Source organism: Methylorubrum thiocyanatum, from assembly GCA_014138645.1.
Lineage (GTDB): Bacteria > Pseudomonadota > Alphaproteobacteria > Rhizobiales > Beijerinckiaceae > Methylobacterium > Methylobacterium thiocyanatum.
Window position 1 is genome coordinate 1 of the sequence record JACJIB010000002.1, and the last position, 55,147, is coordinate 55,147.

The 55,147-nt window shown below is 68.0% G+C and carries 53 protein-coding genes (1 of these 53 cut by a window edge); 20 read left to right on the top strand and 33 right to left on the bottom strand.

Annotation, left to right across the window (positions count from 1 at the left end; translation table 11 throughout):
* Window positions 1-643: 643 nt before the first annotated feature.
* The 5 genes from HNR51_RS03820 to HNR51_RS03840 form a co-directional block, all read right to left on the bottom strand.
* Window positions 644-934, bottom strand: a complete 291-nt coding sequence (locus tag HNR51_RS03820; RefSeq protein ID WP_081435465.1) for a hypothetical protein — start codon at window positions 932-934, stop codon at window positions 644-646.
* Window positions 935-1,091: 157 nt separating this feature from the next.
* Window positions 1,092-1,301 carry a hypothetical protein gene (locus tag HNR51_RS03825; protein ID WP_182554027.1) on the bottom strand — a complete coding sequence of 70 codons (210 nt, stop codon included), beginning with the start codon at window positions 1,299-1,301 and terminating at the stop codon, window positions 1,092-1,094.
* A 178-nt stretch (window positions 1,302-1,479) separates the two neighbouring features.
* Window positions 1,480-1,677, bottom strand: coding sequence for a hypothetical protein (locus tag HNR51_RS03830; protein WP_012456575.1), 198 nt, complete (start codon window positions 1,675-1,677; stop codon window positions 1,480-1,482).
* Window positions 1,674-2,018 (bottom strand): VOC family protein, encoded by a 345-nt coding sequence (locus tag HNR51_RS03835; RefSeq protein ID WP_239681675.1) that lies wholly within the window; start codon window positions 2,016-2,018, stop codon window positions 1,674-1,676. The genes HNR51_RS03830 and HNR51_RS03835 overlap by 4 nt, the downstream gene beginning before the upstream one ends.
* A gap of 369 nt (window positions 2,019-2,387) precedes the next feature.
* The gene (locus tag HNR51_RS03840) at window positions 2,388-2,627 is read right to left on the bottom strand and encodes a hypothetical protein (RefSeq protein WP_081435433.1); all 240 of its coding nucleotides are present in this window, start codon (window positions 2,625-2,627) and stop codon (window positions 2,388-2,390) included.
* A gap of 272 nt (window positions 2,628-2,899) precedes the next feature.
* On the opposite strand from HNR51_RS03840, the gene HNR51_RS26635 reads away from it, so the two are divergent.
* Window positions 2,900-3,337 (top strand): C40 family peptidase, encoded by a 438-nt coding sequence (locus HNR51_RS26635; protein WP_239681674.1) that lies wholly within the window; start codon window positions 2,900-2,902, stop codon window positions 3,335-3,337.
* A gap of 282 nt (window positions 3,338-3,619) precedes the next feature.
* A complete protein-coding gene (locus HNR51_RS03850) occupies window positions 3,620-3,952 on the top strand; it encodes a hypothetical protein (protein WP_182554506.1) in 333 nt (110 codons plus the stop codon).
* Window positions 3,953-4,307: 355 nt separating this feature from the next.
* Here the strand turns inward: HNR51_RS03850 and HNR51_RS03855 are convergent, their stop codons facing one another.
* The 3 genes from HNR51_RS03855 to HNR51_RS03865 all read right to left on the bottom strand — a co-directional run bounded on the left by HNR51_RS03855 (window position 4,308) and on the right by HNR51_RS03865 (window position 7,195).
* On the bottom strand, window positions 4,308-4,589 hold the full coding sequence (locus HNR51_RS03855; RefSeq protein ID WP_182554029.1) for a hypothetical protein: 282 nt from the start codon (window positions 4,587-4,589) through the stop codon (window positions 4,308-4,310).
* A 223-nt stretch (window positions 4,590-4,812) separates the two neighbouring features.
* A complete protein-coding gene (locus tag HNR51_RS03860) occupies window positions 4,813-6,141 on the bottom strand; it encodes a hypothetical protein (RefSeq protein ID WP_012456580.1) in 1,329 nt (442 codons plus the stop codon).
* Window positions 6,142-6,508: 367 nt separating this feature from the next.
* The gene (locus HNR51_RS03865; RefSeq protein ID WP_182554030.1) at window positions 6,509-7,195 is read right to left on the bottom strand and encodes a hypothetical protein; all 687 of its coding nucleotides are present in this window, start codon (window positions 7,193-7,195) and stop codon (window positions 6,509-6,511) included.
* Window positions 7,196-7,294: 99 nt separating this feature from the next.
* Between HNR51_RS03865 and HNR51_RS03870 the strand changes: the two genes are divergently transcribed.
* Complete coding sequence (locus HNR51_RS03870) at window positions 7,295-7,681, top strand: hypothetical protein (RefSeq protein WP_182554031.1); 387 nt, start codon at window positions 7,295-7,297, stop codon at window positions 7,679-7,681.
* A gap of 209 nt (window positions 7,682-7,890) precedes the next feature.
* Here the strand turns inward: HNR51_RS03870 and HNR51_RS03875 are convergent, their stop codons facing one another.
* The 3 genes from HNR51_RS03875 to HNR51_RS03885 form a co-directional block, all read right to left on the bottom strand.
* Entirely contained in the window at window positions 7,891-9,234 is a 1,344-nt protein-coding gene (locus HNR51_RS03875; RefSeq protein ID WP_182554032.1) for a Hint domain-containing protein, read from the bottom strand.
* Window positions 9,235-10,162: 928 nt separating this feature from the next.
* On the bottom strand, window positions 10,163-10,567 hold the full coding sequence (locus HNR51_RS03880; RefSeq protein WP_182554033.1) for a cupin domain-containing protein: 405 nt from the start codon (window positions 10,565-10,567) through the stop codon (window positions 10,163-10,165).
* Between the two features lie 258 nt (window positions 10,568-10,825).
* Window positions 10,826-16,429 carry an HAD-IA family hydrolase gene (locus HNR51_RS03885; RefSeq protein WP_182554034.1) on the bottom strand — a complete coding sequence of 1,868 codons (5,604 nt, stop codon included), beginning with the start codon at window positions 16,427-16,429 and terminating at the stop codon, window positions 10,826-10,828.
* An 814-nt stretch (window positions 16,430-17,243) separates the two neighbouring features.
* On the opposite strand from HNR51_RS03885, the gene HNR51_RS03890 reads away from it, so the two are divergent.
* Both HNR51_RS03890 and HNR51_RS03895 read left to right on the top strand, forming a co-directional pair.
* Window positions 17,244-17,732 carry a hypothetical protein gene (locus tag HNR51_RS03890; RefSeq protein WP_182554035.1) on the top strand — a complete coding sequence of 163 codons (489 nt, stop codon included), beginning with the start codon at window positions 17,244-17,246 and terminating at the stop codon, window positions 17,730-17,732.
* 44 nt (window positions 17,733-17,776) lie between these two features.
* Window positions 17,777-18,676 carry an alpha/beta hydrolase fold domain-containing protein gene (locus tag HNR51_RS03895; RefSeq protein WP_182554036.1) on the top strand — a complete coding sequence of 300 codons (900 nt, stop codon included), beginning with the start codon at window positions 17,777-17,779 and terminating at the stop codon, window positions 18,674-18,676.
* Window positions 18,677-18,680: 4 nt separating this feature from the next.
* On the opposite strand, the gene HNR51_RS03900 is transcribed toward HNR51_RS03895, so the two are convergent.
* Genes HNR51_RS03900 through HNR51_RS03920 form a run of 5 tightly spaced genes read right to left on the bottom strand, consistent with a single transcriptional unit; the run spans window position 18,681 to window position 22,678 of the window.
* Complete coding sequence (locus tag HNR51_RS03900; protein ID WP_182554037.1) at window positions 18,681-19,214, bottom strand: cupin domain-containing protein; 534 nt, start codon at window positions 19,212-19,214, stop codon at window positions 18,681-18,683.
* A gap of 25 nt (window positions 19,215-19,239) precedes the next feature.
* Window positions 19,240-20,181 (bottom strand): ABC transporter substrate-binding protein, encoded by a 942-nt coding sequence (locus HNR51_RS03905; RefSeq protein WP_182554038.1) that lies wholly within the window; start codon window positions 20,179-20,181, stop codon window positions 19,240-19,242.
* On the bottom strand, window positions 20,181-21,278 hold the full coding sequence (locus HNR51_RS03910; RefSeq protein WP_182554039.1) for an LLM class flavin-dependent oxidoreductase: 1,098 nt from the start codon (window positions 21,276-21,278) through the stop codon (window positions 20,181-20,183). The genes HNR51_RS03905 and HNR51_RS03910 overlap by 1 nt, the downstream gene beginning before the upstream one ends.
* 15 nt (window positions 21,279-21,293) lie before the next feature.
* On the bottom strand, window positions 21,294-22,439 hold the full coding sequence (locus HNR51_RS03915) for an acyl-CoA dehydrogenase family protein (RefSeq protein WP_182554040.1): 1,146 nt from the start codon (window positions 22,437-22,439) through the stop codon (window positions 21,294-21,296).
* Entirely contained in the window at window positions 22,436-22,678 is a 243-nt protein-coding gene (locus HNR51_RS03920; protein WP_182554041.1) for a hypothetical protein, read from the bottom strand. Before HNR51_RS03920 ends, HNR51_RS03915 begins: the two co-directional genes overlap by 4 nt.
* Window positions 22,679-22,969: 291 nt before the next feature.
* Here HNR51_RS03920 and HNR51_RS03925 point away from each other — a divergent pair, with 291 nt between their 5' ends.
* Genes HNR51_RS03925 through HNR51_RS03935 form a run of 3 tightly spaced genes read left to right on the top strand, consistent with a single transcriptional unit; the run spans window position 22,970 to window position 25,858 of the window.
* Window positions 22,970-24,058 (top strand): ABC transporter substrate-binding protein, encoded by a 1,089-nt coding sequence (locus HNR51_RS03925; RefSeq protein ID WP_182554042.1) that lies wholly within the window; start codon window positions 22,970-22,972, stop codon window positions 24,056-24,058.
* A 7-nt stretch (window positions 24,059-24,065) separates the two neighbouring features.
* Window positions 24,066-25,067 carry an ABC transporter permease gene (locus HNR51_RS03930; protein ID WP_182554043.1) on the top strand — a complete coding sequence of 334 codons (1,002 nt, stop codon included), beginning with the start codon at window positions 24,066-24,068 and terminating at the stop codon, window positions 25,065-25,067.
* Window positions 25,061-25,858 (top strand): ABC transporter ATP-binding protein, encoded by a 798-nt coding sequence (locus HNR51_RS03935; protein WP_141953890.1) that lies wholly within the window; start codon window positions 25,061-25,063, stop codon window positions 25,856-25,858. Before HNR51_RS03930 ends, HNR51_RS03935 begins: the two co-directional genes overlap by 7 nt.
* 128 nt (window positions 25,859-25,986) lie before the next feature.
* Here the strand turns inward: HNR51_RS03935 and tuf are convergent, their stop codons facing one another.
* The 8 genes from tuf to otsB form a co-directional block, all read right to left on the bottom strand.
* On the bottom strand, window positions 25,987-27,177 hold the full coding sequence (gene tuf, locus HNR51_RS03940) for an elongation factor Tu (RefSeq protein ID WP_012456596.1): 1,191 nt from the start codon (window positions 27,175-27,177) through the stop codon (window positions 25,987-25,989).
* A gap of 133 nt (window positions 27,178-27,310) precedes the next feature.
* Complete coding sequence (locus HNR51_RS03945; RefSeq protein ID WP_012456597.1) at window positions 27,311-27,586, bottom strand: RNA-binding S4 domain-containing protein; 276 nt, start codon at window positions 27,584-27,586, stop codon at window positions 27,311-27,313.
* 22 nt (window positions 27,587-27,608) lie between these two features.
* On the bottom strand, window positions 27,609-31,025 hold the full coding sequence (locus HNR51_RS03950; protein WP_182554044.1) for a helicase-related protein: 3,417 nt from the start codon (window positions 31,023-31,025) through the stop codon (window positions 27,609-27,611).
* An 88-nt stretch (window positions 31,026-31,113) separates the two neighbouring features.
* Window positions 31,114-31,458 carry a hypothetical protein gene (locus HNR51_RS03955; protein WP_182554045.1) on the bottom strand — a complete coding sequence of 115 codons (345 nt, stop codon included), beginning with the start codon at window positions 31,456-31,458 and terminating at the stop codon, window positions 31,114-31,116.
* Window positions 31,459-31,576: 118 nt separating this feature from the next.
* A complete protein-coding gene (locus HNR51_RS03960) occupies window positions 31,577-31,804 on the bottom strand; it encodes a hypothetical protein (protein WP_182554046.1) in 228 nt (75 codons plus the stop codon).
* Window positions 31,805-32,054: 250 nt separating this feature from the next.
* The gene (locus HNR51_RS03965) at window positions 32,055-32,951 is read right to left on the bottom strand and encodes a DUF3108 domain-containing protein (RefSeq protein WP_182554047.1); all 897 of its coding nucleotides are present in this window, start codon (window positions 32,949-32,951) and stop codon (window positions 32,055-32,057) included.
* Between the two features lie 120 nt (window positions 32,952-33,071).
* A complete protein-coding gene (locus HNR51_RS03970; protein ID WP_182554048.1) occupies window positions 33,072-34,073 on the bottom strand; it encodes a glucokinase in 1,002 nt (333 codons plus the stop codon).
* 78 nt (window positions 34,074-34,151) lie between these two features.
* Window positions 34,152-34,907, bottom strand: a complete 756-nt coding sequence (gene otsB, locus HNR51_RS03975; RefSeq protein ID WP_012456603.1) for a trehalose-phosphatase — start codon at window positions 34,905-34,907, stop codon at window positions 34,152-34,154.
* 86 nt (window positions 34,908-34,993) lie between these two features.
* On the opposite strand from otsB, the gene HNR51_RS03980 reads away from it, so the two are divergent.
* The 7 genes from HNR51_RS03980 to HNR51_RS04010 all read left to right on the top strand — a co-directional run bounded on the left by HNR51_RS03980 (window position 34,994) and on the right by HNR51_RS04010 (window position 43,650).
* A complete protein-coding gene (locus HNR51_RS03980) occupies window positions 34,994-35,488 on the top strand; it encodes a DUF427 domain-containing protein (protein ID WP_152278560.1) in 495 nt (164 codons plus the stop codon).
* Between the two features lie 73 nt (window positions 35,489-35,561).
* Window positions 35,562-36,779 (top strand): serine hydrolase domain-containing protein, encoded by a 1,218-nt coding sequence (locus tag HNR51_RS03985; protein WP_182554049.1) that lies wholly within the window; start codon window positions 35,562-35,564, stop codon window positions 36,777-36,779.
* A gap of 448 nt (window positions 36,780-37,227) precedes the next feature.
* Window positions 37,228-37,701 (top strand): formate dehydrogenase subunit gamma, encoded by a 474-nt coding sequence (locus HNR51_RS03990; RefSeq protein ID WP_012456606.1) that lies wholly within the window; start codon window positions 37,228-37,230, stop codon window positions 37,699-37,701.
* The gene (locus HNR51_RS03995) at window positions 37,698-39,257 is read left to right on the top strand and encodes a formate dehydrogenase beta subunit (RefSeq protein ID WP_182554050.1); all 1,560 of its coding nucleotides are present in this window, start codon (window positions 37,698-37,700) and stop codon (window positions 39,255-39,257) included. Before HNR51_RS03990 ends, HNR51_RS03995 begins: the two co-directional genes overlap by 4 nt.
* Window positions 39,258-39,268: 11 nt before the next feature.
* Complete coding sequence (gene fdhF, locus HNR51_RS04000) at window positions 39,269-42,121, top strand: formate dehydrogenase subunit alpha (RefSeq protein WP_182554051.1); 2,853 nt, start codon at window positions 39,269-39,271, stop codon at window positions 42,119-42,121.
* Window positions 42,122-42,329: 208 nt separating this feature from the next.
* Window positions 42,330-42,620, top strand: a complete 291-nt coding sequence (locus tag HNR51_RS04005; protein ID WP_182554052.1) for a formate dehydrogenase subunit delta — start codon at window positions 42,330-42,332, stop codon at window positions 42,618-42,620.
* 94 nt (window positions 42,621-42,714) lie between these two features.
* Entirely contained in the window at window positions 42,715-43,650 is a 936-nt protein-coding gene (locus HNR51_RS04010; RefSeq protein ID WP_182554053.1) for a LysR family transcriptional regulator, read from the top strand.
* A gap of 139 nt (window positions 43,651-43,789) precedes the next feature.
* Here HNR51_RS04010 and HNR51_RS04015 read toward each other — a convergent pair whose 3' ends face one another.
* The 8 genes from HNR51_RS04015 to HNR51_RS04050 form a co-directional block, all read right to left on the bottom strand.
* The gene (locus HNR51_RS04015; protein WP_041372180.1) at window positions 43,790-44,236 is read right to left on the bottom strand and encodes a hypothetical protein; all 447 of its coding nucleotides are present in this window, start codon (window positions 44,234-44,236) and stop codon (window positions 43,790-43,792) included.
* 68 nt (window positions 44,237-44,304) lie between these two features.
* Window positions 44,305-45,339 carry a GTPase ObgE gene (gene obgE, locus HNR51_RS04020; protein ID WP_182554054.1) on the bottom strand — a complete coding sequence of 345 codons (1,035 nt, stop codon included), beginning with the start codon at window positions 45,337-45,339 and terminating at the stop codon, window positions 44,305-44,307.
* A 36-nt stretch (window positions 45,340-45,375) separates the two neighbouring features.
* Window positions 45,376-45,855, bottom strand: coding sequence for a hypothetical protein (locus HNR51_RS04025; protein ID WP_182554055.1), 480 nt, complete (start codon window positions 45,853-45,855; stop codon window positions 45,376-45,378).
* Complete coding sequence (locus HNR51_RS04030) at window positions 45,852-46,451, bottom strand: GNAT family N-acetyltransferase (RefSeq protein WP_182554056.1); 600 nt, start codon at window positions 46,449-46,451, stop codon at window positions 45,852-45,854. The genes HNR51_RS04025 and HNR51_RS04030 overlap by 4 nt, the downstream gene beginning before the upstream one ends.
* 188 nt (window positions 46,452-46,639) lie before the next feature.
* Window positions 46,640-46,906, bottom strand: coding sequence for a 50S ribosomal protein L27 (rpmA, locus tag HNR51_RS04035; protein ID WP_012456615.1), 267 nt, complete (start codon window positions 46,904-46,906; stop codon window positions 46,640-46,642).
* Between the two features lie 91 nt (window positions 46,907-46,997).
* Entirely contained in the window at window positions 46,998-47,390 is a 393-nt protein-coding gene (rplU, locus tag HNR51_RS04040) for a 50S ribosomal protein L21 (protein WP_182554057.1), read from the bottom strand.
* Window positions 47,391-47,830: 440 nt separating this feature from the next.
* On the bottom strand, window positions 47,831-48,763 hold the full coding sequence (locus HNR51_RS04045) for a pirin family protein (RefSeq protein WP_182554058.1): 933 nt from the start codon (window positions 48,761-48,763) through the stop codon (window positions 47,831-47,833).
* A 49-nt stretch (window positions 48,764-48,812) separates the two neighbouring features.
* Window positions 48,813-50,360 (bottom strand): helicase HerA-like domain-containing protein, encoded by a 1,548-nt coding sequence (locus HNR51_RS04050; RefSeq protein ID WP_182554059.1) that lies wholly within the window; start codon window positions 50,358-50,360, stop codon window positions 48,813-48,815.
* A gap of 145 nt (window positions 50,361-50,505) precedes the next feature.
* On the opposite strand from HNR51_RS04050, the gene HNR51_RS04055 reads away from it, so the two are divergent.
* From HNR51_RS04055 to HNR51_RS04075, 5 genes are all read left to right on the top strand, one after another.
* Window positions 50,506-50,892: a DUF2267 domain-containing protein gene (locus HNR51_RS04055; RefSeq protein WP_012456619.1), complete on the top strand. Its 387-nt coding sequence runs from the start codon at window positions 50,506-50,508 to the stop codon at window positions 50,890-50,892.
* Window positions 50,893-51,106: 214 nt separating this feature from the next.
* A complete protein-coding gene (olsB, locus tag HNR51_RS04060) occupies window positions 51,107-52,105 on the top strand; it encodes a l-ornithine N(alpha)-acyltransferase (RefSeq protein ID WP_012456620.1) in 999 nt (332 codons plus the stop codon).
* A gap of 76 nt (window positions 52,106-52,181) precedes the next feature.
* Window positions 52,182-53,351, top strand: coding sequence for an MFS transporter (locus HNR51_RS04065; protein ID WP_182554060.1), 1,170 nt, complete (start codon window positions 52,182-52,184; stop codon window positions 53,349-53,351).
* A gap of 101 nt (window positions 53,352-53,452) precedes the next feature.
* The gene (locus HNR51_RS04070; protein ID WP_012456622.1) at window positions 53,453-53,581 is read left to right on the top strand and encodes a hypothetical protein; all 129 of its coding nucleotides are present in this window, start codon (window positions 53,453-53,455) and stop codon (window positions 53,579-53,581) included.
* 215 nt (window positions 53,582-53,796) lie between these two features.
* Window positions 53,797-54,042, top strand: coding sequence for a hypothetical protein (locus HNR51_RS04075; RefSeq protein ID WP_182554061.1), 246 nt, complete (start codon window positions 53,797-53,799; stop codon window positions 54,040-54,042).
* A gap of 26 nt (window positions 54,043-54,068) precedes the next feature.
* Here HNR51_RS04075 and HNR51_RS04080 read toward each other — a convergent pair whose 3' ends face one another.
* Window positions 54,069-55,147, bottom strand: partial view of a patatin-like phospholipase family protein gene (locus HNR51_RS04080; RefSeq protein WP_012456624.1) — the 3' portion only. It continues 115 nt past the right edge of the window; 1,079 of the gene's 1,194 nt are visible here — the last part of the coding sequence; its start codon lies beyond the right edge, outside the window — the gene reads right to left on this strand; its stop codon occupies window positions 54,069-54,071.

Below are 55,147 nucleotides of genomic sequence, written 5' to 3' on the forward strand. Positions count from 1 at the left end.
GGGCTCACCCCGAACGCGTTTGCAACCCGGCCCAAACAGGACCAGAACCAGAACAGACTCTAGTTATGAACGGGGGAAGACAGGGGGCAAGGTCAGACAGGGGCCAAGGTCACGCGCGATCCTCATGCCGCAGGACGCGCGGCGTCGGCGAGCAATAGGGCTGTGGGCGGGGAAGCGGTTGATCCGCAAGTTCAAACTTCGACCTGCGTTGGGCTCCTCACCTCGAGGATCCATCTGATTAAAGCGATAGGAGGCGGATTACATCAACGATGACACCAGCGGCGGCAGGAGCGTTCTAGGGACGGATGGCCGTTGAAAGCCACCACACAGACATGGTACAAAGTGGCCTCGGCGGGGTTCGCCAACGCATTGATCTGAAAGGAACTTGTTGCTTGTAAGCCCAGTCCTTTCCTGGGCACCAACTGATCTCCAAGTGATCGAGATCGTTGGTCTTCTAAATTTCGATCCCGTACCTTGTCGAAGGGTGCGGGATTTTTTCTTGCCTGGCGTGGCAGCTTGGCCCGGTTGCGGTGCGCGTGGAGATCGCGCTTTCCCGGTTTGCATCGGCCCACCCTGGCTGGAATCTCAACGAAAAGGGCCGGCGTCACGCCGACCCTTCCATCGTCATCTTAGCGTGGATCGTTCAGCGGCCTCCGGCTGCACCGCGGGAGCCCGTCCCTGTGCCGGTGCCCATGCTGCCGCTGGAGGTCGTGCCGGCAGCACCAGGGGCCGCCGGAGCCATGCCGGTGCCGGTCGTTGCGCCGGTTGCCGATCCCGTCGAGCGTTCCATGCTCTTCTCGGAATTGCTCTTCACGCTGCCCGGGTTGTTCATGTTGCCCTCCGCGCTTCCACCGCCGGCCGCTGTCTGCGACAGAGCGGCCCCGGAGAGAGCGACGGTAAGCGCGGCGGCAAGCGCCAAAGTTTTGGATCGCATGGCGGTTTCCATCCCTGTTTGTCGTTGAACAGGACAAACGCCGGGTGGGTCACGTTCGTTCAGGCCGCCATCCGAAGGCAGGCAGCGAAAGCGCGTTAGGGACGCAATTGGAGTGGGTGGCGCGGTGCGCGGCCGTAGCCACCGAGATCTCTCCCACTCAGCGAAGGGTGGGAGATTCATCGGGCTTTAGCGGGCGCTCTTCACCTTCGGGGCCGCCGGCCGAGACGTGAGTGTTCAGGCGGTCCAAGTGCTCGAAAACGTGCTCGAACGCATCTGTCACGGCCTGTTCGAAGGAGCCGTCGGCTTTGCCCCGAGACTCCTTCAGGGCGCTGAGAAGTTCGTGGTGCTTTGCGGTATCGCTGGACATGGCACATCTCTCTGCCGGCCTCGCGCCGGCTCAAGGAGCCAAGTGTCCGCAACGGGGCCGGTTCCTGGAGCGGTCTCGCTTTGAAGGTCCCCCACGCCGCCAGCGCCGATGACGCGTCCGAGCGGGGGCCACAAGCAGGGGGTGATCCCCTGATTGCTGTGCAAGATCGCGCCCGCCGCTACCGGCTTCCGAACCCTGTCTCGTTGCGCTCGATGGCCTTCATGGCCGCCTCAAACGCCTTGGCCTCGCTGGTGAAGGCGCGGTCGGAGCGTTCGGCCAGCTTGCCGTGTTTCCTCAGTGCCCAGCCGAAGTGACCTTCGGGCTTGTTCAGCGGCTCGACCGTGATGGAATAGGGGTGTGGAACTTCGTTGGTCATGGCGCGGTATGGCACGCCGGCCCTCGGGTCACCAGTGCCGCGTCTGGAAGGCCTTCGGAGAATGCAGCGGCGACGAAGGCGTCGACCGCTGCCCGGCTCTCAGCCTCGAACGCGATGTGGATGCCCGTGCCACCCGAGGCGTTCGAGATCACGCGCCGGCTGTCGCTCGACAGCCAGAAGAACGGTTTACCGCCCGTTCCATATCCGATGCCGTGATAGCCTCCCGACTGTTCCGGCCTGACCTCCATCACTGTCGAGATGCCCAGCGGCTCGAGTGCGGCGTCATGGAAAAGCTGCGCGCTTTCGATGTCGCTCGGGCTGATGCTCATATGGTCGATCATGTCCACGGACCGATCGGCCGGGATCTCTCGGGCTTGTTGGGCCTTGGTTATCGGCGCATTGCGTCACAACAAATTGGTGAGACGAGGCTTGGCGCCGAGCGGGGCTGAAGCGGGTGGGATGGAAGTGCCAAGTCCCAGGCTGCACGGCCGACGGCCGCTGCGGCGGTGTCAGGCTCTACGTGGACCCTATCGTGGAACGCAGGGGCAGGGGCGCCCCCACCCGATCAGACCAATGGGCAGGCTCTCCGAGCCAAGCGACCATACCAGCAAGACGGCCCGAGCGCGGGCAGCGAGGCTCTTGGCCATGCCCACCTCATAGACAGCGGAAGCTCGCCTCAATCCCGCCTGTCACCGCGCTCAGGCGCGATATCATGAGCTCAATCCTGTCTCTGCCTGCAGGTGGGCTTCGACTTTCCGGATCACGCCGTGAGGATCGTGACCTTTCGCTTCGGCCAAGAGCATCAAATCCGTGACGAGGTCGATGATGTCACATTCTCCGATCACGTCCGATGCTCGTGGATGACACCAGCGCCGGATGCCGGAATGCTCATGCAGGTAAGCGTCGAGCGCTTTTTGCGCGAGTTCAGCGTGCTTCACTTTGTCCGGCATGAGGGTTTGCTTCCTACCCCCTGACGCCGGTACCGGGGCGAGATGGCCGGCGGGCAGTCCGTTAACTGCAGATGACTGTTCCTGTTCATTTTCAGAGTGGTGAGGCGCCAAAGAACAGTGATCTGATTGGCGAACACTCTCGCTTCTACCCCTTTCGGGGGATCCAGGGAGCGGCAAATCTATACCGGTGGTCGGAGCCCTCCCCTCAGTTTGCACCGCCAGGGTCCGAGAGCCGGGTAACGCCACGGGCAACGGGTAATGCCCCGCGCGTGGTGCAACGCTTCGCCGACGCGATCTTCTCCGGCATCAAGCAGGACTCGGTGGCGTGGTGCGCGGCCGCAATCGGCGCCATGCTGAAGCGGGCCGGCCACAAGCCCTCGGTCAGCCTCGCGGCGCGGTCCTGCGAGGCTTGGGGCGTCGGGCTGGGGGCGGCGACGGTGGGCGCCATCGCCACGAAGAAGCGGGGCGACTCGTCCTGCGAGGGCCTGTCGGCTTCGTCGTGGGAGCCGACCCTGGTCCCTCTGCTCGGCAGTCGTCATGGCGATGCGTGGCTTATCGCGGCCGTCCCGCGCAAGGCGTTCACCGCGTTCCGCTGGCCGACCGACGTGCCGCTGCCGTCGCCGCACAAGCTGCCGACGACAATCGCCAGGACGCTCGCATGTAAGTCGAAGCCTGAAGGCGGCGAGCCGGTCACGAGGGGCGACCCCTGACCGACCCGCCTATCGCCGGCCAGACAAAGTCAGCGCGGCGGTGACGCTCTCTGCACTGCCACGGTTCGGGGTGCAAGGTGTTTCGGGCTGCGCAAGCAACGTGAGAGCCCGGAAGCGTTCCGCGGGAGACAGGGGCACGGAGCACGGCGCGTGCCGCATCACCAGACAACACGCGGTGCCGCTAAGACCGACGTTATTTTGCATAAATACGCTCCGCAGCCCGTTCCATACGCGCCGCGGATCGGTAAGATCATGCAGGGGTGTGACGCGCGAGAGCCAACGATGACATCAAGACTGCCGGAAGGTGCGAAGCCGGGCGATATTGTGACGCCTGACGGCCAGATCCTCTGCCGTGATCTCGAGTTGCATGAGTTCGGCTATTTCACGGTCACCTACGAACAGGCTCAGGTCGCGCGGAAGCATGGCTGGGGCTGCCGGGCCGGCGTCGTCCTCGATGGGGAGCATTCCGACGAGTGGAGTTGGGATTACGCGGAGGAAGAGCGCCGCACGGCGCTCGAGAGTGGCGATGAGCCGCCCCGCGTCCGGATCTATCGCGAGCCACCGGCTTCCTGTCCGGTCGAAACGCCCCTCTCGTGTCGCCTGGACAGCAGGTAAGCGAACGAGGGGACGCGCCGGCCGCTCGCGAACGGGGCGAACGCGGCAGCCGGCGCGCTCGCGGACGGGAGCCCTGAGGCTCAACCGCCGCGATTGGAGTCCATCTTCATCAACGCGGACGCTGGTCGGCGCTTCCAGTTGACGCAAGCTTTGAAATGAGAACGGCCACGGGAGCTGGAACGAAGGTGCGCGTACATCCGGCGTCACCGCCACTCCGGCATCGTGGCCGTGTCCGATCAAGCGAGGGAATCGCGATCGGCGTGGACCTTATTTGGGAGCCGTATCGTCAACGATCAAGGGCAGCCCCGCGAGACGCGATCTGCACACGAGCGGACGGGGCCTTGAGGCTCCTGCGCTATCGCGTTGGGCCGCCCGAGGTCATGCCGTAGTTGGGCACGTAGCGATCATTCAGCTCCGCATTGCCCTCCTTCGCCGAGCGATCGACGCCGCGGCTCCGGCCCGTACCGATCGAGCCGGTCGTCAGGTCGTCGTAGGCGTTCGGAGCCGGGCGGTCGGTGAAGAAGCTGGACGGTTTCTCGCCTCGAACTGTTGAGATGCTCTGGGCAAGAACAGGAGAGGATATCGCGCTGACACCTATGACAATCGCAGCGATGGCGGAATTAAGGCGGGTGTTCATGACACAACCTATCAAGGTTTGCGCGGTCTCCGTCGAATGGCGGCTGGCCGTGACTTGTTGCGTTCGCCTGAATTAGGATCGGGCATCCTGAAGCGCCGTGCCATTTGGCACTCGTCATCGCTGGTGTCCGCCTCAGCGAATACGCTGGATGCCCGGACGCCTTGCGAGCCGGATACGACAGGGAATGTCGGCTCGCGCGACGCTCTGACGCTCGTCCCGGCGGTTAAGGCGTCGTGTTGCCCGTCACCGCTCCCAGAAAGCGGGCGTTGCCGCCACTGTCGATCGACGCCACGTCCTGACCGTTCCAGCGGAGCTTCATGCGTTTGGCCGTCGTATCGTAGCGCCAACACACGTTGAATCCGGCAAAGCAGACCTGCTGGCCAGCCGCCATCACGACCGCCGTCGGACTTCCGCCCTGGGGCGCGATCGTCACACCCTGCGTATCGATGACGGATTGCGTGCGTGATCCGGTCGCCTGCAGCGTCGTCTTCGAAGAGACCGACGCATCGCCGATCATGGCCTCGCTGAAGGTCGGATTGGCAAGGCCGATCAGGTTGGACAGGATGCCGTACTTGGTCGAACTATCCAGCCCGATCAGCGCATCGGAGGCAAGGTTCAGCCCGTTGAGACGGATGCCCCAGATGGTCTTGAACCTCTCCGTGTTGTCGGTGGTGATATCGAGGGCTTGCGTCGCTTTGTTCGGGCCGCCCATGCCGAGGCGGAGCGCTGTGCAGTAATGTCCGAGTGGGCAATCCGCGCCGGAGAGGTTTGAGAAATCCATTTCGGTGTTGATGTTGAAGTTGGTCGGCGCGCCTGGCCGCATGATGAAGTTGTTCGCCTGGGTCCAGGCGTTGCCGGCCCCCGGCTCGACCTCGTTCTCGAAATAGGCCGTCAATTTCGCAGCGATTGCGCCGCGATTGATCCACTTGAGCTGACAGGACCCGTTCGTGACGACGGCGCCCTTGGGGTTGTTCTGGTCCGGCAGCACCGGCATGGTGGGGCCCGATATACATTTCGACGCGACCCGGAAGACGTTGTCACCGTCCTTGTTGTAGACGTTGGTGCCTGCCTCGTAGGGGGTGCGTGGCTTCCAGTCGGTGAGCCGACCTGTCTTCGTCGTCATGCTGAGCGCGAGGAGCTGCTCCTCGGCCTCTCCATCGAGTTGGGACTTGCCGGAAATGACCACGCTCGCCCGCTGGTTTTGGTCGGTGATGCCGGGAATACAAGCGAGGCCGGGGCAATAGGCAACGCCCATGCCGGGCGAGATCTGCACGGCATTTGGATTGATCGTGCTTTGAAACGTCGTATCGAGTGTTCCGATTCCGGAAGAACGAAAGGTGTCCGGGGTCAGCACCCAGCCCTTGGAGGAGACGCATCCGAGCGGCACCATCGCCTTGCCGTTCCGCTCTCGCACCGCGATCTGCTGGCACGCGCCATCCTTCTCCATTCCGATTTCCGGCAGAGTGAAGCTCTGCGCCGAGGCCGGCTTGGGCAGCGCCGGGATGAGGAACGCGACGACGACCGCGATAGTGGCGTGGATGGGGTGATGCATGTCGGCGATGTTCGGCTCGGCCTGAGGATGGTCACGAGAAACTCGGTGGCCGGCGCATCGGTCAATCCAAGGATCCACTCTACGGACACGGGCAAAGAGGGGCCGATTGCTCAGGCCCCATGCGATGGTCCAGCTTCGCAGTTCGATCGTATTCCGACGAATTGATCGCCGGTGCGTCAGAAATGCGCGTCACCACAAGGGTCTTGAGAAGCCGGCGCGTTGCGGTGCGGTCGGATGCAGCTCCGGTTCAGGGGGCGTGTCATGCTCCACCCACGCGCTCGACGCCCCCGTGTTCGGCAGCGCCTCGGGAGGCACGCGCCTTCCTGAACGGGCCGCCTCGCAGGGGAGCGACAGCGCGGCCCTCGTGTCAGGATCGTCGGCGGCCCCCGGAGGGGCTGGCACCCGTCGCGGGCGCCGCCGCCTCCCATTCTCGGTCTCGTGCGCGCTGCAGTTCGGCGCAGACCCGCCCTGCCCTGGTCTCCGGCGCGGTATCTTCCTCGCGCATCGCGGCAACGGGCAGGCTGCGCGGCGGATCGGGCAACAGGGTGAGGACGAGGGCTGAGACGATTGCGTCGAGATCCGCGGCCGCGATCCCGAGCGCCCTTATGGCCTCCGCACGCCGCATCGAGGCGAGATCGGCCCAGGTCGGACCGGGCGGGCCGAACCGTTCGGCGACAGTCCCGACGAGAGGAAGCGGTCCCGCCGGCAAGGCACGGAGCCGGTCCAGCCGGCGCCGGTCGGTCGCCTCCCCGTCGTGGGCCGCCCGCGCGCCTGGAACGCGCCGGGCGAGTTCGCCGAGCACGTGAGCCCGGATCGTCAGGACACGCACCGGGCCGATCTTGCGCACGGCCATGAGCTCGGCGGGCGTGGCGCGCGCGAGCGCTCCCATATCCGCAAGGCCAGCCTTGCGGAGCCGGGCCCGGAGCGCGGCGGTCAGCAAGCCCCGCCCGAAGCCGCCGGCCGCGAGGCGATCGATCGCCTCATCGGACAGGCCGTCGAAGAGCGGCAGGCGTGCGCAGGCCTCGCCGAAGAGGGTCTCAGGAAGCGGCATCATGGGTCACGGAAAGGCTCCTACCCGAGCGCCCGCGATCGGCAAGGTCAAAGCAACCTTGCGCCCCTATGCCGTCCGTCCCGCCAACAGCCGGCAGCCGTCATGCTTCCTCCCGAACGCGCATCCGATCCACTTCCGCCCGAGGCCGCCGCGTGGCGCAACGCCTTCGGTGCGCTCCGTCCGGGCTCCTCGCCCTGCCGCTACCTCGGCGCCACCGCCTGGGCGAACATCCACGACGCCTGTACCGACTTCATCGAGCGCTACGGGGCCGAGGCCGTGCGCTTGGGCTGGACCGCGCCGCAGCTCTTCGGCGTCCATCCCGAGCACGGCACGTTGCGCGTCGATTGGTGCGGCGTGTTGATGATCGGCGGCCGGAAGGCCACGAATATCGAGGCGGGCCGCATCCTGTTCGACAACACGAGCGGCTACCGCGATCTGCCCGGTCTACCGGTCGGGATGCCGATCTGGGAGTTCGCCGCTCGGAGGTAGAGGGCGCGCATTCCGGCAGGGTCGTTCCGGCGATTCACAGCGCTGCGCGGCGGCTTTCGTCGAGCACCTCTGTGAGGGCGCAGCCCTGCTTCCGGATGGAATCCCCTCCATCCGCCGGCTCCTCTGAGAATGGGGGCGCAAACGGAAAACCCCGCCTCGGCGGACCGAGGCGGGGCTGTCGAGGACGTGCGACGTTCAAGCGCCTGCGATCAGCCGTTGGCGACGAGCCGCAGAACCGGTGCTGCCAACGAGACGGCGGCGTTCACCGGCATCGGCTCCGACACGGTCTCGACCGGGTAGCCCAGGAACCAATCGGCCTGGAACGACAGCTCGCGGCAGACCGGCAGATGCGCCTCGCCCTCGGTCCAGCGCTCCTGGCCGTTGGGCTCGACCGCGTTCCAGCCTTGCGCCAGCTGCGCGTCCGCCATCGCCACGGCGGTGCCGTCGGCGCACAGCTCGGACACCCGCACGCCGAGCGTCCGGCGATCCTCGTTCTCGGCGATCCAGTGCGCCGGCACCGAGCTGCGCGAGCGCAGAACCAGCGTCTGCGTGCCCTCGGGCACCGCGAAGGTGAAGCGGCGGTTGTCGATCGAGGCCGGGGTCAGCACCTGGCCATCGGCCACGACCTGCAGGCCCGGATCCTCGACACGGCGCGCCCCCAGATGCTTGGCGCGGGCGATGAGGATCGCCTTGACGCCGTGCAGGCGCGGGCCGGACAGGGCGTGCGGCGCGAGCAGGGCGACGGGCGCCTTGTCGCCGACGCGGTGGCCCCAGCCTTCGGCCCCCTCGAAGAAGGCGTGCATGCCGCAGTCGCGGTAGCTTTCGGCCGGCGCGCCTTCGGCGAGGAGGGCCTCGTGGCTGTCGAGTTCGATGTGCCAGTAGCCGACCGCCTCGACCGGCTCCTGGCGGATGGTCGCGCCGTTGATGAGGTGCTTGGCGGGGACGAGGACGTCGTCGAACACGAGGCAGTGGTCGGGCGAGACGAGCAGGTCGCGGACCGGCACGCCCATGGCGAGGGCGCCGGCGGTGATGCGCACGGGCCAGACGTCCTGGGGAGCGGCGTGATCGGCCGCCTCGACGAGGCGGTGGCCGATCCAGCGGATGGGCTTGTGCGCGCCGGAGGCCGTCACGGCGAGATCGCCGATCTGCAGATCCTCGACGGCGACCTCGCCGCGCTCCGTCCGGATCCGCGTGCCGGTCACGAAGCAGACCGGAGTGAAGTCGCCGAGGGTGGTCTCGGAAAACGCTTCGGTCCCGCCCTCGGTCAACGGGGTATTCGAAGCGATATATGCGGCGCCCGTTCCATCGCTGTTTTCGGTGAACACGATCTGATTGGGATTATCCAGATTCGTCGCATAAGCCGTGAACTGATCGGTCCCATCGGTTGACGTGAAAGTAACGGGGTCTCCAACAGCGTTAATCGTGCCATTGAGTACGTAGGGCCTGGGGTTGTTGTCATTATTTTCGAAGACGTCTCCCTGTACGCCGTCGTTGTCGAGAGAAAGATAATCGACCTCGAAAGTCAGGTTATTGAAGACGATGGGAAGCGCCATGACGAGCTCCGCTTTGATCGCGCGTTGGGCTGGATTTCAGCCCGGTCGGTACAAGATGCAGCTGACCGCGATTTGCACCAAAAAGATAAAGCGCCTCGAAGACGGCAATCAAGCTGCTTCATCATGTAGAATATTATAGAATGATGTATTGTGAGAAGTATCTTGTCGGGCGTGGTATGACTGTAACATCTATCCGAAAGGGGTAGTACGTATGTGTTGCGGATAGATGGTTTATTCGGGCCTCGCTGATCTGTGACATTGCCTCTGGATCGTGCAAAGGTCGTACTTCAGGCGACTTCTGTTCGGGAGCTCGCCCGAGATCTCGTGACGCGTCGGCCCAGATTGAGCGGGGGCTTTGGAGGCAATCGAGCCGGCTCCGCTCCGGCAATCGCCAGATCCTTCCGTCTCCCACCGATGGCCGAGAGGGGGCTGCGCTGGCGATCGCCGGAGCGATCTCTGAACACGGCGCGAAAAACCCCGCGCCGGCTGGCCGGGCGGGGCTGGAGAAGGTGCACGCTGGACTGATGGCGTGTGGCGCATCAGTGAACGACGATGTGCCCTCGGTCCATCCCTGTGGCACGCCTGACGGAACACGATGTCGTCACCCGGGGCGGCTGGCGCTCCCGGTGCCCGCGTCACATCCTTCGCTGCTCGCCGTGCTTGGATCGATAACGAGCAGGCGTAGGCGTCCTCGGCCCCGCCTGCCGGCCGGTTACCGCCTCTGCCCAGCGATGACAGGGCGGCGCCTGTCGAGGCGGCGATGTCCTGGCATGCGCCTTCATCTCGGATGTGTCCGTGCCTCTTTCCTCAAAGCGGCTGTCGAGCGCCAGCGACGGGGCAGGCCGCTGCCATGCGGATCCAATGCCCCCCCCATGAAGCCGAATCCCGCCACGAGAGCGCCGGGGCCTGGTCTTACGACTGCGGCGCCTCAGGGCACCGGCACTTGCAGCGGCTTGCCGGTATCGACGACATAGACCGACAGAATCTTGAGCGGCTTGTCGCCGACGACGGTGTAGCCGGCATGGGGCACCTCGCGCTGGTTGATGCCGTGTTCGCCCGCGGGACGCTCTTTGGCTTCCTTGCCCAGCACCTGCGCCGTGCCGCTCTCGAGCACGTAGAAGGCCTCTTCGCCGTTATGGAAGTGGCGCCGCGATGTGGCGCCGGGCGGAATCTCGACGAGCTGAACGACGATCTCCTTGCCCTCGACGCCCGAGACGGGCGACCGCCCGAGTTCGGTCCGCTTGACCTCCTGGGCGAAGCAGGCCGGTGCGAGGGACATCGTCGCGAGGCTGAGGGCAGAAGTAAGGGCGAAGTGAGCAGCGTGGCGTCGCATTGATTTCTCCCAGTCCGGTCCGAGCCTACCACGGCAGCCGTGGCGCGGAACGTTCACCTCAAGGCTCGATCCGCGAAGAGCGACGATCGGTTCGCAGGCGCAGCGGTCGCTGGTGAGGCCGCTCTCAGCGACAGCCGCTTCGGGGGCGTATCCTGGATGAAGCCTTGGCCTCATCTGCGGACCGCTTGGCAACGGATGAAGCCGAAGCACCCTGCGCGGTGTCGGGGCCGCCACGCGGCGCAGGGTGCGCATCTCCTTTTAGTGCAAGAGGGTTCGATAGAAGTCGATCAAGTCTCTCGATTGATCGTCCGCTGTCCTGAGATCGACCTTGAGAAGCGGGCTCTGTTTGAACCGGTCCGGATTTCTATCGATTTCGGTCAGAACTTCGACGAGAGAGCCCGGCCGTGTGATGTCGATCACGAAGCCATTGACCCCATCGGTGATCTCATCGCCCATCGCACCCAGATCGCTCGCGACAACCCAGCAGCCGGCCTGCAGCGCTTCGCGTGCGACGAGGCCGAAACTCTCGGGCCAAGTGGATGGTGCAATGAGCACGTCCGTCCGTGCGTAGATTTCCTCGATCGCGCTCGACGGGATTTTTCCGTGAACCGTGACCGGCGTCGTACCCCAAACGATCTGCGATTCATCGCCGGGATCCCGGAAGAGATCGACGTAAGAAAACGCGATGTTGCTGAAGCTGTTGCGGCGAAGCGCGGCCTCGATCCAGAACATTCCCTTGTGATGCTGGGTCCCACCCACATGTGCGATGCGGACGCGATCGCCTGCCGGCACACGCGGCCGCGCCTTGAGACGCGAAACACCGTTCGCAATCGTTTTTACGTCGAACCCGCAGGCCCGATAGATTTCGCCGAAGGATTGCGAAACGGAGAGCCGCGCCTCTGCCCCAGCCAGCGCACTTCTCAACTGGGATGCGCGTGAGAGACTGTCCGACCGGCCGATTCGCCGGGAGAATTTCTGTGTCAGGACATCCTGCGACGGCATGGCGAGTTCGCCATGTTCGTTGATGAGAAAGCTGTAGTCGGACAGCCACCAAGCGTCATGCAACGTGACGATATACGGCACGCTCATGGTCCGGCAGGCCTCTGCCATTGCGACCGACAGTCTCTGTAAACAGTGAATGTGGACCAGATCCGGCTTAAAGTTTTCGAGGAGCGTCAGCGCGTGCTGGTAGACGGCCGCATTGAAGGGCCGCCAGTCCATGTCGAGCTCTTGCGGTGTTGCGATGCGCATCACCGGGATACCGCGATAGTGGTCTATTCTGCTTGCTCCATTGCGATCGTTCTCGTCGTCGGACGTCAGGACCGCGATCTCGAATTCATCGGAGTGATGATCCAAGAGGTAATCGATATTATCTTTCAGTACGCGTGTTGCGCCGCCGATCGTCTGGGGTGCAAAAAACACGTTGCTGAAAAGTATCCGGCGCTTGGCGCTTTTGGTGTCGGCCGGCGCGGCGGATTCCGCCGGAGCATCAGCGAACAGAAGATCGCGGGATTCCGTCGGATGCTGTGGCGGTCTGTCGACGCGCGATGACGACGCATCGACAAATCCCAGCAGTGCAGTGACGCCCCTGGACCGCACGTCGCGTGCATGCTCCGGCGCGAGATCGGCACTGTCGACGACATGCACGGGCATGCCGAGAAGCGTCGCTTCGCGCGGTGAGAGAACCGAGTTGCCGGAGAGCTTGCCGTGTTCGGATCCGAACGAAATGTAACCCCTGCACCCGGATGCAATCCAATTCGTCGTCGCGTCGACAGCCTTCAAGCCGGCTGATTTGAGCCTGTCACTGAATTTCTCCAGATGCCTGGGCGGCGTCAACGCCTGATCATAAATGATCGAAACATGCTCCCGCTGGGAAAGCAGCTTCTCAATCATCGACCAAGCGGCCGACATCCTGCTTTTCTCGGCGCCGACCTCCGAGAGGTTTGCGATATAAACCGGCTGCAAGCCTGACAATTCACGGCGCTGTATCAACCCAACGCGCCCGACCAGCGCCGCTTTCCGCTTGCTTGTCACACGCTCCAACACGTCGAGGGCGGCCGGCAAACTCGCAAGTCCGTAATCGCACAACGATATGAATTGAGTGGCCACCTCGCTCGCCAACAAGGAGGCAAGGTGCGCCGAAGCACTGTCGCTGCGAAAGGCGGCGACGTCCGATCCGTCGAGAGCTCCCGCCCAGTACGCTGTGGGAAGCGAAAGCGCTCGCGCAGTCAGGGCCAGTCGAATGGTCTGCGGATTGCTGGTGAGTTCGTGAAAGATGACGCAAGCGGCTCCGGCGAAAGCCTCTAGAACTGAGTCCAGGCGGTTGTAAGGAAGAACTTTTACATCTCTTCCTACTTTATCGCCCACGTAAGAGCGTATCCGTTCGACAGCGCCTTGTGGAAGTTCATCCAGCCGTTCGTCACAGAGCAGCAGAGCGTAGCCGTCGGGGTTCTGCAGGATACGCGTCTCAGCAAATTCGGTGCTGATGAGGTTCGTGATTTGCTCAAGAGTCGTAAGGATCAGGTCGGGGCTCTTCGCGCGTCGAGCCTCTGTCACGGAGCGATCGAGCATCGCACGATAGGCGTGGTCGCGAACGCGCCTCCAGGGCTCCTTCTCGGCCCAGATATGTGCGCCTTTCGAGATGAACGATAACGATTTCTCGAAATACCCAAGATCCGCGGCGATACGGGCGCCATTGATGAAAGCCCACCGATCCGTATTCGGTGCATCGACGCAACGCTCATAACAATGCAGTGCATCGTGAAGGCGGTGCTGAACCGTATAGATGTCGCCGAGCTGATGGAGTATCCGTCCAGGCGGTCCGCTGCAATCGAGCGCGTTTTCATAGGCGCGGATCGCCGCGTCCAGCTGGCCGTGACTGCGCGCGTTACGAGCAACAACCTCCCAGAGACGTGAAGCGTTCGGCCCCTGAACCAAGTCGGTGTCGCTGGTGTAGCCGCCTTGCAGGAACAGGGCGAGGAGGTCGACGCGATCGAGGGTTGCTCCGGCCTCCTTGGACGCCTGATAGCGGCCCGCGAACACGTCAACTTTGAAAGCATCCGGGAAAGCCCGCTCGCCGAGTATCTGGAATAGGCGATCATCCTCGCTGGCTGCCTCGCCCGCACCAGCACCGTGACCGAGCCAGAACCGATAGGCCTCTTCCGCGGATGCGTTGGCCAGCTCTGGATGGATCCTTGTGTAGTACGCGTGATCGAAGCGTGCTTTCAACGACAGAGCGGCCAAGTTTGCCGGACCGCGATCCAGAAAGACGGCGAGGGCGTGAGTCCGGGATTTCAGAGGTCCCGTCCATTGATAGTTCAACGCTTGAAATTCGACGTAATCGAAGAGGTCGAGCCACGGACCGGCTTCGATGTTCGCCCGTTCGAAAAGCAGCTTACGAACGGATGCCCCGCCCTTATAGGACGTGCGCTCCGCTGCCGTCAGCGCGATCACGCCCGATCTCACCAGATCTCGGAGTTCTTCCTCGTCGATATCGATGTCCGACTGGTAGCGGCGTCTCTCATTTCGTCCAAACTGTAGGTAGTGGGCCTTGAGCTGCCATTCCTCATCGAAATTCAAATCGCTGTGGAGCTTGCGGTAGATAAACGCATCGAAGTCTTTGGGTAGTGCGCCATGCTCGGCTTCGAGGTGAGCGATCAACGATGCGGGTTCTGCGAAGCGGCCTTCGCGCTGGCCATGTTGAAAGAAATGCTGTCTGAGCGCCGCCTCTTCGAACGTTGCGAGGTCGGGATAATAGGAGCGATAGAAGCGGGTATCGAACTTCCGGCGATCCATTTTCATCCGAGCAAGCCGGATGTTTGTGATTAGCGCGCGTCGTAGATTTCTGACGTGAAATTTCTTCGGGAGGATCGTGCGACGATCGTTGCGAGCGGGACGGCGTGAAGCCGAATCCGCATGCGAAGTGCCCGGCGTCTCGGAAGCCACGACCTTTGCTGGCATTGCATCGACATTGGCGCTCGCCAGGATCGAGCCGGGAATCCAGTAATCATCGCGCTTCGAAAGGCTGTAGATTTCCGTAGCAGAAAGATCGGGACGCAGGAGGATAATCGAACGCTTGCGATTGGTGATAGCGTCATTTTCATAGATATCGACGTTCATCTGCCCGACGGTGTTCAGATCGGGCGCTGCGAACCGCGCGATGAGCGGATCGACGATTTGATCCCAGAAATTGATGCTCGACATCCAGAGCAGGACAATGTCTTCGGATTTGAACGCGCTTGCTTCGATGATTTTCTCGTATGGATAATCATCGACGGCATTCGTATCGATATCGTAGTCCGGTATCGTGCGACCGTCCCGTTGGACGTAACCGTTCAAAGGCCCATAGCTTGGATGTTTGAAGAAAACTTCCAGCCACGCAAAACTATCGATGAGAGCCTGCGGTAGTTTGTGGCTCGGCAAAATCGAGTTGCCGCCGAAGCGAACATACGGCTGAGCCAGCGCAGCATTCGAATTGTAATTCGAATTTGTCGATAGGAGTTCAAGCTCGACCTTGGGCGGACGGGGTGCCTCAGGGCGCACGCTCTCTTGCAGGAAGAAGCTGTTCAAATCACGAGCAACGGTCCCAGAGTAGCCGATGTCGCAGAGCGTCACGTGCCGGGCCGAGAACAGCTTAGCCTCTGATAGATATTTTTCGGCGAGGCGCCGCTTCTCCATCAGAGAGTGACGGATTTTGTCGTCAAGCCGTGCCGTTTCATAGGCGCTTACGACGCGCGCTGTATCCGTGGATGAGCTGAAAAGCGTATCGCCCAACTCGAGAGGCACTTCTTCGATCCCGAACAGGTCGGAGATCTGCCGCACCGTGGCTGTCCCATGACAGAGCCAGAACGCAAAGCCGACCGCTTGCGTCAGCCACTCGCCGCGGAAGTTGAGCGCGAGCCAGCAGGAGGCTGCGCGGCTGAGGAACAGATCCGATTGATCGAAGAAATCGAAATAGCGTTTAATAAAAGGAGATTTCCACTGCTCGAAGACCTGGCGAAGGAGCAGGCCATCCCGACTCATAAAATATATATGATCAGTCTTGTTGTTGATGGCCCCAAACAGGATTTTAAATAGGAATGATTTTGCTAAGTCGGCGATCTCAAGATGGATATCTGAACGCCGGCCGTAAGCTGGCCGTTCGAGATGAAGTTTTTCCGGCTGATCGATCCGCGTGACGGCAAGGCCCGCCTTGCTCCCCATGATGATATCGGAATGGGCGTTGTCACCAATATGATGGACGGATTTCGGCTGTGCGCGAAGATCGCTCAGAACATGTTTGAAAAGCCGTCCGGTCTGCTTCGTCGTGCCCGCATCGACCGAAACGTAGACCTTTTCAAAGAATGATAATATTCCTATTTTTTGAAGGATTGTTTCGATTTGTGCCTTGCTGAAATACATATCTGAAACAGCAACAAGCCGCTTATTGTGCGACTTCAGGTCTCGCAGAAGATCTCTCGCACCCTCGACGGCTACCAAGTTTTCGAGTTCCAAATCGAACTCGAACGCAATGGTGTCATTGATGATCTTTTCTGCTTCTTCACTTGTGTGCACCCCGATCGTGGAAATGATTTTTTGCCATATGACGGGAAGGCTCGGCTCTTCCATGTCGACATGAGGCGACGTCTTTAAAAAATTACCCGTATTGTACCGAGTGAGTGTCAGCTGTCCCGGTGTCAGATCCCTGGCTTTGCCGAGGCGGGCGAGCAAGTACGCACTGACCGTGTCATGCACTTCGTTGACGGCGAGATACTTGCGTCTAAGAAGCGTATCGAACAGATCGAATGATACGATTGGCTCGGAAATCGACTTCACATCAATGGACGAAAGTTTGTTAACTGTTTTGTGAGTTGCATTCTGCATGATGCGTCCTGATGTATGCCGCGTCGTTTGTCGTCGTACTCACAATCTACATTAATAAAATATATTCGTATTTGTATTGAATTCGATCTTCATATTCCTTATAAATCACAAAAATGAATTTGTATGTCAACTTATTGCGATTTGGTTTGGTCGATGAAGACGCTTTTCAAGTACGTTCACCCGCACAGCGTGACCGTATATACCATTTGTGACGCGGTTTCGACGTAACATGTTCGGTTGCAGGCCGTCGCCGGACCGCCGTTGTTCCGCCTCAAAATAGACATCAAACGTGAGGCCGACTTTCTCGTAGACATAATCCATCGACCTCGAAATCCGATGTCTCGTAGCTCCACGAGCCTCAACAATAGCGTATTATATTGCATTTTTGGGGACGTCCGCGGCGACCTTATGGTCGAGTATCGGCGCTTTCAAGAGGTACTTGATGGAGGAGACTTGTGCGGATTTCAGGGACATCGGTGACGCCGTTCCTGGTCACGCTGCAGTCGCACCCGGATCCGGGCCTTTCCGTTCGACGTACGCTCTCAATCGGATCGATATCTGTTGCCGACCGGCGCGCGCCTCGCTCGCCGCCGCTTCCGTCGAGGCATGACCCGCGCGGGACGATCCGATGCGACGGACCGGCGCCGAATGCCGGGATACGCACGCGACGGCCACGCCGGTCCTAGCCCTCGGCCAAGGCTCGGCGATGACCCGGACGGTCTATGCGATGGGCAAGGCGCCGGTCCAGCTGGAACACCGACGCGCGCCGCAGCCTTTCGGGTCAGGGCACTTCGTCCAGTGAGGGGCAGGCGCGATGCGGCAATACGGGGCCTCATTCGGGATCGGATTCCTGGCGGGATTGCGCAGCCTCTCGGCCTGCGCGGCTCTGGCCTGGATCGCGACGCACGAGCCGAGACGAGGCCTCGGGCGTCCGGCCGGCGCTGCCGCGCGGGGGCTCGCCACCACGGCGGCTCTGGCCGAGATGGCCGGAGACAAGATGCCGTTCGCACCCGACCGCCGCATTCCGCCTTCTTTCGCGGTCCGTCTCGCCCTCGGCGCCGTCGGTGGCTGGATGCTCGCCGGGCGCCGCGCCTCCCCCGAGATCGGTGCGCTGGCCGGCCTTGCCGGGGCCGTGTCCGGTACGCTGCTCGGCCGCGCCGCCCGAGGCCCCGGCGCCCCCGCGCCGTCGGGCTTTGCCCGCGGATTGGCCGAGGATGCCGTTGCCGCCGGCTTAGCCGTGGTTTTGGTCACCTCCGCGCGCGCTCGGCAGCGGCGTTCAGCGCCGCGTCATCGCATGTCGTGATGCGGCGGATGGTCCCCGACGGTTCGCGGAAAGCCGAATGAGCCGTGGCTAGCCTCGCCGCCAGGATGCTGGCCCGAGTCCTGTGGCTCTCGGGCCGCCGCCGGTTCTTCGCGAGCGCGGAGCTCGATCCGGAACGGATCGTTGCCGAGCGCGGGGGCGCGGCGCGTCCCACCCGCGCCATTCGACGGCGCTTGGACGTCACCTGGGCGATGCGCGAAGGCTGTGAGGTTTACATCGTGGCCCCGCGCGGACGGCCTTCGGAGGCGACCGTTCTCTACCTACACGGCGGCGCCTACATTCATCCGATCTCAGTGCATCACTGGCGCTTCATCGCTCGCATGGTCGAGCGGACCGGCGCCCGCTTCGTCGTGCCGTTCTACCCGCTGGCGCCGGGCTACGATGGCGAAGCGGCGGGGTGCTTCGTCCTCGGCCTCTACCGCGAACTGCTGGAGCGGCACGGTCCCTCCGCGATGTTCGTCATGGGGGACTCGGCCGGCGGCGGGCTCGCGCTCTCGCTCGCCATGCAGGCGACGGCCGCGGGGCTGCCGCGGGGGGCGGGGCTGGTGCTGCTCTCGCCCTGGCTCGACGTGACGGCGTCCGATCCGGGGCAGGCCAGGATCGAGCGGGACGACGTGATGCTGATGCGGCCGGGCATCCGCACGGCGGGCCTCTGGTACGCAGGGGCGTTGCCGCCGACCGACCCCCGCATCAGCCCGCTCTTCGGCCGTCTCGCCGGCCTTCCGCCGATCCTGATGTTCTGCGGCACCCACGACATCCTGGTCACGGATGCCCGCCGCCTCACGGAGCGGGCGCGGCGGGAGGGCGTGCCGCTCGTCTACGAGGAGGCGCCCGGCCTCATGCACGTCTATGCCATCCTGCCCCTGCCCGAGGGACGGGCGGCGCAGGTGCGGATCGCCCGCTTCCTGCAGGAGCCCGCCGCGTGACGCCTTACGGCTGCCGGTGGATCGGGTCGATCCAGTAGACGGTCTCCGGCCGCTCGGCCGCCTCGACATCGGGCAGGTTGACCACCACCGCCTCGTTGTCGGAGCGCACCAGCACGCAGTGCAGGGGCGCGTCGGTCGAAGCGTTGATCTCCTGATGCGGCACGTAGGGCGGCACGAAGATGAAGTCGCCCGGACCCGCCTCGGCCACGTATTCGAGGCGCTCGCCCCAGCGCATCCGGGCGCGGCCTGAGACGATGTAGATCACGCTCTCCAGCGCGCCGTGGTGGTGCACGCCGGTCTTGGCATCGGGCTCGATCGCCACCGTGCCGGCCCAGATCTTCTGGGCGCCGACGCGGGCGGCGTTGACCGCGGCCTGCCGGAACATGCCGGGGGTCTGGGCAGTGTTGGGGTCGAGCCGGTCGCCGGGGATCACCCGCACGCCGTCATGCTTCCAGCGCGCGGCCGCGGCGCCGTCAGGCCTGTCGTCGTGATCGTGGGGCTCGGGGTGATGGGTATGGCCGTCGCCGATATCGTGCATCGAATACTCACTCCACGCAGGCGCATCATCGCACGGCGGCGAGCGCTTCGGAAAATCCGGGATCGACGATCGCCTCGGCGCGCGGGGCCCGCGACACCGGAATCAGGCCGGCGCGGACGTAGAGATCGATGATCCGCTGCTCGTCGGCGATCACCGCGGCATCGATCGGCACGGTGCGGTACTGGGCGCGACCGAACCAGCGCAGCGGGACCGTCTCCGGCAGGCCGATCAATCGCGACCATGCGGCGGCATAGGGCGCGGGGTCCTTCAGCGCCCAGGCCCGGGCCTTCGCGAGGCGGGCGGCGTAATCGGCGAGCAACGCCCGTTTGGTCTTCAGGGCCGCCTCGCTCGCCACCGCGTAGCTCAGGCCGGGCGTGATACCGTTGCCGTCGCGCAGTACCCGCACGAGGCCTGCCAGTTCGGCGGCCGAGGTGTAGGGCTCCCAGGTCGACCATGCATCGACCGAGCCCGAGGCGAGGGCAAGCTTCGCATCGGCCGGCGGCAGGAAGGTGAACCGCACACTGTCCGCGGGCAGGCCCGCCTCTTCGAGGGCGGCGAGCACGACCTGATGGCCGATCGAGCCGCGATTGGTGGCGATCCGCTTACCCTGGAGATCCGGAACGGTGCGGATCCCCGAATCGGGTCGGACGAGAATGGCGAGCCCGTCCTGCCGGTTGCGGAAGGCGAGGAACGCCTTGACCGGCACGCCGGCCGCGGCGGCGAAGGTGAAGGGCGCGTCCCCGACCCCGCCCGCGTCGATGACGCCGGCATTCAGCGCCTCCAGCAGCGGCGCGGCGGCCGGGAACTCGCTCCATTCGAGCCGGTAGGTCAGGCCGTCGAGCACGCCCGCGGCCTCCATCAGGGCGCGGGCATTGCCGCGCTGGTCGCCGACGCGCAGGGTCTCCTCGGCCCGGGCCGGCGCGAGGGCGAGCAGCGCCAGGGAGAGAACGGTAAGCAGGCGGCGCATCAGGCGGCCTCCGCCGTGCCGTTGCGGCGGGCGACCAGCGTCTTGAAGGCCGGGAGCAGCGCGCGCCCATACGCGATCGCGTCCTCCAGCGGGTCGAAGCCGCGGATCAGGAAGGTGCGCACGCCGAGATCGTAATAGTCGAGCAGCGCGTCGGCGACCTGCTCGGGCGTGCCGACCAGCGCCGTCGAGTTGCCGGCCGCCCCGGTCTCGGCGGCGATCGCCGTGTAGAGGCGCTTGTCGAGGCGCGGCCCCGCAGCCGCGGCGGCGAGAAGCCGGCGCGAGCCCTCGTTCTGCGGCGTCGCCGCCGGGGCGAGCCCCTGGGCCGCGCGCAGGCGCCGCGTCCGCGCGAGGATGTCGTCCGCCCGCGCCCAGGCCCGCTCCTCCGTCTCGGCGAGGATCGGCCGCAGGGAGAGGCTGAACCGGGGTGCCCGTCCGAGGGGAGCCGCCGCGGCGCGCACCCGGCCGATCAGTTCGCGCACCTGTCCTATCGTCTCGCCCCAGAGCGCGTAGATGTCGGCGTGCCGGCCCGCCACCGCCAGGGCCGCCGGCGAGGCGCCGCCGAAATAGACGGGGATCGTGCCCACCGGCTTCACCTCGGAGAAGCCGCCCTCGATCCGGTAATGGGCGCCCGCATAATCGAAGGGCGTGTTCGCGGTCCAGGAGAGGCGAAGGAGGTCGAGGAACTCGCCGGTGCGGGCGTAGCGCTCGTCCTTAGTCAGGTGGTCGCCGTCGCGGGCAAGGTCGCGGTCGTCGCCGCCGCTGATGGCATGGATCGCGACGCGTCCCCCGGTGAGCTGGTCGAGGGTCGCGAACTGGCGCGCGGCGATGGTCGGCGCGGTGAAGCCGGTGCGGTGGGCGATCATCAGCCCGATCCGCTCGGTGACCGAAGCGATCTGGGTCGCGATCAGCAGGGGATCGGGCGTGGTGGAATAGGCGGCGACGAGCACCCGGTCGAACCCGCCCCATTCGTGCGCCTGGGCCAGCAGGCGGAGGTAGCCGCGGTCGATCACCGGTCCGCGCGCGGCGTGGATCTCGGAGACCTCGCGCGGGGCGACGAAGCCGATGAACTCGATCGCCTCGGGGGGCAGCAGGCTCATGCTGGTTCCTCTTCCTCAAGCGCCGAGGGCGGCGCGGCCGGCGGCGCTGCGCACCGCGTCGCCCTGCGGCCAATGGATGCGGGCGCAGAGAACGTCGCGCAGATGCCGTTCCAGCGGGTTTTTCCGCGACAGGGCGGCGTTGCCGACCAGTTCGGAGACCCGCTGAACCGCCTGGATCGCGTTCTCAGTGACGGTGAGCTTGACGAAGCCCGCCTCCTGCGGGGCGGGCGGGCGGCCGGTATCGGTCTCGGCGGCGAGGCTCGCCACGAGCCGGGCATTGACCGAGAACAGCCGCTCGTTCTCGCCGACCGCCTCGTGGAAACGCGGCAGGCTCGCCAGCGGCGCACCGAGGCTGCCGGGCGCACGGGTGTTGAGGAAGTGCACGAACCACGCCTGCGCCGCCCGCGCGACCCCGTCGTAGAGCGCGGCGAGCAGGGTGCAGCTCCAGGCCTGCTGCAGCGGGTCGGGCCGGCGCCAGCCCTCCGGCGGCCGCAGATCGACGGCGTGGTCGCCGGGCACCGCGACATCCTCGAACACCACGTCGTGGCTGCCCGAGGCGCGCAGGCCGAGATGATCCCAGCTCTCCTCGATGCGCAGGCCCGGCGCGTCGAACGGGACGAGCCAGTTGCCGACCCGCGGCTCCGGCTCGTCGGTACGGGCGAAGACGAGGCCGTAGGCGAGGCCGGGCGCGCCGGTGGAATAGATTTTCCGGCCGGTGATGCGCCAGCCGGCGCCGTCGCGATGGGCGATCGTCGCCGGCAGGCCGCCGCGGGCGGGGGTGCCGAGATCCGGCTCGACCCGCAGGGCGTTGATCAGGGCGCCGCGCGCCACCGCCTCGCGCCCGACCGCGTCGGCGAGCGGCCGTGGCCAGGGCGTGCCCTCCCGGTGGATCAGGCCGTGCTGGAGCAGCGTCATCGCCAGGACGAGGGCGGCGGCCGGATCGCCCGCTCCGATCGCCCCCACGGTCTGCGCCGCCCGCGCCAGTCCGGCCCCTCCGCCGCCGAGCCGCCGCGGTACGGTGAGGGCGAGAAGGCCGGCCTCGTGCAGCGCGGCGATGTGACGGTGCGGGAAGGCGCCGGTGCGGTCGTTCTCCGCCGCACCCGCGGCCAAGCGCTCGCCGAGGATCCGGACGGTATCGGGAGGCGGGACGGCGACGGTCATCGACACTTCGGTGAGAGCGGGAGCGAGACGGGCGGCCTGGGCCGCACCAGGGGTTCGAAGAACAGGCCGCCATGGTCGGCGCTCGGCACCGGCCGGTCAACGAAACGTGTTTCCAAAGATGCTTGGATCGGAAGGATGTTCTGCCCGCGATCCTCAGGGTTCGAGAACATCTCACTCGAGATGGCGGTCGATACAAGAAGCATCCGCTTGTCGATGGAGGTCGCGCGAAAGAGTTCCAACGTCGATCCTGCGGGCGATCATTTGTGCCGACATCCGTCGGCGGAAGTTCGTACGGGCAAAAATATCCCCGGCACAGCCGGATCGATGGAATGTTTTGGGCCGATCGCCATAATATTGGAAATAGACTTCGATTGACAGCACGGCTTTCGGCTCTGAACATTCAGCGTGCCGGCCGCTCGAAGAGCCGTTCCCCATCGCGATGTGCGACGCCGCCCCGGCCCATGGCCGAGCGATTTCGCGCGTCCCTGTCCGTGCCCCCGCCGCGTCCCGCGCGGCCCTCGGAGACGACCATGACCGACGCCCCCCCGCGCCCCGGCCTCCTGCCGTCGCGCCGGTTCCTGCTGCGCGCCGGCGCCGCGGCGGCGGCCCTGCCCTTCGGGCTCGGGGTGAGCGGCAGCCGCGCCTGGGGGCCCGGACCATCCCAGCCGTTCGATCCCGGCCCGCTCTGCCGCCCGGCCGCTGCGGACGGTGCGGCCACGGGCCCGCTGAAGCCGATCAAGCTGGCCTGGAACGCCACCGCGATCTGCACCGCCGCCGCGCCGCTGGCCAAGGAGCGGGGCATCTTCGCCGCCCACGGCCTCGATGTGGAATTCGTCAATTTCGGCGGCTCGACCGAGGCGCTGCTGGAGGCGATCGCCACGGGCAAGGCCGATGCCGGCATCGGCATGGCCCTGCGATGGCTCAAGCCCCTCGAACAGGGCTTCGACGTCAAGATCACCGCCGGCCTGCACGGCGGCTGCCTGCGGCTGCTCGGGGCGAAGGCGGCCGGCATCACCGAGGTCGCGGCGCTCAAGGGCAAGACCATCGCCATCAGCGATCATGCGAGCCCGGCCAAGAACTTCTTCGGCCTGCTGCTCGCCAAGGCCGGCATCGACCCGGAGAACGGCGTCGAGTGGCGTCCCTACCCGGCCGATCTCCTCAACCTCGCGGTCGAGAAGGGCGAGGCGCAGGCCCTCGCCGATGCCGACCCGCGCACCTGGATCTGGCGCAAGGACGAGCGCTTCGCCGAGGTCGCCACCAACCTGTCGGGCGAATATGCCGACCGCACCTGCTGCGTGGTCGCCGTGCGCGGCAGCCTGATCCGGGGCGACCGCGCCGCCGCCGCCGCGCTGACCCGCGCCGTGCTGGAGGCGGGGCACCGGGTCCACGAGAATCCGGAGGACGCGGCCCGGATCTTTTCCGGCTATGGCGGCAAGGGCTCGATCGAGGATCTCGCCGCGATGCTGAAGAGCCAGCACCACGGCGACCGCCCGGTCGGTACCGACCTGAAGCGGCAACTCGTTCTCTACGGCGACGAGCTGAAGCAGGTGAACGTCCTCAAGCGCACGACCGACACGGCGAAGTTCGCCGAGCGCGTCTATGCCGATGTGCTGAGCTGAGGGCGCGATGGCCGGTCTCACCGCTCTCGCGAGCGCTCCCCCGCACGCCGCTGCCCGCCGGCTCCCGCGCCCGCCCCTGCGCGGACCCGCCGCCGCGGCCGCATGGCTCCTCCTGGCCGGTGCGACCTATGCCCTGCCGGAAGACGGCGACTTCCCCTACACGGCCGCCTTCGCCGCCGGCGCCCTCGGCCTTGGGCTGGCGCTGCCGCCGGCCTCGGCCTTTTCCGGCCATCTCGGCCGGGCCGGTGCCGCGCTGGCGCACTGGACGCCCTGGCTGACGCTCGCGGCCCTCGCCCTCCTCGCCTGGGAGCTGGTCACCGCGAAGTTTGCGCTCCTGCCGATGCCGTTCTTCCCGCCGCCCCAGGCGATCCTGGAGGTGTTCTGGGAGGATTGGCCGAAGCTCGGCGGCAGCATCCTGGCCTCGCTGAAGCTCCTGGCCGGGGGCTACCTCATCGGTGCCGGGCTCGGCTTCGGTCTGGGCGTCGCCATCGGCTGGTCGAAGGCGGTCGGCTACTGGGCCCATCCGGTGCTGCGCTTCGTCGGCCCGCTGCCGGCGACCGCGTGGTTGCCGCTCGCCTTCTTCGTCTTCCCCTCCTCGTGGTCGGCGAGCACCTTCCTCATCGCGCTTGCCACCGGCTTTCCCGTCACGGTGCTGACCTGGTCGGGCGTGGCGGGCGTCAACAAGGCCTATTTCGACGTGGCGCGGACGCTCGGGGCCTCGCCGGGCTTCCTCATCCTGCGGGTCGCGGTCCCGGCGGCGCTGCCGCACGTCTTCGTCGGGCTGTTCATGGGGCTCGGCGGCTCCTTCGCGGTGCTGGTCGTGGCCGAGATGCTCGGCGTGAAGTCCGGCCTCGGCTGGTACCTGCAATGGGCGCAAGGATGGGCCGCCTACGCCAACATGTACGCGGCCCTGATCGTGATGGCGCTGATGTGCTCCGGGCTGATCACCCTGCTGTTCCGTCTGCGCGACCGGGTGCTTTCCTGGCAGAAGGGGCTGGTCCAATGGTAGCCGCGACCCTCGAACGCCCCGCCGCGACACCGCCGCGAACGGCCGGGTCTCGCCTCTCGGTGGAGGCCGTTTCCCACGCCTTCGACATCCGCGGCGCCGCCCTGCCGGTGCTCGACCGGCTCTCCCTCGACGTGGCGCCGGGGGATTTCGTGGCCCTGCTCGGCCCCTCCGGATGCGGCAAGTCCACCCTGCTGCGCCTCGTCGCCGGGCTGGAGCCGCCGGATGCCGGCCGCATCACCGTCGACGGGACCCGGGTGACCGGTCCCGACCCGTCCCGGCTCCTCGTGTTCCAGGATCCGACGCTCTATCCCTGGCGCACCGTGCGCGGGAACGTGGCCCTGGGACTGGAGGCCCGCGGCGTCCGCGGGGAACGCACGGCCCGGGCCGACGCGGCGCTCCGGCTCGTCGGCCTCGAAGGCTTCGCCGACGTGTTCCCGCACCAGCTCTCCGGCGGCATGGCCCAGCGCGCGGCCTTGGCGCGTGCGCTGGTGAATGAGCCGCGCCTGCTCCTCCTCGACGAACCGCTGGGCAAGCTCGACGCCCTGACCCGCCTCGCCCTTCAGGCCGAGATCCTGCGGCTGTGGCAGGAGACGCGCTTCACCGCGCTCCTCGTCACGCACGACGTGGAGGAGGCGCTGGTGCTGGCCCGGCGGGTCATCGTGCTCTCCGACCGCCCGGCCGCGATCCGGGCCGACATCGGCGTCGAGCGTCCCTATCCGCGCCACCGCGACGATCCCGAGTTGATCCGCCTGCGCCGCGAGATCCTGGGGATTCTCGGTCAGCCGACCTGAGGGACGGCCGGCATCCCGACGGTCTGGGCTCAACATGAAAAAAGGGCCGGCATGACGCCGGCCCTTTTCCGTTCTGCGCTTCGAGGCAGGCGCACGAGCCAGGCCCGTGCACCCAATCCCAAAAAAGATCAGTCGTTGATGGCGGCGACGACGCCGGCACCGACGGTGCGGCCACCCTCGCGGATGGCGAAGCGCAGCTTCTCTTCCATGGCCACCGGCACGATCAGCACCACGTCCATGGTCACGTTGTCGCCCGGCATCACCATCTCGGTGCCCTCGGGCAGCGTGCACACGCCGGTCACGTCCGTCGTGCGGAAGTAGAACTGCGGGCGGTAGTTGGTGAAGAACGGCGTGTGGCGGCCGCCCTCTTCCTTGGTCAGGATGTAGGCCTCGGCCTTGAACTTCGAGTGCGGCTTCACCGAACCCGGCTTGCACACGACCTGGCCGCGCTCCACGTCCTCGCGCTTGGTGCCGCGCAGCAGCACGCCGACGTTGTCGCCCGCCTGGCCCTGGTCGAGCAGCTTGCGGAACATCTCGACGCCGGTCACCGTCGTCTTCGTCGTCGGGCGGATGCCGACGATCTCGACTTCCTCACCGACCTTGATGATGCCGCGCTCGACGCGACCCGTCACCACCGTGCCGCGGCCCGAGATCGAGAACACGTCCTCGATCGGCATCAGGAACGGCATGTCGATCGGACGCTCCGGCTGCGGGATGTAGGCGTCGACCGTCTCCATCAGCTTCAGAACGGCGTCGCGGCCGATCTTCGGCTCCTTGTCCTCGAGCGCCATCAGGGCCGAGCCCTTGGTGATCGGGATGTCGTCGCCGGGGAAGTCGTACTTGGAGAGGAGCTCGCGCACCTCCAGCTCGACGAGCTCCAGGAGCTCCTCGTCGTCGACCATGTCGACCTTGTTGAGGAACACCACCAGCGCCGGCACGCCGACCTGGCGGGCGAGCAGGATGTGCTCGCGGGTCTGCGGCATCGGGCCGTCGGCGGCGGACACGACCAGGATCGCGCCGTCCATCTGGGCGGCACCGGTGATCATGTTCTTCACGTAGTCGGCGTGGCCGGGGCAGTCGACGTGGGCGTAGTGGCGGTTGGTGGTCTCGTACTCGACGTGGGCGGTCGAGATCGTGATGCCGCGCGCCTTCTCCTCGGGGGCCTTGTCGATCTGGTCGTAGGCCGTGAAGGTCGCGCCGCCCGACTCCGCCAGAACCTTCGTGATCGCCGCCGTCAGCGACGTCTTGCCGTGATCGACGTGTCCGATCGTGCCGATGTTGCAGTGCGGCTTCGAACGGGTGAACTTTTCCTTGGCCATCGTGCAATCCTACCGCGGGACCGGCCGCAGCCGGGCGTAAAGGCGCGGTCCGCTTAGAGGCTTGCGCGGCGATGATCAAGCGGCAGGTTTGCCGGGCGAGAGAATTGCCGCGATCGACGTCTCCGGCAAAGGCTCAGGCTGGGCCCTCGCCGACCGGTTCGTAGAGCCGCTGCGCCTCCGGCGCGCCGCCGCGGCGCTCGCCGAGATCGAGCACCCGCACCAGCATCGTGCCGTGGGGAGCGGCGACGGTGAGGACGTCGCCGCAATGGACCGCCTTGGCCGGCGCATCGGCACGGGTGCCGTTCACGCGGACATGACCGTCGGTGACGAGACGGGCCGCCATCGAGCGGGTCCGGGCGAAGCGCGCGAACCACAGCCACTTGTCGAGGCGCTGGCGGCCCTCGCTCATTCCGCGCTCGGGCGAAGCGCTCTCAGCGCTTGCCCCCGTCGGATTCGAGCTTCGCCTTCAGCGCGGCCAGCGCGGCGAAGGGCGAATCGGGATCGGGCTGACGCTCGCGGCGCGGCGGACGCGCCTCGGCGTTGGGACGGCGGTTCTCGTCGCGGCGATCGGGCCGGTTGCGCGGGCCCTGATGGTCGCGGCGCGGACCGCCCTCGCCCTGGTTGTCCCGGCGCCCCTCCCCCCGGCCCTCGGCACGGGCCGGGCGTCCGCCCTCCGGACGGTCCTCGCGGGGCCGGCGCGGACCGTCGCCCCGGCGCTCGCCGTGGCGGCCATCGGGGCGCCCGTCCTGTCGGCCTTCTTGCCGTCCATCCTGCCGTCCATCCGGGCGTCCCTGGCCGCGGCCCTGGCGCTGGCCGGCATGGCGCTGCGGACGGTGCAGATGCCAGACCTCGACGGTCTCGGGGGCCGCCGGCTCGGCCGGCTCGGAGCCGGCGTCAGAGGCCGCCGTCTCCGCGGCGGGAGCCTCGGTGGTCGCCTCGGTCGGCAGCGCCGAATCGGCGGCGTCGACGGCCTCGACCTCCCCGGTCGCCGCAGCGTCCTCCGCGGCGGCCGCGGTCTCGGCCGGCATCGGCGCGGCCGCCTCGGGCGCTGCCTCCTCGGCGGATGCGGCCTCGGCCGGTGCCGGCTCCGGCGCTGTCGTCTCGGCGGATGCCTCGGTCACGTCCACCGGGGCCGGCTCGGCCTCCGGAGGCGCGGCTTCGGTCGGCGCCTCGGCCGCGACGTCGGCGGACGCATCCGCGGCGGCGGCGTCCTGCGACGGCGACGCGGTCCCCTCGTCCTGGGTCGCACCCTCCTGAGCCGTCTCGCCCTGAGCTGTCCCGTCCTGTGCGGTCTCGCCCGGGGCTGCCTCCTGCGGCGCGGCCTCGGCGGCCCGCGCGGCGGGGACGGTCGGGGCGGCGGCCAACAGCGGCACGGTGATGGCCGGGCCGGGGCGCGACTGCGCCACATAACCGAGCGACTTCAGGATCGAGGCGAAGTCCTCGCCCGAGCAGCCGACCAGCGAGGTCATGTTGACGGTGGCCACGAACCCGTCGCCGTCGGCGGTGCCGGCCGGGGGCTCGCCCGGCGTGGTGCCGGGACGGTAGGCGATGGCCGGGCGGATCAGGTCGGCGAGCCGCTCCAGGATGTCGACGCGCACCGCCCGCTCGCCGCACACGCGGAAGCCGGCGGCGCGGTAGAGGCCCTTGGCGATGTTGGGATCGACCTTGATCGAGGTGCGCCCCGAACCGGCCAGATGCGCGATCTCGTCGAGGCCCGGCTGGTCGAGGCCGCCGCTCTTGAGCGCCCAGAGCTGGGCGGCGAGCGTGCGCGGGGCCGGCTTCAGCAGCGCCGGCAGGAAGATGTGGTAGGCGCCGAAGCGGACGCCGTGGCGGCGGAGATTGGCGCGCCCGTCCTGATCGAGGCTGCGCATCTCGTGCGCCACCTTGGCCCGCTCCAGCACGCCCAGCGCCTCGACCACCTGATAGCCGATGCCGCGGGCGAGCCCGGTGAGGTCGGCCGCCGATTCGATCTCCATCAGCGGTCCGAGCAGGCGCACGACATGGGCGCGCAGCCATGCGGTCAGCCGTGCCTCGACCTTCTCGCGGGACGCGCCGGCGAGGCTGTCGTCGGCGATGAGGCGGATGCCGGGCTCGAACAGCTTGTCGCCCGGCGTCAGCTTGGCGACCGGATCGCCGGTCCAGCGGATGATGCCGTCGTGCGAGAGCACCAAAGCGGCGTCGGCGGCCGAGGCGAAGCGGTCGGCCCGCGCCTCGATCTCGCCGGCCAGCGCCTTCTCCGCGGCGGAGCGCAGGGTCTTGGCTTCGTGGCCCTCGGCCTGAGGGTCGGGCACGAATTGGAAGCCGTGAAGACGGCCCACATGTTGACCCTCGACGGTGACGTCACCGCCGGAGGTGATTTCGGCTTCCAGCATCGTCTTCTCTCTCAAGCGCCGCATCAGGACGCTGGTGCGCCTGTCGACGAAGCGGCTCGCGAGGCGCTCGTGCAGGGCGTCGGACAATCTGTCCTCTACCCGACGCGTCTCGCCCTGCCAATGCAGAGGATCGAGCAACCAGTCGGGTCGATTCGCCACGAAGGTCCAGGTGCGCCCCTGCGCGATGCGCTGGGACAGGGCGTCGATGTCGCCGTCGGTCCGGTCGATCGCCGCCACATGACGGGCGAACCAGTCGTTGGGGATGCGCCCCGCCATGCCGCGCATCAGGAAGCGGTAGAGCTGCGCCACGAGGTCGGCATGGGTCTGCGGATGGACCTTGCGGTAGTCCGGCACGCCGCAGGTGTCCCACAGCCGCCGCACCGCCGCCGGCCCCTTGGCCATGTCGCGGATGTCGTCCTCGCGCATCAGGATTTCGAACGCCTGCTGGTCCTCCCCCATGGGCGCGCGGGTGAGGCCCTGCTCGTGCGGATGCTCGTCGAGGCTCGCCTGCAATTTCTCCAGCGAGGCGAAGTCGAGGTCGGGATTGCGCCATTGCAGCATGCGCACGGGCTCGAAATCGTGCGTTTCCAGCGCCTCGACCATCTCCGGCTCGAAGGGCGGGCAGCGCCCCGTCGATCCGAAGGTGCCGTCGGAGGTGTGGCGCCCGGCGCGCCCCGCGATCTGGCCCATCTCGGCGGGCGTCAGCTTGCGGAAGCGGGTGCCGTCGTATTTCCAGTTGGCGGCGAACGCCACGTGATCGACGTCGAGGTTGAGGCCCATGCCGACCGCATCGGTGGCGACGAGGTAGTCCACATCGCCGGACTGATAGAGTTCGACCTGTGCGTTGCGGGTGCGGGGCGAGAGCGCGCCCAAGACCACCGCCGCCCCGCCGCGCTGGCGGCGGATCAGCTCGGCGATGGCGTAGACCTCCTCGGCCGAGAAGGCGACGATGGCGGTGCGGTGCGGCAGCCGCGAGATCTTTTTTTCGCCCGCGAAGCTCAGGCTCGAGAGACGCGGGCGGGTCGTCGTCTGAACGCCGGGAATCAGCGCCTGGACCAGCGGCAGCATGGTGGCGGAGCCGATCAGTAGCGTCTCCTCGCGCCCGCGGCGGTAGAGCAGGCGGTCGGTGAAGACGTGGCCGCGATCCATGTCGGCGGCGAGCTGGATCTCGTCGATGGCCACGAAGGCGACTTCGAGGTCGCGCGGCATCGCCTCGATGGTGCAGATCCAGTAGCGCGGCCGGTCCGGCTTGATCTTCTCCTCGCCGGTGACCAGCGCGACGTTCTCGACGCCGACCTTGGCGACGACGCGCAGATACACCTCGCGGGCCAAGAGCCGCAGGGGCAGGCCGATCATGCCGGTCGGATGCAGGAGCATCCGCTCGATGGCCATGTGGGTCTTGCCCGTGTTCGTCGGGCCGAGCACCGCCGTGACCCCGCGCGCGCGGGCCTCGCGGTGAAGGGTGCGGAGCGTCATGCGGGGAGCGGCGATCCCTACGGCGCTGAAGGCCGTCGGCGGAGCGAAGGGCAGCCGGGCGTGTGGGCCCTGCGACGGAGGACGGCCGCTAGCGGGAGGAAGGGAATCGCTGCGGCCTCCCCTCATATGGGATGCCGGAGCCCGGTGCGCCAGCCGGGGCCCCGAGACCGGGCGTGACGAGGATGTCGATCCGCGGCTGCGGCTGCTGCGGCGTCAGGTCGGTGCAGAGAGTGTCGGGCATCGCCGTCAGCGGGCCGCGGCGGGGCGGGCGATGCTCGATGACCTGAGCCGAGGAGAACGCGTCGGGGCCGCAATCGGGGCCGGTCGAGAGGGATTCGCCGGCCTTTGCAACGGGCGGGGCGAGGAGCGCGAGGGCGAGGCAGGCGATCCGGAGAGGCTTCTTGCCGGTCACGGCGGTTGCAAACCGAAGCATCGTACTCCTCTCGACGGCCTCTCTTGGGCGAGCATCCTCCCGAAAAGTGGAGGATGCCTTTCGTAAGAGGTCGCAAAAGGAGGCTCTGATCGGTCCGGGTCCGGCGACTGGGCTTGGGTCAGGGAAGCAGGTAGCCGATCGCCCAGACATCGCTCCACTTCGGCGGAGGCCAGCCCAAAGCCCAAGCCAGACCGCTGTAAAAGCTCACCAATACGGGAACGGCGATCAGGGCGCAGAGCAGGGCCGAGGCCGTGTGATGGGTGATCAGCCAGACCGCCCAGCCGGACGACAGCGATGCCACAATGATCGACAGGGCGGCGAGACGATTTCGGATCTCGGGCTTCATGCCACCTCCCGACTCTACTCGGTCCCTCACCACCGACATTCCGGGCCGCGCAGCGGAACCCGGAAACGACCCGTGATGCGCCGCGAACGTTGCCCGTCGAGGCCGGTCGTGGGTTCCGGGTTCGCCTTCGGCGCCCCGGAACGACAGGCGTGGAATCCGCGAGACGAGGCAGCCTTCTAAGCACTCGCCGCAATGAAATCGCGGACATGACCGAGCCTCGGCTTGATCGCCCGACGTCAGAGCGTGTCCGCTACCGCTGCGACAGGCTCGCATCGGCGATGGCGGCCGGCTGCGCCTCGCCGGTGGCGGCGGTCGCGGTGCCGGTCCGCGACCAGCGGGTCGCCTCGATGATGTTGGTGCCGAGCGTCGTGCGCACCGCGATCCGCATCGGCACCAGCACCCGTGTTCCCTCGACGGGCGCGAGCCAGACCGACATGTCGCGGTTCTCTTCCATGAACTTCACCCCCGGCCGGTCGGGCCGGTGGCCGGCGATGGCGACGTAGCGGGCGTTGCAGACCAGAACCGGGCCGCTGTAGCCGGGCTTCTCCACCTGTCGGGTCTCGCCGTAGCTCAGGACCACGTTGAAGCGGGTCGCGCCGTCGAAGACGGGGAGCGTGCGGTTGCAGTTCTCCGGGTCGGTGAGATCGGCCCGGGCGCGGGCCGGCATCATCAGGGCGCTGGCCGGATCGATCACGCCGCGCTTGGCCGCGGCCGTGACCGGCACCCGGTCGCCGGTATCGAGGAGCGGCGGGGTCACCTCGGCCTGGGTGACGTTGCCGTTCGCCAGCGCCATGCGCACGGCGATTCCCGAGCTGCTGGTGCGGGTGGCGATCGAGAAGGCGTTCGGCAGCGGCGCGGCGGCGATGCTGCCCGAGGAGCGGGCCGAGCCCTGCCCGCCGGTCACCGCGCCGACGAGGCCGGTCAGCACCGCCGAAACGTCCATGCGGTAGCGCGCGCCGTCGAAGGCGCCGGTGAGCTGGGCGTTGCCGATCGGAATGCCGGCAAGATTGACGCTGTAATCGACCGCGACGCCCGCGGGCGCCGCCTTGGTCTTGTGGGCCCGCGGCGCGGCGTCAGCCCCGGCCGGAACGGCGAGCGCCCCGGCGAGGACGAGGAGGCGGGCGCAAAGGAAAGGCTTGGCGCGCATGGTCGGGACTCTGGGCGGCTCCACGCTCCGGCCGTCTCGGGACGAGGCGGGCCGGACGGTCGAGCTTATCGCGACCCATGGTTAACAGACCGTTCGGCCGGCGCCAGGGGGGCGTGCGCGTTAGCTCCCCGGGGTCCAGGCCTGCCCGTGGTAGACGAAGCGCCCGCTCTCGCTGGCCAGGGCCGCGAGGCCGCTGAAGGCCGGGTCCTTCACGGTGATGACGCTGGTGGGGATGCTCCGCATCTGCTCGGCGAAGGGCGCCTTGCGCTCGAACGCCTCGCGGAAGGCGCCCTCCCGCAGGATCGAAACGATCCGCGGGGCAATGCCGCCGCCGATATAGACCCCGCCGGTGGCGAGGAAGGTGAGCGCCAGATCCCCGCAGACCCGGCCCAGCAGCTTGCCGAACAGGGCGAGCGCGGCGTGCGCGTGCGGATCCGCGCCCGAGAGGCCGCTGCTCGTGATCTCGGCCGGATCGCACAGCGAGCCGTCGCCGCCCGCCCGCACCGCGCGGATCGCGGCGCAGAGCCGGGCGAGGCCCGGACCGGAGAGCAGCGTCTCCACGGTCACCCGCCCCTCGACGCGCTCCACCGCCGGCCAAAGCTCCGCTTCCTCGGCATCCGTCGGTCCGAGATCGGTGTGGCCGGCCTCCGTGGAGACGATGGCGAGACGATCCTCGTAGGGGATCAGCGCGGCGGCACCGAAACCGGTGCCCGGCCCGAGCACGAGACGGGGACCGCGGGCCTCGCCGATCTCCGGGCCGATCGGGGTCAGTTCGTCGGGCGCGATGCCGGCCGCGCCGGCGGCGACCGGCACGTAATCGTTGACGAGGGCGACCCGGTCGAGCCCGAAATCCCGTCCGATGGCCGCGGCATCCACCAGCCAGTCGGCATTGGTGAGCTGGACCGCGGGGGCATCGACCCGGCCCGCGATCGCCAGGATCGCTGAGCGCGGCGCGGGTCCGCCGGCCTGGGCCAGGGAGGCCCGGATCGCCGCGCTCGGATGAGGATGGCCGTGGGTCGCCTCGCGGGAGAGAAGCCGCGGCGGCGCGCCCTTCGTCTCGATCAGGCCGAAGCGGGCATTCGTCCCGCCGATATCACCGATCAGCACCGGGAATTCGAACATCCGCCTCTCGCTTCGCGTCGTGTTTTGCCGCGACCTTAACAGAGGGTGCGCGGGCCGTTCGACAAGCGGTTGATGGTGTCAGGCCGCGGGCAGCGCGTCCGGGTCGATCGGCGCGCCCTCGGCCCAGGCGGCGATCAGCGCGCGCACCACGGCCGGGTCGGCCAGGCGCCGGCTCGCCACCGTTTCGCCGTCGCCGATGCGCACGCTGATGCCGCCATCCTCGTTGACCGAGGCGAAGGCGATCTCGTCGGTTCGGTCGTCGCCGAGGAAGATGGCGCGCCGGCCGGTATAGGGGGCGGCCTCCAGGAAGGCGCGGATGGCGTGGCCCTTGGTGGCGGCGGCCGGCACGATCTCACCGACGGCCTTGCCGAGCTGGAGCCGGTAGGCCGAGCCGAGATCGGCCGCGACCGCCTTGACGATCTCTTCCGCCGCCTGCGCGTCGCCCGGCGCGGCGAGCCGCCAGTGCACTGCGACCGAGGCGCCCTTGTCCTCGATCAGCACCGATTCGTAGCGGGCGGTCTCCGCGTGCAACCGCTCGACGCCCGCGCGCAGGTCCGGATGATCCTCCGGCCGTCCGCCGCTCAGGGTGCCGTCCACCCGCCGCTCGACCCCGTGCAGACCGGCGACGTCGAACCGGGCGGGGTTCAGGAAGTCGTCGATCACCGCGACAGGCCTGCCGGTGACGATGGCGAGCGCACCGCCGAGCCGTTCGCGCAGCCGCTCCAGGGCGGGCACGAGGCTGGGATCGACCTGCACCGCGTCGGGCCGCGGGGCGATCTCGACCAGGGTGCCGTCGAAATCGAGGAACAGGGCGTAGTCTGCGGTCTCGCTCACGGCGTCGTCCTTCTCTCGGGCTGTCCCTGCGCTAGCATGAGGGTCGGTTGCAACAAACCGGTGATGCGACACCAACGGAGGAACCCGTGCGCCCCATCCCCATCCGCCCCGGCCCGGGACAGGAGAGCGTCTGGGACTATCCCCGCCCGCCCCGGCTGGAACCGGTGCCGGAGCGCCTGACGGTCGTCCTCGGCGGCCGGACCATCGCCGCGACCACGGCCGGATTCCGCGTGCTGGAGACGAGCCACCCGCCAACCTACTACTTCCCGCCGCAGGATATCGCGGCAGGGGTGCTCGGGCCTGCCCGCCGGGCCGGGATCTGTGAGTGGAAAGGCCGGGCCGTGCTGTTCGACGTGGCGGGCGGCGCGGAGCGGGCGCCGGGGGCGGCTTGGGCCTATCCCGACCCGACGCCGGGCTTCCGGCCCATCGCCGGCTACGTCGCCTTCTATGCCGGGCCGATGGAGTCCTGCCTCGTCGGCGACGTGCGGGCCGCGCCGCAGCCCGGCGGCTTCTACGGCGGCTGGATCACGCCGGGGCTCGTCGGCCCGTTCAAGGGCGGGCCCGGCACGATGGGCTGGTGACGGCTTTCGGGCTGGCGCCGCTCGGGCCGAGGCCGCTACACCGGCCTTGCGACAGGAACGTGAGGAGCCGTGCATGCAGGTCGAGACCGATCCCCGAGACGTCGGCCTCTGCCCCGACCGCCTGGAACGGATCGATGCCTGGATGCGGGGCTACGTCGAGAGCGGGCGGCTCGCCGGCCTCTCGGTGAGCGTGCTGCGGGGCGGTAAGACCGCCTTCTTCCGCGCGCAGGGTCACGCGGATCTCGCGCGGGAAAGACCGTTTGCCGCCGAGACCATCACCCGCATCTACTCGATGACGAAGCCGCTGACCTCGCTCGCGGTGCTGATGCTCTACGAGGAGGGCCGGTTCCAGCTCGACGATCCGGTCGCGCGCTTCCTGCCGGAATTCGCGGAGATGCGGGTGATGACCGGCGGCAACCGGGCGCGACTCGAGACCGAGCCGGCGCTGCGTCCGATCACGATCCGCGACCTCCTCACCCATACGAGCGGCCTGACCTACGGCTTCATGGAGGCGACCCTCGTCGACGCGCTCTACCGACAGAACGAGATCGACTTCCAGACCTCGACCCTGCCGCTCGCCGACCTCGTGGCAAAGCTCGCGCAGCAGCCGCTGCTGGCCCAGCCGGGGGCGGAGTGGAACTACTCGGTGGCCACCGACGTGCTCGGCCATTTCGTGGCGGTGGTGTCGGGGATCGACTTCGCCGACTTCCTGCGTGACCGCGTCCTGCGCCCGCTCGGCATGGACGACACCGACTTCTTCGTGCCGGAGGACAAGCAGGCGCGCTTCGCGGCGAACTACGCCTTCGACCGCCAAGGCCGGCTCCGCCTCTACGACGACAGCGCCGACAGCCGATTCCTCGCGCCGCCGCCCCTGGCCTCGGGCGGGGGCGGTCTCGTCTCTACGGCTGCCGACTACCTGCGCTTCTGCCGGATGATCCTCAATCTCGGCGAACTCGACGGCGTGCGCCTCCTCGGCCGCAAGACCGTCGAACTCATGCTGATGAACCACCTGCCCGGTGACCTCGCGGCCATGGGCCAGCCGCGCTTCGCCGAATCCTCCTATGCCGGGATCGGCTTCGGGCTCGGGGTCTCGGTGATGCTCGATCCGGCCCGGGCGCAGATCCTCGGCACGCCGGGGGAGGTGTCCTGGGGCGGGGTGGCGAGCACCTCGTTCTGGATCGATCCGGACGAGGACCTGGCGGTGCTGCTGCTCGCCCAGCTCGTCCCCTCTTCCGCCCTGCCCCTGCGCCGCGAGCTGCGCGTCCTCACCTACGCCGCGATCGAGAGCTGAGACGGTTCACCGTTCCGGCCGGGTCTCGGGAACGAAAAACGCGGCCCTTATCGTCTGCCGACGCGCCTCTCGGCATCGGAGCCCCGCTCCGATGCCCTGCCACCGCTCGCATCCGCCGCATCGATTCGTTCGAACGCTTCGCTGTCACACCGTCTCTCTGGAAGCCTTTCGAGGGCTGCGGGCAGCCATGCGCCCTGTGATCCCGGGCCTTCGCGTGAGACGCTTTCAAGACGCTTGGATCCGCGTCCGCAACCGCTGCTCCGTAGGAGAAAAGCAAAATTTGGCGCAGGTTCAAAAGAAATTTGAATTACGATTGAGCGGATGATGCACCGCAACCGAGGCATTTTGATCGATTTTTTTTGTCGAGCCACGAGACAGCTTGATTGAACTTTAGTGCTGGCCCTGGTTGGATCGGGTCTTAGAACAAAACCAAGTTGGGCAGGAAAACATGGCTAGTCCCGAGCCTTGGAACGCCACGCGCGCCGCTGGGATCGTGGCCGAGCTGCAATCCTTGGAGGGCGCGACTCTCCCTATATTGCATGCTCTGCAGGAAACGTTCGGCTACGTCGACGCTCAGGCGGTTCCGATGATCGCCGATGCGCTGAACCTGTCCCGCGCCGAAGTGCATGGCTGCCTGACCTTCTACCACGACTTCCGGCGCGAGCCGCCGGCCGGCCGCCACCATGTCAAGTTGTGCCGGGCCGAGGCCTGCCAGGCGATGGGCTCCGACCGGCTCCACGGCGAGATCCTCTCGCGGATGGGCTGCGACTGGCACGGCACCAGCGCCGACGGCGTGACCGTCGAGCCGGTCTACTGCCTCGGCCTCTGCGCCAACGGTCCGGCCGCCCTGGTCGATGACGAGCCGCTGGCCCGCCTCTCCGCCGAATCCCTCGACGCCGCCCTCAAGGAGGCCCGCGCGTGAGCATCACCGTCTACGTCCCGCAGGACGCCGTCGCCCTGGGGCTGGGCGCCAATCGCGTCGCCCGCGCGATCTTCGCCGGAGCCGAGCGCCGCGGCCTCGACGTGCGCATCGTCCGCACCGGCACCCGCGGCCTGCTCTGGCTCGAGCCGATGGTCGAAGTCGCCACCTCCGAGGGCCGCATCGCCTACGGCCCGGTGACGCCGGCCGATGTCGAGGGCCTGCTCGACGCCGGCTTCGTCCAGGGCGGCGCGCACGCGCTGCGCCTCGGCAAGCCCGAGGAGATTCCGTTCCTCGCGCGTCAGCACCGCCTCACCTTCCACCGCTGCGGCGTGGTCGATCCGGTCTCCGTCGAGGATTATCGGGCGCATGGCGGCTACCGCGGTCTCGAAGCGGCGCTGAAGCGTGAGGCCGAGGGCGTCGTCGCCCAGGTGCGCGATTCGGGTCTGCGCGGGCGCGGCGGCGCCGGCTTCCCGGCGGGCATCAAGTGGAACACGGTGATGCTGGCCCAATCGGACCAGAAATACGTGGTCTGCAACGCCGACGAGGGCGATTCCGGCACCTTCGCCGACCGGATCATGATGGAGGGTGACCCCTTCAACCTGATCGAGGGCATGACCATCGCCGCCGTCGCCACCGGCGCGACGCGGGGCTACATCTACTGCCGCTCGGAATATCCGCAGAGCTTCAAGACCCTGCGCGACGCGATCGCCAACGGCGTCAAGGCCGGCGTGCTGGGCGACAACATCCTGGGCAGCGGCAAGAGCTTCCATCTGGAAGTCCGGCTGGGCGCCGGCGCCTATATCTGCGGCGAGGAGACCTCGCTGCTGGAAAGCCTCGAGGGCAAGCGCGGCATCGTCCGGGCCAAGCCCCCGATCCCGGCGCTGAAGGGCTTCCTCGGCAAGCCGACGCTGGTCAACAACGTCATGACCTTCACGGCCGTGCCGTGGATCATGGAGCACGGCGCCAAGGCCTATGCCGAGTACGGCATGGGCCGCTCGCTCGGCACCCTGCCGATCCAGCTCGCCGGCAATATCAAGCATGGCGGGCTGATCGAGTACGCCTTCGGCATCACCATCCGTCAGGTGATCGACGAGTTCGGCGGCGGCACCGCCTCGGGCCGTCCAGTCCGCGCGGTGCAGGTCGGCGGCCCGCTCGGCGCCTACTTCCCCGACGAACTGCTCGACACGCCGCTCGACTACGAGGCGATGGCGGCCAAGAAGGGCCTCGTCGGCCATGGCGGCATCGTCGTGTTCGACGACACCGTCGATATGGCCAAGCAAGCCCGCTTCGCCTTCGAGTTCTGCGCCACCGAATCCTGCGGCAAGTGCACCCCCTGCCGCGTCGGCGCCACCCGCGGCGTCGAGACCATGGACAAGGTCATCTCCGGCATCCGTCCGGAGGCCAATCTCAAGCTCGTCGAGGATCTCTGCGAGATCATGACCGACGGCTCGCTCTGCGCCATGGGCGGGCTGACGCCGATGCCCGTGATGAGCGCCATCACCAACTTCCCCGAGGATTTTCGGCGCGCGGGCGATCTGCCCGTCGCGGCCGAGTGAGGAGGCAGCCGATGACCCTCATCAAGGAAATCGACTACGGCACCCCGATCCGGCTCAACGAGCAGACGGTGACGCTGACCATCGACGGCGAGAGCGTGACGGTGCCCGCGGGCACCTCGGTCATGGCCGCGGCGATGCATATGGGCACCAAGATCCCGAAGCTGTGCGCGACGGATTCGCTGGAGCCGTTCGGCTCCTGCCGCATGTGCCTGGTGGAGATCGACGGGCGGCGCGGCACGCCTGCCTCCTGCACCACCCCGGCCGAGAACGGCATGGTCGTGCACACGCAGTCGGACAAGCTGCACCGCCTGCGCAAGGGAGTGATGGAGCTCTACATCTCCGACCACCCGCTCGACTGCCTGACCTGCGCCGCCAACGGCGATTGCGAATTGCAGGACACCGCCGGCCAGGTGGGCCTGCGCGAGGTGCGCTACGGCTATGACGGCGACAACCACGTCAAGCCGACCTCCGACCGCTACCTGCCGAAAGACGAGTCCAACCCCTACTTCACCTACGACCCGTCGAAGTGCATCGTCTGCAACCGCTGCGTCCGCGCCTGCGAGGAGACGCAGGGCACCTTCGCGCTGACCATCGAGGGCCGCGGCTTCGACAGCCGTGTGGCGGCCGGCCCCACCAACTTCATGCAGTCCGAATGCGTGTCCTGCGGCGCCTGCGTCCAGGCCTGCCCGACCGCGACCCTGCAGGAGAAGACGGTCCACCTCTACGGCCAGCCCGAGCATTCCGAGGTGACGACCTGCGCCTATTGCGGCGTCGGCTGCGCCTTCAAGGCCGAGATGCAGGGTGACCGGGTCATCCGCATGGTGCCCTACAAGGGCGGCAAGGCGAATGAGGGCCATAGCTGCGTCAAGGGCCGCTTCGCCTACGGCTACGCCACCCACAAGGACCGCATCACCAAGCCGATGATCCGCGAGAAGATCACGGATCCGTGGCGCGAGGTTTCCTGGGATGAAGCCATCGCGCATGCGGCCAGCGAGTTTAAGCGCATCCAGGCGAAATACGGAAAAGATTCGGTCGGCGGCATCACCTCTTCGCGCTGCACCAACGAGGAGGCCTACCTCGTCCAGAAGCTGGTGCGCGCCGCCTTCGGCAACAACAACGTCGATACCTGCGCCCGCGTCTGCCACTCGCCCACCGGCTACGGCCTGATGTCCACGCTCGGCACCTCCGCCGGCACCCAGGACTTCAAGTCGGTCGAGGAATCCGACGTGATCCTCGTCATCGGCGCCAACCCGACCGACGGCCACCCCGTCTTCGGCTCGCGGATGAAGAAGCGCCTGCGCGAGGGGGCCCGCCTCATCGTCGCCGATCCGCGCAAGATCGACCTCGTGAAGTCGCCCCACATCCAGGCCGACTATCACCTGCCCCTGAAGCCCGGCTCCAACGTCGCCTTCATCAACGCCTTCGCCCACGTCATCGTCACGGAAGGCCTGATCGCCGAGGACTACGTCCGCGAGCGCTGCGACCTCGCCGAGTTCGAGTCCTGGGCCCGGTTCATCGCCGAGGAGCGCAACTCGCCGGAGGCGGCGCAGGCGATCACCGGCGTCGATCCGCAGGCGATCCGCGAGGCCGCCCGCCTCTACGCCACCGGCGGCAAGGCGGCGATCTACTACGGCCTGGGTGTCACCGAGCACTCTCAGGGCTCGACCATGGTCATGGGCATGGCCAACATCGCCATGGCCACCGGCAATATCGGCATGGTGGGTGCGGGCGTGAACCCGCTGCGCGGCCAGAACAACGTGCAGGGCTCCTGCGACATGGGCTCGTTCCCGCACGAGCTGCCGGGCTACCGCCACGTCGCCGACGACGCCACCCGCGAGAGCTTCGAGGCGATCTGGGGGGCCAAGCTCGACAACGCGCCGGGCCTGCGCATCACCAACATGCTCGACGAGGCCGTCGGCGGCACGTTCAAGGGCATGTACATCCAGGGCGAGGACATCGCCCAGTCCGACCCCGACACCCATCACGTGACCTCGGGCCTGAAGGCCATGGAGTGCATCGTGATCCAGGACCTGTTCCTGAACGAGACCGCGAAGTACGCCCACGTCTTCCTGCCGGGCGCCTCCTTCCTCGAGAAGGACGGCACCTTCACCAACGCCGAGCGCCGCATCTCCCGCGTGCGCAAGGTGATGGCCCCGATGGGCGGCTACGGCGACTGGGAGGGCACGGTGCTGCTCGCCAACGCGCTCGGCTACAAGATGGCGTACACCCACCCGTCCGAGATCATGGACGAGATCGCGGCGCTCACCCCGAGCTTCACCGGCGTCTCCTACCAGAAGCTGGAGGAACTCGGCTCGATCCAGTGGCCGTGCAACGAGAAGGCGCCGCTCGGCACCCCGATGATGCATGTCGACCGGTTCGTGCGTGGCAAGGGCCGCTTCATGATCACCGAGTACGTCGCGACCGACGAGCGGACCACGGGCAAGTTCCCGCTGATCCTCACCACCGGCCGCATCCTCTCCCAGTACAATGTCGGCGCGCAGACCCGGCGCACCGAGAACTCCCGCTGGCACGAGGAGGACGTGCTGGAGATCCATCCCTTCGACGCGGAAGTCCGCGGCATCGTCGACGGCGATCTCGTCGCGCTGGAGAGCCGCTCGGGCGACATCGCGCTGAAGGCCAAGGTGACCGAGCGGATGCAGCCGGGGATCGTCTACACGACCTTCCACCATGCCAAGACCGGTGCCAACGTCATCACCACCGACTATTCGGACTGGGCCACCAACTGCCCCGAATACAAGGTGACGGCGGTGCAGGTGCGGCGCACGAACCGGCCCTCCGACTGGCAGGCGAAGTTCTACGAGGAGGACTTCTCGCTCACCCGCATCGCGGAAGCGGCGGAGTAGGCTTTTGGGACTGGGGAGCGGGCTACGGCCCGCTCCTCTCCCACCCTCCCCCTCATCCTGAGGTGCCGGAGCAAGGCGGAGGCCTCGAAGGAGGGCTCCAGAGCACGCGCGATCCCTGGAGCCCTCCTTCGAGGCCGCTGCGCGGCACCTCAGGATGAGGGACAGGGGTGGGATGCGCTCCATTCAGAGAGAGCCGAGTCGTCCGCCGATGAGCGCAACGAACCCGAACGACAAGCTGGTGCGGATGGCCAACCAGATCGCCCTGTTCTTCCGGTCCTACCCTGAGACGGAGGCGGTGGCGGGCATCCACAACCACATCGTGGCGTTCTGGACGCCGAAGATGCGCCGCGACCTCGAAGGCTACGCCGACGAGGCCGGCGAGCGGCTCGATGCCCTGGTTCATAAGGCCCTGCACGAGCAGCCGGCGGCCGAGAGCCCGGTGCGCCCGGCCACCCGCAATCCGCAGCTCGCGGGCGAGGGCGCCAGCGACGCGGGCTGAATCCCGTCGCCGTCCCTCGGCTTGAGGAGCGTCCCCCGATCGTCCTACCAATGCGGGGCTCTGCCCTCCCTGCGGGTATCGGGACGGTTCTCAGGTGATCGATAAGCTGGAATTCCTCCTGGCGCTCGCCCGCGAGCAGCATTTCGGGCGCGCGGCGGAGGCCTGCGGCGTGACCCAGCAGACGCTCTCGGCCGGGGTGAAGAGCCTGGAGGACCGCTTCGGCGTCCGCCTGGTCCAGCGCGGCTCACGCTTCCAGGGATTCACGCCGGAGGGTGACCGGGTGCTGGCCTGGGGCCGGCGCATCGTCGGCGACGCCCGCGCGATGCAGGACGACGTGGCCGCGCTCCGCCGCGGCCTCACCGGCCACCTGCGCATCGCCGCCGTACCGACCGCCCTGCCGATGGTGGCGGCGCTGACCACGCCCTATCGCGCCCGCTACCCGAACGTGCGCTTCAGCGTGATCTCGACCACCTCGGAAGAGATCTTCTCGCTGATCGACAATCTCGAGGCGGATGCGGGGCTCACCTATCTCGACAACGAGCCGCTCGGGCGCGTCACCGCCGTGCCGCTCTACACGGAGCACTATCAGCTCCTCACCGCCGCCGGCGGCCCTTACGACGACCGGGCCAGCGTCACCTGGGCGGAACTCGCCAAGATCCCACTCTGCCTGCTGACGCCCAACATGCAGAACCGGCGCATCATCGATCAGCAGATGCGCGCGGCGGGCGGCGAGCCGGCCCCCACGCTCGAATCCAACTCGATGGTCGTGCTGATGACCCATGTGCGCACCCTGCAATGGGCGAGCGTGATGCCGGCGATCCTCGCCGACGCGCTCGGGCCGACCGAGGGTTTGCGGGCGATCCCGATCGTGGAGCCGGACCTGCGCCACGCCATCGGCCTCGTCGCCCCGCGCCGCGACCCGGCGACGCCGATGGTGACCGCCCTCGTCAACGTCGCCCGCGCGGTCGCCCGAACGCTGGACGGTGAGGACTCCGCCCCGGCGGTGCTGCACGGCACGGCCACGAACTGAGTCTGGGATCCCAGAGGGATCATCCCTTTGGCGGGGCGCCGGGGTGGAACCCCGGCATCCGTTCAACCGGGGCTCTGCCCTGGACCCGCGAAAGGGCTCGCCCTTTCGAAACCCCTGACGCGCCGACGGAGCGCGTCGATCACGCGCCGGGGCGCTGGATCACGGCGCAGAGGGTGAGCGGGCCCTGTTCTTTCCGCATGAAGGCGCAGGTGACGCGGGCGCCGTCCACCTCGATCGTGCTGTGGCGCTTGGCCTGCGCGCCCTCGCGGGCCTGCCGGGTGGCGTCCCGCAGGCGATCCGGGGCGATGCCCGTGATCGCGTGGCCGGCCTGGACGAACACCGTGTCGTAGGCCTCCGGCGGGGTCTCACCCCGGTACTGCGCGCCGACGGACGAGGCGTCGGCGCCCGCGCAGGAGAGCGTCAGCGAGGTTTGCGGACCGGCCTCGAACCGGGCGAAATCGGCGCTGCGCTCGGCCACTGCGGCCCCCGTCGCCCGCTGCACCCGGTCGATCAGGTCGGTGCAGGATTCCTCGGCCATGGCGGGGGAGGCGGCGAGGACGAGGAGGAGGGCGAGGGCTCTGCGCATGGGGGCCATGTAGGGCGAATCGGCAAAATCCGTCGCCGGGGTGGACTGAGGCGTAGCGCCGCTGCGCCTCAGGGATGCCAGGGCTCGGCCGGCTCCGCCGTCTCCTCCGCCGCGTCCTGGCCGTCGAGCTGCGCCTGGATCGCGCGGAGCGCCTCCTGCACGCCCTGCCCCGAGGCCGCCGAGAGCACCAGCGGCTTGCCGCCCGCCGCCCGCTTCAACCGGGCGACCTGATTCTTCAGCGTGTCGGGATCGAGCGCGTCGGCCTTGGAGAGGGCGACGATCTCGGGCTTGTCGGCGAGGCCGCCGCCATAGGCTTCGAGTTCGCGCCGCACCAGCTTGTAGGCCTTGCCGGCGTGCTCGCTCGTACCCTCCACGAGGTGGAGCAGCACCCGGCAGCGCTCGACATGGGCGAGGAACCGGTCGCCCAGGCCGACGCCCTCGTGCGCCCCCTCGATCAGGCCCGGGATGTCGGCGAGCACGAATTCGCGGGCATCCGAGCGCACGACACCGAGCCCCGGATGCAGGGTGGTGAAGGGGTAGTCGGCGATCTTCGGCTTGGCCGCCGTGACGGTGGCGAGGAAGGTCGACTTTCCGGCATTCGGCAGGCCGACGAGGCCGGCATCGGCGATGAGCTTGAGGCGCAGGATCAGCCACATTTCCTGGCCTTCCTGGCCGGGATTGGCGTGGCGCGGCGCCCGGTTCGTCGAGGTGGTGAAGTAGGCGTTGCCGAAGCCGCCATTGCCGCCTTTGGCCAGCCGCACCCGCTGGCCGACCTCCGTCATGTCGGCGATCAGGGTCTCGCCGTCCTCGGCGAAGACCTGCGTGCCCGCGGGCACCTGGAGCACCGCGTCGTCGCCCTTGGCGCCGTGGCAGTTCGAGCCCATGCCGTGCTCGCCCTTGCGCGCCTTGAAATGCTGGCGGTAGCGGTAGTCGATCAGGGTGTTGAGGCCCTGCACGCACTCGATCCATACATCGCCGCCCCGGCCGCCGTCGCCGCCGTTGGGGCCGCCGAACTCGATGAACTTTTCCCGCCGGAACGAGACGCAGCCGGGACCACCGTCGCCGGAGCGGACGTAGACCTTGGCTTCGTCGAGGAATTTCACGGTGCTTCTCTCAGGCTCGGGACCGGCCGGGGCCGGTCAGCTTTCGGTGCGACGGCACTGGCCGTCGAGGTTGAGGTATTGGATGCTGCGCAGGCCCGCCTCGAACCAGCCGCCCGCATCCGGCTGGCGCCCGTTGGCGCCGCCATCGCCGTAGAGGTTGATCTGGATCGCCCCGTCCGGCGAACGCAGGGTCGGCGCCTCGCCGCTGCGATCGTAGGTCCAGATCGGCCGCTCGTCGAACAGGGTCTGCGATCCGTCCGCCTCCCGCTGGAACAGCTGGCCGTACGCGGCGCCCTCCCCCGCAGGCTTGGCGAAGTAGAACCCGACCTTCGGCGTGCGTCCGGCGAAATTGTAGAACTCGCAGTAGAGGCGGCTTTCCCCCTGCGGCTTCGGCGCCGGCGCCGCCGCGGCCTCGACCGGCGGCGGCTTTCCCTCGCGGGTGATCGCGAAGATCAGCGCCGCCAGGGCCACCGCCGTCATAGCCGCGGCGAGACCGGCGACCCTGCGTGTCCTCATGCCGAGGGTCCCCCCACCGCGCTCCGGTGCCTTCCGAGCCACTCCGCCCGGTCGAGGCGGAAATCGTAGCTCGGCACGGCGCCGCCCCGCGCCACGAAGACGGGCGCCGATTCGCCCGTGCGGCGGAACCCGCACTTCTCCAGCACCCGCTGCGAGCCCCGGTTCGCGACCATCGCGGCCGAGACGAGGGCCGGCTCGCCCGCATAGGCGAAGGTGGCGTCGACCATGGCCTCCGCCGCCTCGGTCATCAGCCCCTCGCCCCAGAACGGGCGCCCGAGCCAATAGCCGAGATGCGGCGCAATCCCATCCGGCCGGTGCTCGACCGACACGACGCCGATCAGGTGCGCGGGCGCCGCCCGCCGGCAGACCGCCATGATCAACCCTTCGCCCAGGGTGTTCGCCGCCCGCGCCCGAATCACGAAGCCCTCCGCCTCGTGCAGCGGCAGCGGCGTCGGGAGCCGCGCGGTCATCTCGGCCACCGCCGGATCGCCCGCGAGCCGCGCGACGGCCTCGGCATCGCGGGCCATGGGCCAGCGCAGCCAGAGCCGGCGCGTCTCGAGGCGGAAGACGTCGTCGCGGGTGAGATCGGGGAACATCGTGAGCCGGTCATGTGAGGGCGCTGTGCGGCGCCGTCCGGGACGACGAAGGGGGAGGATGGTGCCCCATCCTCCCCCGTGTTCCGATCCGCTCGAAGCTTCGCCTGAAGACTTCAACGACCGTCCGCCGGTTCGGTGTGGGACACCGGCGGGACGCTCGCTTCGTCGTCAGCGACAAGCGTCCGCCGTTACTCCGCGGCTTGCGCCAGCGGTACGACGGTGACGAATTCGCGACCGCGGCGGGTCTCGAACTGCACCTTGCCCGGGACGAGGGCGAACAGGGTGTGGTCCTTGCCCATGCCGACATTGGTGCCGGGATGCCACTTCGTGCCGCGCTGGCGCACGATGATGTTGCCCGGAATGACGGCCTCCGAGCCGAACTTCTTGACGCCGAGGCGCCGGCCGGCGGAGTCGCGGCCGTTGCGGGACGAGCCGCCTGCTTTTTTGTGTGCCATGGGATTGCTCCGGAATTCCTAGATCTGCGTTCGAGGCTTGCGGCCGGTTCAAGGGCCTCACGAAACTCCGCGGGAGTTTCGCGAGAGACGCTTACTCGGCGGCGGCCGGGGCGGACTCGGCGGCCGGCTCGACCTTCCGGGTCTTGCGCGGCTCGGCCTTCGAGGACTTGCCGCCGGCGCTGATCTCGGTGATGCGCACGACCGTGAAGTCCTGACGGTGACCGCGGCGGCGGCGCGAGTTCTGGCGGCGGCGCTTCTTGAAGGCGATGACCTTCCGGGTGCGGCCGTGCTGGACGATCTCGCCGGTGACGCCGACGCCCGACAGCAGAGGGGTGCCGATCTGGGTGGCATCGCCGTCGGTGAACAGCAGCACGTCGCCGAAGGTGACGGAGGCGCCGGCCTCACCCTCGAGGGTGGCCACGGTGATGACGTCGTTGGCGGCAACGCGATACTGCTTGCCGCCGGTCTTGATGACTGCGAACATCGTTGTCTCTCGTGTTCTCTGCCGGCCTCCGGCACCGTGAGCGCCTGGGCCGTCTTCTTGTTCAGGTCATCCGCGTGGATCGAGCCCCGTAAGGCGAGGCTTGGCCGTGTGCACGCGAACGCGAAACGCGCGGACTTCGTCGAGGAAGCCGCGCGTTGCGTTGGTCCGATAGTCTGCCGGGCGGGCTCCTGTCAATGCCGCACGGCGCTTCGGCCAGGGATCGGCGCTCGATGAACGAGCCCGCCTTTCATACGGTTTACGGTTGAAGAGTTCGGTCTGGCGTTGACCTCCGTCATTCCGGGGCGCCGCAGGCGAACCCGGAATCCATGACTGGCCTCGACGGGGACGCGCCTCCCGCATCACGGGTGGATCCCGGGTTCCGCTGCGCGGCCCCGGGATGACGGGAGATGGTCATACCGAAGCGATCAACCGGGACCGTATCAGGGAAGCGGGATGAACTCGGCCCGGTCGTCCGGCGGCAGGTCGAACCGCCCCTCGCCCCAGGCCCCGCGCCGCCATTCCTCCTTGGCCGCCTCGATCTTCTCGCGGCTCGACGAGACGAAGTTCCACCAGATGTAGCGCGGACCGCCGAGCGTCGCGCCGCCGAGCGCCATCAGCCGGGCGCCGGACGGGCCGGCGGCGACGGTGATGCGGTCGCCGGGGCGGAACACCATCATGCGGCCGGCCTCAAAGTCCTGCCCCGCGATGGAGATGGTGCCCTCGACCACGTAGAGGCCGCGGTCCTCGTGATCGTCGGGCAGCGGGAAGCAGGTGCCGGGCGCGAGCGTCACGTCGGCATAGAAGGTGTCCGAGAAGACGTTGGCCGGCGCCCTCTCCCCGTAGGCGTGTCCGAGGATGAGGCGCAGGCTCACGCCGCCGTCCTCGATCATCGGCAGGGTCGCCTTGCCGTGATGCTCGAAGCTCGGCGCCGTATCCTCGTGGCTCTCGGGCAGCGCGACCCAGGTCTGGATGCCGTAGAGGGAGTGGGGCGCCCGGCGGGTCTCCGGCGTCGTGCGTTCGGAATGCGTCACGCCGCGGCCGGCGACCATCCAGTTCACCGCGCCCGGCAGGATCGTCTGGTTCGTGCCCAGGCTGTCGCGGTGCTGGAACTCGCCGCGATACAGGTAGGTCACGGTCGCGAGCCCGATATGCGGGTGCGGGCGCACGTCGACGCCCTTGCCGGTGATGAACTCGGCCGGACCCGCTTGATCGAAGAAGATGAACGGGCCGACCATCTGGCGCTTGGGGGCCGGAAGGGCCCGGCGCACCTCGAACCCGCCGAGGTCGTGGGCACGGGGAACGATCAGGGTTTCGATCGCGTCGATCCCGACGGCGTTCGGGCAACCGGGTTCCAGGGCCGGGTTCCAGCTCATCGTGCATCTCCTCGGAGTCTCGAGCCGGCCGATCGCCGGCCCGTCCTCGCTACCGCTTCGTCAGCCCGCCGAGCACGTTCCTCAGGATCGCGTCGCCCACCTCCGTGCCGACCTTGCGCGCCATGGAGCGGGCGGCGTTGCCGATGACCTGCTCGGCCAGACTCGGCGGCGGGCGGCGGGTGCGGCCCTTGCCCTTGGGCGCGGCCTCCTCGCCGCCACCCAAGATCCCGCCGAGCCAGCCGCCCAGCATGCCCGACAATCCGCCCTCGCTCCGGCCCGCCGCTTCCGCCGGGGCGGCATCCAGATGCTTGCGCCGGGCCAGCATCTCGTAGGCGCTCTCGTTGTCGACCGCCTCGTCGTACTTCCCGCGCAACGGGCTCTGCTGAAGGATCGCGGCGCGCTCGGCCGGCGTCAGCGGCCCGACGCGGCCCTGCGGCGGGGCGATCAGGGCCCGCTCCACGACCGAGGGCGTCCCCTTGGCCTCGAGGAAACTCACCAGCGCCTCGCCGACGGCGAGTTCGGTGATCGCCTTGCCGACATCGAAGCCGGGATTCTGGCGGAAGGTCTCGGCGGCGGCGCGCACGGCGCGCTGGTCGCGGGGGGTGAAGGCGCGCAGCGCGTGCTGCACCCGGTTGCCGAGTTGGCCGAGCACGGTTTCCGGCACGTCGAGCGGGTTCTGCGTCACGAAGTAGACGCCGACGCCCTTGGAGCGGATCAGCCGCACCACCTGCTCCACCGCGTCGAGTAGCGCCTTGGGCGCGTCGTTGAACAGCAGGTGCGCCTCGTCGAAGAAGAATACCAGCTTGGGCTTGTCGAGATCGCCCACTTCGGGGAGCTGCTCGAACAGCTCGGAGAGCAGCCACAGCAGGAACGAGGCGTAGAGGCGCGGCCGCTGCATCAGCCGATCGGCGGCCAGGATGTTGACGAAGCCCCTGCCCTCCCGGTCGGTGCGCATGAAGTCCTTCAGGTCGAGCGCCGGCTCGCCGAGGAATGTGTCGGCGCCCTGGTTCTCGAGCACGAGGAGCGCGCGCTGGATCGCGCCGATCGAGGCGCCCGAGACGTTGCCGTAGGTGCCCGAGAGCTCCTTCGCGTTCTCCGACAGGAAGGTGAGGAGCGCGCGCAGGTCCTTCAGGTCGATCAGAGGCCATTGATTCTCGTCGGCCACCCGGAAGGCGATGTTGAGCACGCCCTCCTGGATGTCGTTGAGTTCGAGCAGGCGGGCGAGCAGGAGCGGGCCCATCTCGGTGACGGTGCAGCGGATCGGATGACCCTGCTCGCCGAACACGTCCCAGAAGATCGTCGGGAAGCGGTCGGGCTCGTAGGCGATCCCGAGTTCCTCGGCGCGCTTGACGAAGGGGGGCTTGGCCTCGCCCGCGGCGGCAAGCCCCGACAGATCACCCTTGATGTCGGCGGCGAAGACCGGGACGCCCGCGTTGGAGAATCCCTCTGCCAGAACCTGCAGCGTCACCGTCTTGCCGGTGCCGGTGGCGCCCGCCACGAGGCCGTGGCGGTTGGCGAGCCGCAGGGTCAGCACTTCGGGCTTCGGCTGCGGGCCCGTGCTCCGGCCGACCAGAATCGTCCCCTCGCCCGCCGCCATGCTCGCCTCGCCCGCACCGTGACCGTTGTCGCCGACAGGGTATGGCGCGCCGCGCGTCCGATCCAGGGGCTCGATGGGCGGCAACCCTTGATTTCGCCGCCGCCGCGTCGGACAGACGAAGAACCTGCCAGAGAGGAAGCGTTTCATGGAAGAGCTGATTGCCCGCGTCACCAACCGCACGGGCCTCGACGCGGCGACCGCCAAGACCGCGATCGGTCACATCCTGGCCTTCCTGCAGAAGGAGGGGCCGGCGACCGAGGTGAGCCAGATGATGGCCGCGCTTCCGGGCTCCGAGGCGGCGGTCGCCGAGGCCAATGCCGGGGACGGCGGCGGCGGGCTGATGGGCATGCTCGGCGGCATGATGGGCGGCGGCGTGATGGCGCTCGGCCAGAAGCTGATCTCCGCCGGCGTGCCGATGAACCAGATGCAGCCGCTCGGCCAGGAACTCTTCGCCTATGGCCGCGAGACCGCCGGCGAGGACGTGATGGGGCCGATCGTCGGCTCGATCCCGGGCCTGAACCAGTTCGTCTGAGACCGCAGGACCCAGCGGTAAGCCCCTGAGATCGTTAGCCGGTTTTCAATTGCCGGCTATCGCGTGAACTTCGCGCGAAGCCTCGCAACGGCTTCGCGCAAGTCGCTGTAAAAGCGAAAAGATTTCCGTCATAAAAGCGTGCGGCCTTCATGTTGTTGTCGCCGCGCAAGAGGACGCATCGCGCGGCCTCCGCCGCGACGGGATCGTCTCGCTCATGCTGCCGAATTTTTCCCCGCGCGAGGCCACGGCGGCGTGGAAGGCCGGCTGGGAGACCAAGGTCCAGGCCCCCTTCGCCCGCTTCCGCCAGACCTTCGAGGGCAGCGACTTCGCGCTGCCCGGGTCGGCACCGATCCTGCTGAAATCCCGGGCCAAGCGGGTGCTGCTCGAACCGGGGCTCGATCCCAGCCTCGGCCGGATCGGTCCGCTCGAGGTGCGGCTCGCCACCACCAAGTCCGAGATCCGCCGGGCGCAGCGCCTGCGCTTCCGCGTGTTCTACGAGGAGATGTCGGCGGTGCCGACCGGCATGGCCGCCCTCAAGCGCCGCGACGTCGATGCCTACGACGCCATCTGCGACCACCTCCTGGTGATCGATCACGCCGCGACCGAGGCCAAGCCGTTCCGCAAGGCGCGGCCGAAGGTGGTCGGCACCTACCGGCTGCTGCGCCAGGACCGGGCGGAGGCGCATTTCGGCTTCTACTCCTCGGGGGAGTACGACCTCGCCCCCCTGCTGGAGCGCCATCCGGGCAAGCGCTTCCTCGAACTCGGCCGCTCCTGCGTGCTGAAGCCCTACCGCACCAAGCGCACCGTCGAACTCCTGTGGCACGGCATCTGGACCTATGTGCTGCACCACCGCATCGATGCGATGCTCGGCTGCGCCAGCCTGGAGGGCACCGATCCGGATCGCCTCGCGCTGCCCCTGAGCTTCCTTCACCATCACGCCCGCGCCCCCGAGGCGTGGCGCGCCCGCGCCCTGCCCGAGCGCTACGTCGCGATGGACCGGCTGGCGAAGGAGGCGGTCGATCCGAAGGCCGCGCTGATGGCGCTGCCGCCGCTGGTGAAGGGCTATCTCCGGGTCGGGGCGACCTTCGGCGACGGGGCGGTGGTGGACCGGCAGTTCGGCACCACCGACGTGCTCGTGGTGCTGCCGGTCTCGGCCATCGCGGCCCGCTACATCGGCCATTTCGGCGCGGGTGCGGATCGGCACGCCGCCTGAACGCGGCGGGTTGCCGAGCGGGGTGAAGCCGGTTCAGGCCGGGCATCCCCCAACCCCCGCGCGTCCTCCGAAGGCCATGCCCGCCGTCTCCGCCCCGCTCTCCGATCGCGACCGCCTCGGCGCGATGGCCGCCGCGATCACCTGCGTGGCGGTGGTGGGCACCGGGCTCGGTCTGTCGATCCCGCTCCTGTCGCTGGAGATGGAGCGGATGGGGGCGTCGAGCGTCGTCATCGGCCTCAACACGGCGGTGGCGGGCTTCGCGGCGATCCTCACGGTGCCGTTCGTGCCGCGGCTCGCCGCCCGGGTCGGCGTGGTGCGCCTGCTGATCCTGGCGATCGGGCTCGGCGGGCTGTGCCTCACCGCCTTCAAGCTCTTCCCCAGCCTCGTCCTGTGGTTCCCCCTGCGCTTCGTCTTCTCGACGACGATGGGCGTGCTGTTCGTCCTCTCCGAGTACTGGATCAACGACGCGGCCCCGCCGGAGCGGCGCGGGCTGGTGATGGGCGTCTACGCCACGGTGCTCGCCATCGGTTTCGCCATCGGGCCGACCTTGCTGACGCTGCTCGGCACCGACGGCTTCGCGCCGTATCTCGCCGGCTCGGCCCTGTTCTTCCTCGGACTCATGCCGCTCGTGCTGGCCCGCAACCTCTCGCCCGATCTCGGGCACGACGAGGGGGCCGGTCTCGTGACCTATCTGCGCCTCGCGCCGCTCGCCGTGCTGGCGGCCGCCCTCTACGGCGCGGTGGAGGCGGGCGCCTTCGCCATCCTGCCGCTCTACGGCCTGCGCATCGGCCTCGACGCGCAGGTCTCCGCCGCCCTCGTGAGCGCGGTGGCGCTTGGCAACGTCCTCTTCCAGATCCCCATCGGCCTGCTGGCCGACCGGGTGGACCGGCGCTTCGTGCTGCTCGGGGGCAGCCTCGCGGGAGCGTTCGGGGCGGCCCTGATTCCGGCGGCCTCGGCTTCCCTGCCGGTGCTCGCCGCCCTGCTCTTCGTCTGGGGCGGGATCGTCGGCACGCTCTACACGGTGGGCCTCGCCCATCTCGGCGCGACCCTGCGCGGGCCGGATCTGGCCGGCGCCAACGCGGCCTTCGTGATGCTCTACAATGCCGGGCTGATGCTCGGGCCGCCGCTGATCGGCGGCGGTATGGATCTCCATCCGCCGCAAGGCTTTGCCCTCGCGCTGAGCCTGCTCTTCGCGCTCTACGCGGTGCCGGTGGCGCGCAGCCTCGCGCGGGGACGCGCCGGCTGAGGGGGCGGGAGACGGAACGGGGCCGCCGCGATGCCCGTTATCGCGTTGAAGCTGCACTGTTGCCCCGCACGCCAAACCCCGCACGCGAAGGAGCCCGACCCATGAGCCTCATCGGACGCATCGTCACCAAGATCCTCGGCACCGACGACCGCGTCGTCGCCCGCGACGACCGCAACGCCGGATCGAGCTCCCCGATCGGCCGTCTCGTGACGAAGATCCTGCGCAAGTAGTCGCCGCAGCCGGCGGACACTTACGAGGGCCGGCCGCCTGTCAGCGGGCGGTGCGGCCCTTTTTCGCGCGGCGCGCCGGCCTCGTCCGGCGGGGTGGCCTTTTCCTGATGCGGCCTTTATGCCCCTGGCCCGTCTCCGCTCTCGAATCCTCACAGCCGAAGGCTCAGGTTCCTGCCGCGGTCCATCGACCGGACCGCGCGACCCGATCTGCGATCATGTCCCTCTCTCACGAAGCTGTCGCGACCGCCGAATTCCCGGTGGCCGAAACCGAGGCGAGCCGAGGCTTGCCGAGCTATGTCGTCGGCCAGGACGGTCAGGGCCGCTGGATCGCCCTGGAAAGCCACGGCCTCGGCGGCTATTTCCGCAGCCGCGAGGCGGCGTTCCATTACGCGGTGAGCCAGACCGGCCGCCGCGCCGGCGCGGTGCGCCTCAGCGCCGAGCCGCTGCGCATCGCCCTTTGAGGTTTGCCCCTTGAAGGCCGCGGGGCTCAGCGCCCCGCCACCGCCTCCCGCACCACGCGCTTGACCAGCGGCTCGGCCGGCACGCTCGGCTGCCAGAACTGGCCGGTGCGGCCGGCCTCGTAGCCGAACTGGTAGAGGCTGCGCATATAGCCCGTGTCGAAGCCGCGGGCCGTCGTGGTCTGCGGTGCGCTCTCGTCGATATAGGTCAGGTTGAAGCCGATCCCGTTGCGGCGGGCGAAGGCGTCGGTGGCCACCAGCGTCGCGCGGGAGCGGGCGCGGCTCGCGGTGGTGAAGGACTTCTCGACGATCGACAGGGTGTTGTTCTTCGTCACGTCGAATTCGGGCTCCAGCCGCCCGTTGATGACGACGTAGATGTCGGCCTTGCCGGCGTTGCGGAAGCGTCCGTCGCGCACGAGGAACGACTGCGGCAGGGTGAAGACCGGCGTCACGACCGAGCCGTCCACGTGCATCTCCTGGAAGGCGCGGCCCTCCGCCTGCACGTCGAGGAGCTGGGGCGGGAACACCGCCGGGATGCTGGCCGAGGCCGTGAGCACGTCGGTGAACAGCGAGACCGCGTTGGGCGCGCCGCTCGCGGCAATGGCGCCCATGTTCCAGATCACCGCGCGCTGGGTGTCGAGGTTCGTCGTCACCACGAGCAGGCGGCGGCCCTTGGCGTGCTCCTCGGCAACCGCCTGGAGCAGGTCGGGGGTGACGTAGCGGGCGATCAGGTTGCGCAGGCGCCCGTCGCCGAACAGGCCGGAGCCGAACAGCACGTTGGCGAGGCTCGGGCTCTGCACGAGCGATTCGGCGGCGCCGCTGGTGTAGATGTCGGTAAGGTACGAATCGTAGGCCGGCCCGAGGAAGGCGAAGGGCGCGATCAGGGCGCCGGTCGAGACGCCGGAGACGATGGTGAAGTCCGGCCGCTTGCCCGAGGCGGTCCAGCCGTTGAGCACGCCCGCGCCGTAGGCGCCGTCACCGCCGCCGCCCGAGAGCGCGAGGTAGCTGAAGGCCTGCCGCTTCTTCTGCGGGCCGGCGGCCATCGCCACGAAGTCGGCCGCGCTCGAATCGGCATAGGCCCGCACGCCGACCATGCCCGGCACGGTCG

What these genes read in the sequence shown, in the direction of transcription:
- HNR51_RS03820 (WP_081435465.1), bottom strand. Translation starts at nt 934, where the DNA reads ATGCGATCCAAAACTTTGGCGCTTGCCGCCGCGCTTACCGTCGCTCTC.
- HNR51_RS03825 (WP_182554027.1), bottom strand. Translation starts at nt 1,301, where the DNA reads ATGTCCAGCGATACCGCAAAGCACCACGAACTTCTCAGCGCCCTGAAG.
- HNR51_RS03830 (WP_012456575.1), bottom strand. Translation starts at nt 1,677, where the DNA reads ATGACCAACGAAGTTCCACACCCCTATTCCATCACGGTCGAGCCGCTG.
- HNR51_RS03835 (WP_239681675.1), bottom strand. Translation starts at nt 2,018, where the DNA reads ATGATCGACCATATGAGCATCAGCCCGAGCGACATCGAAAGCGCGCAG.
- HNR51_RS03840 (WP_081435433.1), bottom strand. Translation starts at nt 2,627, where the DNA reads ATGCCGGACAAAGTGAAGCACGCTGAACTCGCGCAAAAAGCGCTCGAC.
- HNR51_RS03850 (WP_182554506.1), top strand. Translation starts at nt 3,620, where the DNA reads ATGACATCAAGACTGCCGGAAGGTGCGAAGCCGGGCGATATTGTGACG.
- HNR51_RS03855 (WP_182554029.1), bottom strand. Translation starts at nt 4,589, where the DNA reads ATGAACACCCGCCTTAATTCCGCCATCGCTGCGATTGTCATAGGTGTC.
- HNR51_RS03860 (WP_012456580.1), bottom strand. Translation starts at nt 6,141, where the DNA reads ATGCATCACCCCATCCACGCCACTATCGCGGTCGTCGTCGCGTTCCTC.
- HNR51_RS03865 (WP_182554030.1), bottom strand. Translation starts at nt 7,195, where the DNA reads ATGATGCCGCTTCCTGAGACCCTCTTCGGCGAGGCCTGCGCACGCCTG.
- HNR51_RS03870 (WP_182554031.1), top strand. Translation starts at nt 7,295, where the DNA reads ATGCTTCCTCCCGAACGCGCATCCGATCCACTTCCGCCCGAGGCCGCC.
- HNR51_RS03875 (WP_182554032.1), bottom strand. Translation starts at nt 9,234, where the DNA reads ATGGCGCTTCCCATCGTCTTCAATAACCTGACTTTCGAGGTCGATTAT.
- HNR51_RS03880 (WP_182554033.1), bottom strand. Translation starts at nt 10,567, where the DNA reads ATGCGACGCCACGCTGCTCACTTCGCCCTTACTTCTGCCCTCAGCCTC.
- HNR51_RS03885 (WP_182554034.1), bottom strand. Translation starts at nt 16,429, where the DNA reads ATGCAGAATGCAACTCACAAAACAGTTAACAAACTTTCGTCCATTGAT.
- HNR51_RS03890 (WP_182554035.1), top strand. Translation starts at nt 17,244, where the DNA reads ATGCGGCAATACGGGGCCTCATTCGGGATCGGATTCCTGGCGGGATTG.
- HNR51_RS03900 (WP_182554037.1), bottom strand. Translation starts at nt 19,214, where the DNA reads ATGCACGATATCGGCGACGGCCATACCCATCACCCCGAGCCCCACGAT.
- HNR51_RS03905 (WP_182554038.1), bottom strand. Translation starts at nt 20,181, where the DNA reads ATGCGCCGCCTGCTTACCGTTCTCTCCCTGGCGCTGCTCGCCCTCGCG.
- HNR51_RS03910 (WP_182554039.1), bottom strand. Translation starts at nt 21,278, where the DNA reads ATGAGCCTGCTGCCCCCCGAGGCGATCGAGTTCATCGGCTTCGTCGCC.
- HNR51_RS03915 (WP_182554040.1), bottom strand. Translation starts at nt 22,439, where the DNA reads ATGACCGTCGCCGTCCCGCCTCCCGATACCGTCCGGATCCTCGGCGAG.
- HNR51_RS03925 (WP_182554042.1), top strand. Translation starts at nt 22,970, where the DNA reads ATGACCGACGCCCCCCCGCGCCCCGGCCTCCTGCCGTCGCGCCGGTTC.
- HNR51_RS03930 (WP_182554043.1), top strand. Translation starts at nt 24,066, where the DNA reads ATGGCCGGTCTCACCGCTCTCGCGAGCGCTCCCCCGCACGCCGCTGCC.
- HNR51_RS03935 (WP_141953890.1), top strand. Translation starts at nt 25,061, where the DNA reads ATGGTAGCCGCGACCCTCGAACGCCCCGCCGCGACACCGCCGCGAACG.
- tuf (WP_012456596.1), bottom strand. Translation starts at nt 27,177, where the DNA reads ATGGCCAAGGAAAAGTTCACCCGTTCGAAGCCGCACTGCAACATCGGC.
- HNR51_RS03945 (WP_012456597.1), bottom strand. Translation starts at nt 27,586, where the DNA reads ATGAGCGAGGGCCGCCAGCGCCTCGACAAGTGGCTGTGGTTCGCGCGC.
- HNR51_RS03950 (WP_182554044.1), bottom strand. Translation starts at nt 31,025, where the DNA reads ATGACGCTCCGCACCCTTCACCGCGAGGCCCGCGCGCGCGGGGTCACG.
- HNR51_RS03955 (WP_182554045.1), bottom strand. Translation starts at nt 31,458, where the DNA reads ATGCTTCGGTTTGCAACCGCCGTGACCGGCAAGAAGCCTCTCCGGATC.
- HNR51_RS03960 (WP_182554046.1), bottom strand. Translation starts at nt 31,804, where the DNA reads ATGAAGCCCGAGATCCGAAATCGTCTCGCCGCCCTGTCGATCATTGTG.
- HNR51_RS03965 (WP_182554047.1), bottom strand. Translation starts at nt 32,951, where the DNA reads ATGCGCGCCAAGCCTTTCCTTTGCGCCCGCCTCCTCGTCCTCGCCGGG.
- HNR51_RS03970 (WP_182554048.1), bottom strand. Translation starts at nt 34,073, where the DNA reads ATGTTCGAATTCCCGGTGCTGATCGGTGATATCGGCGGGACGAATGCC.
- HNR51_RS03985 (WP_182554049.1), top strand. Translation starts at nt 35,562, where the DNA reads ATGCAGGTCGAGACCGATCCCCGAGACGTCGGCCTCTGCCCCGACCGC.
- HNR51_RS03990 (WP_012456606.1), top strand. Translation starts at nt 37,228, where the DNA reads ATGGCTAGTCCCGAGCCTTGGAACGCCACGCGCGCCGCTGGGATCGTG.
- fdhF (WP_182554051.1), top strand. Translation starts at nt 39,269, where the DNA reads ATGACCCTCATCAAGGAAATCGACTACGGCACCCCGATCCGGCTCAAC.
- HNR51_RS04005 (WP_182554052.1), top strand. Translation starts at nt 42,330, where the DNA reads ATGAGCGCAACGAACCCGAACGACAAGCTGGTGCGGATGGCCAACCAG.
- HNR51_RS04015 (WP_041372180.1), bottom strand. Translation starts at nt 44,236, where the DNA reads ATGCGCAGAGCCCTCGCCCTCCTCCTCGTCCTCGCCGCCTCCCCCGCC.
- HNR51_RS04025 (WP_182554055.1), bottom strand. Translation starts at nt 45,855, where the DNA reads ATGAGGACACGCAGGGTCGCCGGTCTCGCCGCGGCTATGACGGCGGTG.
- HNR51_RS04030 (WP_182554056.1), bottom strand. Translation starts at nt 46,451, where the DNA reads ATGTTCCCCGATCTCACCCGCGACGACGTCTTCCGCCTCGAGACGCGC.
- rpmA (WP_012456615.1), bottom strand. Translation starts at nt 46,906, where the DNA reads ATGGCACACAAAAAAGCAGGCGGCTCGTCCCGCAACGGCCGCGACTCC.
- rplU (WP_182554057.1), bottom strand. Translation starts at nt 47,390, where the DNA reads ATGTTCGCAGTCATCAAGACCGGCGGCAAGCAGTATCGCGTTGCCGCC.
- HNR51_RS04045 (WP_182554058.1), bottom strand. Translation starts at nt 48,763, where the DNA reads ATGAGCTGGAACCCGGCCCTGGAACCCGGTTGCCCGAACGCCGTCGGG.
- HNR51_RS04050 (WP_182554059.1), bottom strand. Translation starts at nt 50,360, where the DNA reads ATGGCGGCGGGCGAGGGGACGATTCTGGTCGGCCGGAGCACGGGCCCG.
- HNR51_RS04055 (WP_012456619.1), top strand. Translation starts at nt 50,506, where the DNA reads ATGGAAGAGCTGATTGCCCGCGTCACCAACCGCACGGGCCTCGACGCG.
- olsB (WP_012456620.1), top strand. Translation starts at nt 51,107, where the DNA reads ATGCTGCCGAATTTTTCCCCGCGCGAGGCCACGGCGGCGTGGAAGGCC.
- HNR51_RS04065 (WP_182554060.1), top strand. Translation starts at nt 52,182, where the DNA reads ATGCCCGCCGTCTCCGCCCCGCTCTCCGATCGCGACCGCCTCGGCGCG.
- HNR51_RS04070 (WP_012456622.1), top strand. Translation starts at nt 53,453, where the DNA reads ATGAGCCTCATCGGACGCATCGTCACCAAGATCCTCGGCACCGACGAC.
- HNR51_RS04075 (WP_182554061.1), top strand. Translation starts at nt 53,797, where the DNA reads ATGTCCCTCTCTCACGAAGCTGTCGCGACCGCCGAATTCCCGGTGGCC.